Source organism: Streptomyces mangrovisoli (genome assembly GCF_000974985.2).
Taxonomy (GTDB): Bacteria; Actinomycetota; Actinomycetes; order Streptomycetales; family Streptomycetaceae; genus Streptomyces; species Streptomyces mangrovisoli.
On sequence record NZ_LAVA02000083.1, the window covers coordinates 55,876 to 111,990 of the forward strand.

A 56,115-nucleotide genomic window follows, 5' to 3' on the forward strand; every position below is an offset into this window, starting at 1 on the left:
GTTTTGTCATGAGGCCATCCTGCCCGCTCCGGCACGTGCGTGTTGTCCGGCCGCGTGCTTCCGCGCCGGGTGGAGTGGCCCGCTCACCCCGACTGCGGTCGGGCCAGCCCGTGGTCGTAGGCGAAGATGACCGCCTGGACGCGGTCGCGGGCGCCGATCTTGGCGAGGACGCGGCCCACGTGGGTCTTCACGGTGGACTCGGAGAGTACGAAGTGGGCGGCGATCTCGCCGTTGGTCCAGCCCTTGCCGACGGCGACGAGGATCTCGCGTTCGCGGTCGGTGAGGGAGCCGAGCCGCGGGTCCGCGTCCGCGTCGCCGGGGCGGGGCGGCACCAACTGGGCGAACTCGTGCAGGAGTCGGCGCGTGAGGGCGGGCGCGATGACCGCGTCCCCGGCGGCGACGGCGCGGATGCCCGCGAGGAGTTCCTCGGGCCGGGCGTCCTTGAGGAGGAAGCCGCTGGCCCCGGCGCGCAGGGCCGCGTGCACGTACTCGTCGAGGTCGAAGGTGGTCAGCACCAGGACCCGGGAGCGGTCGCCCGCGGCGGCGATGCGACGGGTGGCCTCGATGCCGTCCATGCCGGGCATCCGGACGTCCATGAGGACGACGTCGGGCCGGAGTTCGGCCGTCCTGCGGACCGCCTCCGCGCCGTGCGACGCCTCGCCGACCACCTCCGTCTCGGGGATGGAGTCGAGCAGCATCCGGAAGCCGAAGCGCTGCAGCGGCTGGTCGTCCACGATGAGCACGGTCGTCATCGGGCACCGCCCGGCGCGACCAGGTCGAGGGTGGCCTCCACCCGCCAGCCGCCTCCGGCGGGGCCCGCGCTGAGGCTGCCGCCGTACAGGGCCGCCCGTTCCCTCATGCCCACCAGTCCGTGTCCCTCCTCGTGCACCGGGCCGAGGCGCCCGGGCCCGGCCCCCGGCGGCCCGGTGTCCTGGACCCGGACGGTCAGCCGGGTGTCCTCGACCGCGATCGCCAGGTCGACCCGCGTGTCGGCCCCCGCGTGCTTGAGCGTGTTCGTCAGCGCTTCCTGCACGATGCGGTAGACCGTCAGTTGTACGGCGCTGTCGAGTGCGTCGACGTCACCGGAGGTGCGGTACACGAGGTCCGGGCCCGCGGCGCGCACCCCCTCGCACAGGGCCCCGATGTCGCCCAGGCCCGGCTGCGGGCTGAGCCGCGGCCCGTCGTCCTGCGGGGTGTCGGACGCCTCGCGCAGCACGCCGAGGACGCGCCGGAGTTCGGAGAGCGCCTGCCGGCCCGTGTCGCCGATGAGGCGCAGCGCCTCCGTGCCGCGTTCGGGGGCCGCCGCGGCGGCGTAGGCACCCCCGTCGGCGAGCGTGATGATCACGCTGAGGTTGTGGCCGACGATGTCGTGCATGTCGCGGGCGACCCGCGCGCGTTCGGCCGCCACCGCGAGCCGGCCGCGCTGGTCGCGTTCGATCTCCAGCCGGGCCGCCCGGTCCCGCAGCCCCGCGAGCTGGGCCCGCCGGATGCGCACCATGAGCGCGAGCGCGAACGCCGCGGTCGCCGTGCCCAGCAGGAAGAACAGCGCGTCCCAGACGGACACCACGCCCGACACCCGCACCGCGACCAGCACCATCGCGCCCGCCATCACCGCGCACGCCCAGGGCAGCTGCCGGATGCGGCCGTGCAGCGCGAGGCCGTACAGGGCGATGAACAGCGCGACGTCCGCGTGCAGCGCGGCACCCAGCGACCACTGCGCGACGAACACCGCCGCCACGACGCCGAAGGCGGCGGCGGGGCGGCGCCTGCGCCACAGCAACGGCAGCACGAGCCCCGCCTGCACCGCGAGGATGCCGGCGAGCGGCAGATGGGTGAAGGCGAGCCGGAACCGGTTCGGGCCGTCGCCGTCCCCGTCGCCGCGACCGCCGCCCCAGTGCAGTACATGCAGGTCCGGCAGGCAGAACGTGACGACGACCAGGACCACCACCGCGGCGTCGAGCACCCACGCGTGCGCCCGGTCGGCCAGCCGCAGCCGCCGGCCGGCCCGGGAGATCCGGGCGACCAGCGGCCCCATGGCGCCGATGTCGTCGAGCGAGTCGAGCGAGTCCACCGGGTGGAGCGAGTCCACCGGGGCGAGCGCGCCCACCGAGTCGACCGAGCCCACCGAGCCCACCGGGTCGAGGGACGCGGGGTTCTCGGTGGAACGGACGCCCCCGATGCCCGCCGCGGCCCTGTCGGGCGCGGCGGGCACGGCGGCTTCGGTCGGCGCCACGGAATCGGCCGGCACCGCGGAATCGGCAGGTTCCGCGGCTGACGCGGTTGCGGCTGCCGCGGCGGCCTGGGGGAGCACGTCTGTCACCAGCCCATCATGAGGGGCGTCAGACGTCGCTGCGTACGAGCCGGTACGCCGCCGCGGCCAGCGCGAGCACCGTCCAGCCGACGAACACCAGCAGACCCGCCCCCGGGGAGAGGGTGGTGGAGTCGTGGGTCAGGGCGAACATCGCCTCACCCGCGTTGCTCGGCAGGTAGGGGCTGATGTTGTCCTGCCAGGAGCTGGGCAGCAGGGAGATCAGGCCGGGGATCAGCATCAGCGCGGCGACCAGGACCGAGATGCCGCCCGCGACCGAGCGCAGCAGCGCGCCGAGCGCGGTGCCGATCACGCCGACCAGGCCGAGGTAGAGACCGGCGCCCAGCAGGCTGCGGACGACTCCCGCGTGCGAGAAGCTCATGGCCGCCGGGGTGCCGGAGACGATGTGGCTGCCGAACAGGAAGGCGACGAAGACGCCGAACGTCGCGACGGCCAGCGCGACCACGCCGTACGCGGTGGCCTTCGACCACAGCACCGGGAGGCGGCGGGGCACCGCGGTCAGGGTGGAGCGGATCATGCCGGTGGAGAACTCGCCCGCGGTGACCAGCACGCCGAGCACGCCGAGGGCCAGCTGGGCGAAGTTGGTGCCGAAGAGGGACAGGCTCAGGCCGGTCGCGTCGGCGAAGTCGCGGTCCATGTGACGGCCGGAGTCGATCCCCGACTTGTAGCGGCTCGCGGCGATCAGCCCGAACGCGACGAGGAACAGCAGGCCGAGGCCGAGCGTGATCCAGGTGGAGCGCAGGGTCCAGAGCTTGACCCACTCGGAGGCGAGCACACGCCGTCCGGTCACCTTGTAGGCCGGGCGGGCCGGTGCGGCGGCGGCGGGAGTCTCGGCGGTCGTGGTGAGGGTGCTCATGCGGGGCTCCCCAGGGTCTCGGCGGCCTCGGTGCCGGCTGCGGTGCCGGTCGTCGGGCCGGTGGTGGTGCTTGACGTGCTGCCGGACCAGGTGCCGGAGGTGCCGGTCGGCGTGCCCGTCGTCGTGCCGTGGTACTCGACGGCCTCCCTGGTCAGGTCCATGAACGCCTGCTCCAGCGACACCTTGCGCGTGGTCAGCTCGAACAGCGGGATGCCGTGCTCGGCAGCCTTGAGGCCGATCTCGCGCGCGCTGACGCCGGTCACCTGGAGTTCCTCGGAACCGATGCGCCCGGTGATCTCGACGCCGGGCCCCGCCAGCACGTCGCGGAGCCTGCCGGGGTCCTCCGTGGCCACCTGCACCGTGTCGCCGCCGGCCTCGCGGACCAGGTTCTCCACGGTCGTGTCGGCGAGCAGCCTGCCGCGTCCGACCACGATCAGGTGGTCCGCCACCAGCGCCACCTCGCTCATGAGGTGTGACGACACGAAGACGGTGCGCCCTTCCGAGGCGAGCGACGTGAGCAGGTTGCGGATCCAGAGCACGCCCTCGGGGTCGAGGCCGTTGACGGGCTCGTCCAGCATGACCGTCTGCGGGTCGCCGAGCAGCGCGGCGGCGATGCCGAGCCGCTGGCCCATGCCGAGGGAGAACGCGCCGGCGCGCTTCTTGGCGACGGCGCCGAGACCGGCGATGTCGATGACCTCGTCGACCCGGCGGCGCGGGATGCCGTGCGTCAGCGCCAGCGCCCGCAGGTGGTGGTAGGCCGAGCGGCCCGGGTGGATCGACTTGGCCTCCAGGAGCGCGCCGACCTCCTGGAGAGGCGCGCGGTGCCGGGCGTAGCGGCTTCCGTTCACGGTGACGGAGCCGCTCGTGGGGGCGTCCAGGCCGACGACCATGCGCATCGTCGTGGACTTGCCGGCGCCGTTGGGGCCGAGGAAGCCGGTCACCGTGCCGGGCTTCACGACGACGTCCAGGCCGTCGACGGCCGTCTTGTCCCCGTACCTCTTCGTCAACTGCCGTGCGTCGATCATGCGCGCTCTTTCTCTCGGGGGCGGCGCCTCTCGCGGTACGTCGCGTTCGGCGCCTCTTCGGCCACGCTAAGTCCCGTTCCGCACCGCACCCGTCGTACCGCGGTCCGAACCGGGGCGGCGGGGTGGTACCGCGGTACTACGCGACCCGTGCGAGACCGTCCGCGCGGCCCGCCTCCGCGGCCCGCATCCGCGGCCCGTCGGCGCGGTCCGCGCTCGGCGCGACACCGGCGGACCCGTCCGAAGACCGTCGTCGGGGGCGGCGCAAACAGCCAGGGATATCACCGTCGTAGGGCTTCTGACCAGGTATTTCATGGGGGCGTTCAGGTTGCGGTCAGGTTGTGCGCGCGTTCGTGAAAGTCATGCTCCGCAAGCCGCCAAGCCTCGGTAAAGGGACCCGTGGAAAGCGCGTTCTGTCGTGTCATCGTGCTCGCCATGACCACTGAGCAACTCCTCGACGAGCGGCCTCTCGTCCCGCTGCGCGCCATGGCGAACAAGGTGCCGCAGGTGACCGCGTACTTCTGGATCATCAAGGTCCTGACCACCGGAATGGGTGAGACCGCGTCGGACCTCCTGGCGCACGTGTTCGGCCCGATCCCGGCGGTCGCGCTCGGCGGTCTCGTCCTGGTGGTCTCCCTCGCCGTGCAGTTCGCGGTCCGCCGCTACATCGCCTGGGTGTACTGGACGGCCGTGGTCATGGTCAGCGTGTTCGGCACGATGGCCGCCGACGTGCTGCACGTCGGACTCGGCGTGCCGTACGCGGTCTCCACCCCGCTGTTCGTCGTCGTGCTGGCCGCCGTGTTCGCCCTCTGGTACGCCGTCGAGCGGACCCTGTCGATCCACAGCGTCCGTACCCGCCGCCGGGAGGCGTTCTACTGGGCCGCCGTCCTCGCCACCTTCGCCCTGGGCACCGCCGCCGGTGACCTGACGGCCTCCGACGGCTTCGGCTACCTCGGCTCGATCGCCCTGTTCGGGGCGGCGATCTGCGTGCCCGCGCTGGCGCACCGCTTCGCCGGCCTGAACGCCGTGGCCGCCTTCTGGGGCGCCTACGTGATCACCCGGCCGCTCGGCGCCTCCCTCGCCGACTGGATGGCGGCGAGCCACCGGCACGGCGGCCTCGCGTTCGGGCTCGGGCCGGTCACCGCCGCCTGGACGGCGGCCATCGTCGCGTTCGTCTGCTACGTCGCCGTGTCCCACCGGGACTCCCCGCGCGGCTCGGCGCTCTGACGACTCTCCTCCCGCCGCCGCTTTCCATGTGCCCGCCCCGGTTCGAGGGAGCGGGCACTTCGGCGTCGTACGGGAGTGGCGTCGTACGGGCGTGGCGTCGCACGGGCGTGGCGTCGCACGGATTCGGCGTCGTACGGATACGACGGCGTGCGGGCTCGGCGTCGTACGGATACGGCGTCGTACGGGATCGGCGGCGCCCGGGTACGCCGTCAGCCCGCGGGCAGGCTGACGGTGAAGCGGGCCCCGGGGGCGTGACCGGGGTCGCAGGAGACCTCGCCGCCGACCGAGCGGGCCAGTCGTCGGGCGAGCGGCAGCCCCAGTCCGGCGCCGTCGTGGCCGTCGCCCGGGTCGGCGCGGCGGCCGGGCAGGAACAGTTCGCCCAGGAACGCGGGCGGCACGCCGGGGCCGTCGTCCACGACGTCGATGAGTACGGCCCCGGGGCCGCGCCGGGCGTGCACGGTCACCCGGTACTTGGCGTAGCGGGCCGCGTTGGACAGCACCGGCGCGACGACGCGTTCGAGGAGGCCGGGGACGATCCCCACCGTCGTCTCGGGGGTCCCGGTCTCCAGTACGGCCTTGACCCCGGCGGGCGTGTCGAGGTGCTCGACCATGCGCCGCAGCACGGGGACGACGTCGGTGGTGCCGGGCGTGGACGTGCCGTCCATGTCCTCGCGGGCCTCGTGCAGCAGGGTGTCGCAGATGGTCCGCATGGACCGGGTCGCCTCGGAGATCACCTCGTGGGTCGCGCGGGTCTCCTCCTCGGTGCGGGGGCGCGCCCGCCACCAGTCGAGTTCCATGACGATGCGGGTCAGGGGGGTGCGCAGTTCGTGGGACAGCTCACCGGTCAGCTGCCGTTCGTGGCGCAGCACGGTGCGTACGCGGTCCAGCAGGGCGTCCAGCGAGTCGCCCAGCCTTGCCAGCTCGGCCGGGTGGTCCGCCGAGCCCAGGCGCTCCGCGGAGGTCACGGCCCGCCGCTCGGTCGCCCGGTCGGTCATGGCGCGTACCGGGCGCAGCGCCCGGCCGACCGCGAGACGCGTCAGCGCGTAGGTGCACACCAGCATGACCGCGTCCAGGATCAGCGAGCCCAGCAGCAGTGTGCCGGCCGAGCTGCGGTAGGGGCCGAGGTCCAGGGCGGTGACCACGGTGGCGGTGCGGCTGCCGTGCACCGGCCGGGCGCACAGCCGGACCGGCGGGCGGTGGCGGGTCGCGTCCAGTGTCGTGCAGGCGGAGCGACGCCGGGCGGCGAGCCGGAGCGCGGCCCGTGTCGACGCGCTGTGGGCGGTGGCGGACGGGGGTTTCTCGATCAGCCGGGTTCCGGAGTAGACCCAGACGTTGCTGTCGAGGAGTCCGTCGTCGGGGGTCTCCAGGACCCGCACCCGCGTCCCGCGCACGTCGACGGCCGCGGCGGCGGCCGCCGCGCGGGTGCGCAGTTCGTCGTCCGCCTGATGGCGCAGGTGCTGGTCCATGACGAGGTTGAACACCAGGGTCAGCACCGTCATCAGCAGCGCGGCGCCGGTCACCGCGAGCAGCGAGAGCCGTCCGCGCAGGGTGCGCGGGGTCAGGCGGCGCAGGAGGGCCCTGGGGGTGGCACGGCTCGACGGGGCCCGGGAGGTCGTGCGGTGCGGGAGGGTGCTCATGAGAGCCGGTGCCCGACGCCGCGCGTCGTGCCGATGCCCTGGGTGCTGCCCGCCTCGCGCAGCTTGCGGCGCAGCCGGGTCACGTACTGGTCCAACGTGTTGTCACTGACCTGCGCCCCCTCGGGCCAGCCCGCCCGGACCAGGTCCTGGCGCGACACGAGGGCGCCGTCCGCGGCGGCGAGCGTGGCCAGCAGCCGGAACTCGGTCGGGGACAGCGGGAGGCGGAGCCCGCGCACGGTCATGCCGTGCGTCACCCCGTCCAGGACGAGGTCGCCGGCCGAGGCCCGGGGCCGCGGGACGGCCCGGCGCAGCGCGGCCTTGAGGCGGGCGGCCAGTTCGCTGAGGTGGAACGGTTTGGGCAGGTAGTCGTCGCCCCCGGCGGAGAACCCCGACAGCCGGTCGGTGAGCTGATGACGGGCGCTGAGAAAGATGACCGGCGCCCGGAACCCGCCCGCGCGCATGGCCTGGCACACGTCCCGGCCGTCCGCGTCCGGCAGCCCGATGTCGAGTACGGCGGCGGCGATGTCGCTGCCGGCCAGCCGCACGGCGGTGGCCCCGTCGGCGGCGGGCACGGGGGTGAACCCCTCCTCGGACAGGCCGCGGCGCAGCATGTCCCGCAGGGCGTGGTCGTCCTCAACGACCAGGATCTTCGGGTGCATGGTCCTCCGTTCGCACCTCGGCGGCACGGGCCGGGCCCGTGCCGGACGACGGGGGCGGCCACCGGGTCGCCGCCCCCAGGCACAGCGCCAGCCAGCCGGTGGCGAACAGCCAGCCGCCGAGGACGTCGGTGGACCAGTGCACGCCCAGGTAGACGCGGGTGAGCCCGATCGCCACGGCCCAGCAGGCGGCGAGGGCGCGCAGCGGGGTGGCCACGCGCGGCGAGCACAGGCTGAGCGCGGTGATCAGTACCCCCGCGGTCATGGCCGACGTGCTGGTGTGGCCGGAGGGGAAGGCGTAGCCGCCGGCGTCCGTCGCCCAGAACGTGTGCGGCGGGCGGGCCCGGTGGACGGCCTCCATCACGCCGTAGCGCAGGCTCTGGCCGACCGCGAGGAAGGCGACGCACAGGAGGGCGGCGCGTGCGCGCTCGCGCGGGGTGCGCCCGAGGGCCAGGCCGGCGAGCGCGACCAGGGTGTACGGGACGACGCCGCTGCCGGTCGCCGTGAGGGCGCGGGCCACCTTCACGGCCGTGTCGGACCGGTGGCCCACGGCCCAGGACAGGCAGGCGGAGTCCGGTCCGAACGGCGCGCCGCCGCGGCTGACGACCAGCGCGGTGAGCGCGCCGAAGAGGAGCCAGGCCGCGGCGCCCGCGTACAGCAGGCGTGCGTCGGTGCGGCTGCTTCCCGGGAGGCGGGGGAGACGGGGTCGATTCATGAAGTGTGCGGCGGGGGATCGAAGGGGACCGGGGTCACGGACGTCCGCCGTTCGCCTTGGCGGCCCGGCGGCCGCGCAGCGCTTCGAGGAGGAGCGGGGTCAGCGAGACGGCCACGATCAGCGCGACCAGCGGCAGCAGGTAGTGGTCGACGTTCGGGACCGAGGAGCCCAGCGCGTATCCCGCGAGGATCAGTCCGACCGTCCAGGCCAGCCCGCCCACCGCCTGCCAGAGCGTGAACGTCCGCGCGGGCACGCCGAGCGCTCCGGCCATCGGGTTGAGGACGGTGCGCACCACCGGGATGAACCGGGCCAGGACGATGGCCTTCGCGTGCCCGTACCGTCCCAGCAGTTCCTCGGCCCGCTTCATCCCCTCGTGCAGCCGCGGCGAGTTGCTGCGGGCCAGCAGGGTCCCGCCCGCCTTCCGCCCGATCAGGTAGCCGCACTGCGCCCCGGCCAGCGCGCCGACCGCCGCCAGCACCAGCAACGGGCCCAGCGACAGCTTCACGGGCCGGTCCGCCGCCCCGGTGCACAGCAGCCCCGCCGTGAACAGCAGCGAGTCGCCGGGCAGGAAGAACCCGACCAGCAGCCCGGTCTCGGCGAACAGCACGGCGCACACGCCGAGCACGCCGAACGCGGCCAGCAGCGACTGGGCGTCGAGCACGTTCACGGCCAGCTGCGAGGCGAGGACCGGGGGAGTGGCCATGAGACCGGGGCCTTTCCGTGGAGGACTCGAGGGATCGGAGACTGACGTACGGGTCCGAACGACTACGACGGAGTAGACGGTCTACGGAACTGTAGACGGTCGGCGCGGCGCGATCGTTCCCGACGTGCGGGCCGCGCACTGATCGACGCGGAGTTCCCCCAGGTGAGGGCCGCCTCTCCACGCGTCAAAACAGGCGGCTAGCATCGCCGGAGACGTGCAGCCCGGAGGATCGAGAACCGTGACACCGCTGATCGAGGCCTACGACGGCGGCCCGCTGGTCGCCGGGGAGCCGCTGGTGGCCCGGCCGGGCTTCTGGTCGAACCATCTGCTGGGCTCGTGCTGCCGTCACGCGGAGGCCTCTCCCGAGTGGTTCGGCGACGACGGAGCCGACGCCGACGCCCTGTCGGACGTGCTCATGGACCCCGAACGGTGGCCCGTGTTCCGGCTGCCGGTGACGGACGGGCACGCCGTCGTGGTCGTCTACCGCAATCTCGTCGGCGACCACGCACTCGACTTCCTGCTCACCGCCCCGCAGCTGAGCGGCGCGCACGCGAGTGTGCGGAGGATCGCCAGTTGCGGAGGGGATCTGGAGGGGTCCACCCTCACCTGGCGCGAACTGGTCCGGATGGCCGACGGCGGCCGTGCCGGTCATGGGGTCGACGACGGTCGTGACGGCTCCGGAGCCGACGGCGTCACGGACCCGGCCGTCCGGCTCCTGCTGCTGCTCCCGCTGCTCAGGGAGGGCGCCGTACCGGACGAGGCGGCGGACGTGCTCACCGCCGCCCTGGTCGCGGTCGGGGCCCCGCCGGAGACGGCCGCCGGCACGGCGGAACACCTCCTCGACGACGCGGCGAGCGGCCCATGGCACGACCCGGCGTGGCGCTCGCCGCTGAGCGGGGGCACGGCGGCGTCCGCCCCCGTACCCGGCGGAATCCTCGCGCGCCTGGGAATCGACTGAGGTCCCCCGGCGGCAGGCCCTCCTACCCGGCCCCGTTCGCGCGGAAGGCGCGCCGGTAGGCCGCGGGCGTGGTCCGCAGGGCCTCGTGGAAGCGGCGGCGCAGGTTGACGGCCGAGGAGAGGCCGACCCGGCGCGCGATGGTCTCCACCGGCAGGTCGGTCTCCTCCAGCAGCGCCCGGGTCGCGGCGATCCGCCGGTCCAGCAGCCAGCGCCCGGGGCTGACGCCCAGCTGCCGGGTGAAGCGCCGGGTCAGCGTACGGGCCGAGACCTGCGAGCGGAGCGCCATGTCGGCGACGCTGACCGGCTGTTCCAGTCGCTCGGACAGCCAGTCGAGCAGCGGGGCGAGCGAGTCGGCGACCGGTCCGGAGGCGGGCGGTTCGGCGTACTGCAGCTGGCAGCCCTCGCGGTGCGGCGGCATCACCAGCTGCCGGGCGATCCGCATCGCGTACGCGGCCCCCTGGTCGGCGCTCACCAGGTGCAGGCACAGGTCCACGCCGGCCGCCGCTCCCGCGCTGGTGGCGACGTCGCCATGGTCGACGTAGAGCACCGCCGGATCGACCCGCACCCGCGGGAACCGGTCGGCCAGTTCGGCGGCGCGGGCCCAGTGGGTGGCCGCCCGCCGGTCGTCCTGCAGTCCGGCGGCGGCGAGCACGAAGGCCCCCGAGCAGAGGCCGGCGATCCGCGCACCGCGCCCGTGCGCCCGCCGTACCGCCACGACCACCGACTCCGGCACCTCCGCGTCGCCCGGCCGCCCCCAGCCCGGGATCACCACGGTGTCGGCGCGCTCCAGCGCCTCCAGGCCCGCGGCGACCAGCAGGTCGTAGCCGGCCTGGGTGCGGACCGGGCCCGGGAGTTCCGTGGCGACCTCGAACGTGTACCGGGCGGGGATCTCCGGGCCGTGCTCGCCGAACATCTCGCTCGCGCAGGCCAACGCGAAGGTCGCCTGCGGGGGTTGGACCAGGGCGACGACCCGGTGGGGTGCCGGCGGCTTCGGTGGCGGGCCATGCCTCATGGCGCGAAAGTACCCGAACATGTCGTTCGGGACACTGGGATCGGCGGATTGGTCCAGTCCAATATGTGATGCGTGACCACCGCGCAGACACCGAAGCCGAGACGGAAGCAGAAGTCGAAGCCGAACCGAGTGCCGAAGCCGAACCGAGTGCCGAAGCGGACGACCGGCGCGACTCCTCGATCACCCACCGGACGGCCCCCGTTGTGGGACCAGCCCTTCACCCTCTACTTCGCCGCCCGCGCCGTCTCGCTCGTCGGTGACGCGATGATGCCCGTGGCCGCCGCGCTCGCCGTCGGCGCGGTGTACGGCATCTCCGGCGTCGGCTACGTCCTCGGCGTCTGGACCGGCACGTTCGTGCTCCTGGTGCTGTTCGGCGGGGTGTTCGCGGACCGGCTCGGCGCGCGCCGGATGATGGTGGGCGCGGACCTGGTCCGGGTGCTCACCCAAGGGGCCCTGGCGGCCGCGTTCTTCGCCGGTACGCCGCCGTTCTGGCTGCTGGTGATGATGGCGGGCCTGGCCGGTTCGGCCACCGCGATGTTCCAGCCCGGCGTGAACGGCATGGTCCCGCTGGTCACCCGAGAGCCCCAACGGGCCAACGCCACACTGAAGGTGGCCGACGCGCTCGCCCAACTCCTCGGCCCCGCCCTGGCCGGAGCGCTGATCGCGCTGACCGGCGCGGGCACCGTCTACGCCATCGACGCCGCCACCTTCCTGCTCAGCGCCCTGTGCCTGGCCCTGATCCGGATCGTCCCGCACCCCGCCGACTCCGTTGTCCGTCAGGGAAGTTCACTCCGCGACGAGCTCCGTCAGGGGTGGCGGGAGTTCCGCGCCCGCACCTGGATGTGGGCGGTCATCCTGATCTGGGTCGGTTACGGCATCCTGCTCTTCGGCCCGCTGGTACCGCTCAGTTCGGCGCTCATCAGCGCCCGGCTCGGCGCCGACGCGTACGGTCTCGCGGTCTCCTTCCTCGGGGTCGGCACCGTGCTGGGCGGGCTGCTGGCGCTGCGGCTGCGCCCGGCCCGGCCGCTGGCCGCCGGAGCGGTGGCCATGGTGCTGTACTCCGTGCTGCCGCTGTGCGTGGCGGTCGGCTCCGGCCTGCCGGTGCTGCTGGCGGGTTACGCCCTCGGCGGGGCGGCCTGGGCGTTCTGGTCGGTGATGTGGGCGACCAGTGTGCAGACCCACACCCCGTCCGCCGTACTCAACCGCGTCACCGCGTACGAGCAGGCCGGCTCGGTGTCCGGCATGGCCCTCGGCCAGATACTGGCGGGGCCGGCCGCCGCGCTGGCCGCCCCGGGACGCCTGCTGCTGGTCTCGGCGGCCGCCTGCCTCGCGGGCTGCGTGGCCCTGTTCGCGACCCCGGCGATCCGCACCCTGCCCCGGGCCGCCGCCCCCGCCGAACGCGACGTCCGATGCACGCCAGCGGTCGTGGCGCGGGGCGGCAATGCTCGATCCCATGAACCGACTTGAAGGAAACGTGGCCCTGATCACGGGCGGCAGCCGGGGTATCGGGGCCGCCGTGGCGGAGCGGCTGGCGGAGGAGGGCGCGGACGTCGTCCTGACCTATGAGCACGGGGCCGAGCGGGCCGGCGCGGTGGTCGAGCGGATCGAGGCCCGCGGGCGCCGGGCGCTCGCCGTCCGGGCCGACAGCGCGGTCCCGGCGGAAGTGACCGCCGCGGTGGACGAGGCCGCCGCGAGGTTCGGCAGGCTCGACATCCTGGTCAACAACGCGGGCGTCTTCCTCGTCGGCCCGCTCGAGGAACTGGGCCCGGCAGAGATCGACCGCACCCTCGCGGTCAACGTCCGGGCGCCGTTCGCGGCCTCCCGGGCGGCGGTGCGGCACATGGAGCGGGGCGGCCGGATCATCAGCATCGGCTCCAACATGGCGGGGCGCGCGGTCTTCCCGGGCATGGCCCTGTACGCGATGAGCAAGACGGCCCTGGTAGGGATGACGAAGGGGCTGGCCCGGGAGCTCGGCCCGCGGGGGGTCACCGTCAATCTGGTGCACCCCGGGCCCACCGACACGGACGCCAACCCCGCCGACGGGCCGAACGCCGAGACGATCGCCGGCCTCACCGCGGTCGGCCGCTACGCGCGGGCGGCCGAGATCGCCGCCACCGTCGCCCATCTGGCGAGCGCGGACGGCGCGTACATCACGGGAGCCGCGATCCACGTCGACGGCGGCTTCACGGCCTGACCCGGCGGTTCACGGCTTGACCCGGCGGCTGACGGCCTGACCTCGCGGCTCACGGCTTGACCCGGCGGCTGACGGCCTGACCTCGCGGCTCACGGCTTGACCCGGCGGCTGACGGCCTGACCTCGCGGCTCACGGCTTGACCTGGTGGCTCACGGTCCGACCCGCCACCCTGGTCGGACCGTTGGCCGTCGTCCGCCCCGTGGCCCGGTCTCCCGCAACTCTCCCGGACCGCTCCGCTCTCCCTCAGGTCCCCTCGGCCGCTCTCCTCACAGATCCACGCCGATCCCCCACCCCCGCGCACGGGCGACGTCGTGGGCCACGCGGGCCGCCGCGACGTCGAGCGCCGCGTGGCCGGTGGACTTGAACAGCGTGAGCCCGGCGCCGTCGCGGCCCGGGTGGTCGCCCGCGAGGACGGAGCCCAGGAGGGTGACCGTACGGTCGGGGGCGAGGCCCTGGAGTTCGTGGGCGCCGGCCGGGGGAGGGGCGGCGGCCGCGCCGGGCCACTCGGCGAAGAGCGCGGCGTCGCGCACCGTGGCGGCGTCGAGTTCGGGGCCGTGGGAGCCGCCGACCGAGGACACGTGGGTGCCGGGTGACAGCCACTCCCGGCGGACCACGGGTGCGGTCGCGCCGGTCGTGCAGAACACCACGTCGGCCCCGCGCACCGCGTCCTCGATGCCGGCGGCCGCCCGCGCGCCGGGGTGCAGCGCGGCGGCCTCGGCGGCCCGCAGCGGGTCGCGGCCCCCGACGGCCACCTCCGCGTCCGGCCGTACGACCGCGAGGAGTGCCAGTTGGGCACGGGCCTGTGCCCCCGTGCCGACCACGGCCACCCGGCCGAGGCCGGGGTCCGCGGCCAGCGCCAGCGCGCTGTGGGTGGCGGACGCGGCCGTACGGATCTCGGTGAGCGACTCGGCGTCCATCATCGCGAGCGCCCGCCCGTCGCGTTCGTCGAAGAGCGCCACCAGCCCCCGGTGGAAGCTGCGTCCCGGGCGCCTCGGGTCGCCGGTGACGGTCACCAGTTTCGCGGCCAGGCCGACGCCGGGCACGTAGCCCGGCATGGCCCCGAGCAGCCCGGCGGGCGTGAACGCGGCGATCCGCGCGGGCACCGAGACCTCGTCGCGCGCCACCGCGATCAGCGCGCGCCCGACGGCCTCCAGTACGGCGGCCGGTTCCAGCGCCGCCGCGGTCCGTGCGCGGTCCAGGACGAGTACGCCGTTCACCGGCTGCCTCCCGAGGTGTCCGAGCCGGCCGTCAGGGCCGTCTCCAGTTCGTCCGTGGCGCGCCGCAACTCCCGCTCGCAGTCGGCCAGTCGGGTCGCGTCGAATTCGGCGTCCGGGCCGACGACGGTCAGCGCGCAGACCGGCGCGCCCGCCGTCGGCACCACGGCCCGGCTGAGGGAGGCGACCACCTTCTCGTTGCGGCCGTGCTCCACGGCCACACCGGTGCGTTCGACCTCGGCGAGTTCACCGGACAGGGTCCGCGCCTGCGGGCCCTCCGCTTCGGGGAGTCTGCCCAACCACCGCTGCCGGGCCTCCGGTTCGAGCGCGGCGACCAGGGCGAGCGGGCCGGCGAAGCGCCGTACCGGAAGGAACTCGCCGCGCAAGTGGCTGATCATGGCGAGCCGTTCGGGCCGGACCACGTCGATCACGCGGGAGCCGCCGTCCTCCAGGACCTGGAGGTTGACCATCATCGAGGTCCTTGCGGAGAGCCGCTCCATGACCGGACGGGCCAGCGCGGTCAGCGAGTTGCCCGCCGCTGAGGCGGACATCCGCAGGACGGCGGGGCCCGGCAGATAGCGGTCGCCGGCCCGCAGCACCCAGCCCCGGCGGACGAGGTCGAGCAGGATCCGGTAGGCGGTGGCGCGGTGCAGGTCGACCTCGGCGGCCAGATCGGTGAGCCGGACCGGATGCGGCGCGCGGGAGACGGCCTCGACCAGGTCGAGCGCCTTGTCCACGGCCGACCGGGCGGCGGGCCGCCCGTCCTGGGGTGCGTCGGGCTGGGGTGCGTCGGGCACGAAGCGGCCCCTCCTTCTCGTCCTCGTCGTCCGTGTCGTCGTCCTGGCCGGGCGCGCAACGACCGATGCGTTCCCGCCCCCACGCGGAAGGAGCGTTGCGTCCCCCATGCGGAACGAGTGTGTGGTTCCTCCACGCGGAAGGATCGTTGCGTTTCTCCGCCGGGCCTGGAGTACAGTACCCGCAGTTTCAACACACGATACAGCTGTTACGGAGAGCGTAACAGCCTCGCGGACAGAGGTGACCATGACCGACCTGCCCCCGGGCGCCCCCACCCCCTGGGCGCCACCGCCTGCCGGAACCGTCACCGTCTACCGGGGTGCCACCCTGTTCGACGGCACCGGCAGCGCGCCCCGGCCGGGCACGACGATCGTCACCGACGGCGCCACCCTGCACACCGTGGCCGACGACGCCGACCCGCTGCCGGCGATCGCCGCCGACGCGCCGCAGGTCGACCTCGACGGGCGCTTCGTCGTCCCGGGCCTGGTCGACACCCACCAGCACCTGGCCACCCCGCCCAACCGGCCCGTCGCCGAGGCGGTGCTCCGCCGGCTCGCCTACAGCGGTGTCACCGCGATCCGCGACATGGCCGACGACCTGCGCCACATCGGCGACCTCGCCCGAGCCGCCCTGATCGGCGAGATCCCCGGCCCCGACATCCGCTACGCCGCCCTCATGGCCGGGCCGACCTTCTTCGACGACCCGCGCACCCACAGCGTCAGCCAGGGCGCCGAACCGGGCGCCGTGCCGTGGATGCAGGCCATCACCCCCGACACGGACCTGCGGATCGCCGTCGCGCTCGCCCGCGGCACCCACGCCGCCGCGATCAAGGTCTACGCGGACATGGACGCCGGGACGGTCGCCGCCATCACGGCCGAGGCCCACCGGCAGAACATCCCCGTCTGGGCGCACGCCGCGGTCTTCCCCGCCTCGCCCGGCGAGGTCGTCGCCGCCGGCGTCGACAGCGTCTCGCACGTCACCCTGCTCGCCTTCGAGAACTCGGCCGCGCCCCTGAGTCACTACAAGACGAAGCCGCCCGTCGAGTACGACCGCTTCGCCGGGAGCGACGACCCCCACCTGGCCGCCCTGTTCGCAGCCATGCGCGAGCGCGGCACGATCCTCGACGCCACCGCCTCCATGTGGACCAGCGACGAACTCCGCGGCGACACCGCCGAGTCAGTCGAACGAGCCCGCCTGAACGCCGAGTTGGCCGCCGTCGTCACCGCGCAGGCGCACCGCGCGGGCGTCGCGGTCGTCACCGGCACCGACTACGAGACCGACCCCGGCGACCCGTTCCCCGCCCTCTACGACGAACTCGCCTTCCTCGTCGAGCGCTGCGGCATCCCCACCGCCGACGTCCTGCGCTCCGCGACCCTCGTCGGCGCCCGCGCGGCCGGCATCGACGCGATCGCGGGCAGCGTCGAGCCCGGCAAGCTCGCCAACTTCGCCGTCCTGGACGAGAGTCCGCTGGCCGACATCCGCAACCTGCGCTCCATCACCACCACGGTCAAGCGCGGACACCGCTACGACCGCGCCGAGTTCGAGAAGGAGGGGCAGTGAGCCCCGACCCCACCACCACGCCCCTGATCGTCAACGCCCTGGGGCAGCTCGACAACCCCAACGCGCCCGCCTCCCAGGAGGCCGCCGCCCATCTGAACCCGTCGAGCGACCAACTCACCGTCGACGCGCGCGCGATCGCGGACGCCCACGCCTCCGGCCTGACCGCCGTCAACATCACGCTCGGCTACACCATGGGCGACCTGCCGCCGTACGAGCACACCATGGACGAGATAGCCGTCTGGGACCGGATCGTCGAGCGCCACCACGAGGACCTGCTGAAGGTCCGCACGGCCGACGACATCCGCCGCGCCCACCGCGAGGGCCGCCTCGGCGTCATCTACGGCTTCCAGAACGCCGTCGCCGTCGGCGAGGACCCCGACCTGATCGACACCCGCGTCGCCACCTTCGCCGGCGCCGGCGTGCGCGTCATCCAGCTCACCTACAACCAGGCCAACCACCTCGGCGACGGCTCCATGGCCCCCGCCAACCGCGGTCTGACCCCCTTCGGCCACCAGGTCGTCGAGGCCCTGAACGACCACCGCGTGATGGTCGACCTCTCCCACAGCGGCGAGAACACCTGCCTCGACGCGGCCCGCACCTCGCGCCGGCCCGTCTCCATCAACCACACCGGCTGCCGTGCCGTCGCCGACCTGCCGCGCAACAAGACCGACGAGGAACTGCGCCTGGTCGCCTCCCGCGGCGGTTTCGTCGGCATCTACTTCATGCCGTTCCTCAACGTCACCGGCCACGCCACCGCGGCCGACGTCGTCGACCACATCGTGCACGCCGTGAACGTCTGCGGCGAGGACCACGTCGGCATCGGCACCGACGGCGGCACCACCGCCATCGACGACCTCGACGCCTACCGTGCCCAGCTCGCCGACCACGTCGCCGCCCGCCAGGCCGCCGGCGTCGGCGCGGCCGGCGAACGCGCGGACACCTACCCGTTCGTCGTCGACCTCCGCGGCGTCGACCAGTTCCGCGACCTGATCCGCCTCCTGGAGAAGCGCGGCTACACCTCCGACCGCATCGAAAAGATCATGGGCCGCAACTTCCTCGACTACGCGGACCGCATCTGGACGGCGGCCTGACCCACGACCGGCCCGGGGCGGCGTCCGGCACCACACCTCCGGTGCCGGGCGCCGCCCCGTCCTCGAGTCCCGCTGGAGACATGCCACAGGGGCTCCCGCCGATGTGGCACTGTCGTCCTGCGCCGCACGATCCGGTGCGGCGGACAGGGAGTGTGGCCGGGGGCGGCGCCCCACCGGGCGCGCGCCACAGGACGAAGGAGCGACGTGAACGACGTTTCGGCCGAGGTCGAGGTGGCGCCGACTCCCGAGGAGGAGCGGCACGCCAGTTGGCTGGAGTTGTTCTTCGACCTGGTCGCCGTCGCGGGCGTCGCGCAGATCGCGCACCTGCTGCACGGCGTGCCCGGTCTCGCCGACCTCGGCCTGTACGCGCTGCTGTTCCTCGCGCTGTGGACCGCGTGGATCTGCTTCACCCTGTACGGCAACGTGGCCGGCGAGAACACCCACACCCGTACCGTGCTGTTCGCGATGTTCGGCATGGCGGTCATGGCCGCCGCGGTGCCGGGTGTGCACGGCGAGGACGCCGACCACGCGCGGGCCTTCGCCCTCGCCTACGTCCTGACCCGGGTGCTCGCCAACCGCGCCTGGCAGCACCGGCGCGAGGTGCTCGTCGACTGGCCCGCCGCCCAGATGTCGCTCGGCGTGGTCCCCTGGATCGTGTCCATCTGGGCGCATTCCCCGGCTCGTTACTGGCTCTGGGCGCTCGGGATCGCCCTCGACCTGTACGTCACCTTCGCCGTCTCCGGGCGCGATTTCGTCGAACAGCGCAAGGCCCTCGAGGAGCGCAGCGCCCGACGGCCCCGGCGGGGCGGCGTCCTCCAGGTGAAGGTGGCCCGGTCGGAGACCGAGCATCTGAGCGAACGGCTCGGCCTGTTCGTCATCATCGTGCTCGGCGAGGGCGTCGCCCAGGTCATCGACGCCGCCTCCGACGCCGAGTGGACCAGGAAACTGGCCGCCCTCGCCGTCGCCGCGTTCTTCCTCCTCGCCGGCCTGTGGGCCCTGTCGTTCCGGCACGGCTACGCGGGCGTCTTCCGGCTGTCCGAAGGCGGCCTGCCGGCCCGCACCGCGCTGCCCCTGCACTGCTTCGTCTGCGGCTGCCTCGCCGCGCTCGCGGCCGCGCTCGGCGCCGCCGTCGACCACCTCGACACGCTCCCCGACAGCACCCGCTGGCTGATGTGCGGCGCGCTCGCGGGCTACTTCCTGCTCAGCGCGCTCGGCTGGCTGCCCCGAGCCCGCCGTGAGCCCCGCCGGCTGCTCGCGGTCGCCCTGCCGTGCTGCGCCCTGCCGCTGGTCCTGGCCGCCGTCGGGTCGGGCATCCGCAGCGTCGCGCTCGTCTGGCTGCTGGTGCTCGTCGCGGGCTGGCCGATGGTCTACGAGCGCTGGTTCACGAAGCCGTCCGCGGCGCACGAGGACGGGGCCGCGGCGGCCTGAGCGGGCGGCCCGCGAAGGTCTGAGGCGGTCTGGGCGGACGGCCCGCGAGGCATTCATACAGTCAGAACTGTACAGCTGAGACTGTGCATATTAGGGTGGGGCGCATGAACGAGCACCCGACCCCGTCGCCCTCCGCGATCCAGGCCTCGCGCGACGTCCGTGCCGTCATCAGCCGGGTGCGGCGCCGGATCCTGAAGGCCTCCGAGGTCGAGGACCTCACCCTCGGGCAGGCGTCGGTCCTGGCCCGGCTGTCCGACAAGCCGGGCGTCACCGCCAGCGAGCTCGCCGCCGCCGAGCACGTACGCCACCAGTCGATGACGACGACGGTGGCCTCTCTCGCCGCGCGCGGCCTCGTGGAACGCACCCCCGACCCGCACGACGGGCGGCGGCTGCTCATCACGCTGACCCCCGAGGGGTCCCGCCGCGTCGCGGAAGGCCGCCAGGCCCGCACGGAGTGGCTCGCCGCCCGGCTCCAGGAGCGCTGCACCGAGGACGAACGCCAGACCGTGATCGCCGCCATGGCCGTACTGGAACGACTGGCCCGTGACTGACGCGAAGACGCATCCGATACGCAAGCCGGACCGGTCCGGCTTCGACCGGCGGCTGCTGCCGCCCATGATGCTGGGCTCGATCCTCAACCCGATCAACTCGACGATCATCTCCGTCGCGCTCGTCCCCATCGGCCGCGCGCTCGGCGCCCCCGCCTCGCAGACCGCCTGGCTGGTCTCCGCCCTCTACCTCGCCACCTCGTTGGGACAGCCGGTGGTCGGCCGTCTCATCGACCTCTTCGGACCGCGCAGGCTGTTCCTCCTCAGCACCAGCCTGGTCGGCGTCGCGGGCGTCGTCGGCACCCTCGCACCGAACCTCGGCGTGCTGATCGGCGCCCGCGTCCTGCTCGGCTTCGGCACCTGCGCCGGCTACCCCGCCGCCATGGCCCTGCTGCGCAGCGAGGCCGAACGCACCGGACGCGACAGCCCCGGCGGCGTGCTCACCGCCCTCGCCGTCACCAACCAGACCATCGCCGTCGTCGGCCCGCTGCTCGGCGGCCTGCTGATCGCCGTCGGCGGCTGGCGCGCCACCTTCGCGCTGAACGTGCCCCTCGCCCTCGCGTCCGTCGCACTCGGCCTGCTCCGGCTGCCCAAGGCGGCGGCGACCGGCGAGACCCCGCGCCGCGGCGACCGGATCGCCCAGCTCGACCTGCCCGGCATGGCCCTGTTCGCCGCGCTGCTCGTCTCGCTCCTGCTCTTCCTGATGAACCTGCACCCGCGCAACGCGTGGCTGCTGCTGGTCACCGCCGCCGCGGGCACCGCGTTCGCGCTGCGGGAACTGCGCGCCCCGACCCCCTTCATCGACCTCAGGGTCCTCGGCGGCAACACACCGCTGCTCGCCACCTACGGCCGCGCGATCGTCGCCTACGTCGTCTCGTACGCCTTCCTCTACGGCTTCAGCCAGTGGACCGAGGAGGGCTACGGCCTCAGCCCCTTCCACGCCGGGCTCGCCCAGATCCCCATGTTCCTCATGGCGATCGGCGTGTCGCTCGTCTCCGGACGGCGCAAGGGCGTGCGCGGCAAGCTGCTCGTCGGCGCGGTCGGGCAGATCGTCGCCTGCCTGATGCTGCTGACGCTGACCTCGGCGAGCCCCTTCTGGATGCTGCCCCTCGTCGCCCTGGTCTTCGGCGTCCCGCAGGGACTGAACAGCCTGGCCCTGCAGAACTCCGTCTACTTCCAGTCCGACGCCGAACGCACCGCGTCCTCCGCCGGACTGCTGCGCACCTTCGCCTACGTCGGCTCGATGATCGCCTCCTCCGCGACCGCCGCGTCCTTCGGCCCGCGCGCCGACACCGCCGGAATGCACCAGCTCTCCTGGGTCATGCTCGGCGCAGGCGTGCTCTTCCTCCTGATGACCGTCTTCGACCGCACTCTCGGCCGCGTGAACCCTCCCGCCGACACCGAGCCCGCCGACACCGAGCCCGCCGAGTAGACCGTCACACCCCCACCACGCACCCGAAAGGCACGCACCTCGATGTCCCGCCCCGCCCTGCTGCTCATGGACCTTCAGGCCGGCCACCTCTCCCGGATGCCCGCCGACTACCTGCCGCGCGCCGTAAGCGCCCTCACCACGGCCCGCGCGGCCGGCGTGCCCGTGATCCATGTGGCGCTGCTGCTGCGCCCCGGACACGCCGACGTCCACCCGCGCAACAAGACCTTCGGCGCCCTCCCGCACGACCGCTTCACCCCCGGCGACCCCGGCGCGGCGATCCATCCCGACGTCGCCCCGGTGGCCGGTGAGACCGTCGTCCACAAGAACCGGGTCAGCGCCTTCTCCGGCAACAACCTCCAGCAGATCCTCGCCGTTTCGGGCGTCGACCACCTCGTCCTGGCGGGCGTCTCCACCGGCGGCATCGTCCTGTCGACCGCGCTCCAGGCCGCCGACCTCGACTACCGGGTCACCGTCCTGTCCGACGCCTGCGCCGACCCCGACCCCGCGCTCCACGCCACCCTGCTCGGCACCGTCCTCGCGCGCCGCGGCGAGATCACCACCGTCGGCGACTGGGGCAGCACCCTCGGCGTACCCGCCTGACCGAGCGCGGCGGCTACGGCGTCGCGGGAGCCGTGCGCAGCGGGCGGAGCGCCCTCGCCCACGCCACCAACTCGTCCACCAGTCGGTGCACTTCGGCCGTGTGGCGTTCGCGCGGCACGAAGTCGGTGAAGCCCACGAAGTCCTCGTGCAGCGACAGCGCCACCTGCGGTCCGATGTCGGCCATCCGCAGCACCCCGGCCTGCGCCCGCAGCTTCTGTACGGCCATGACCGCGCCGAAGACGCCGTAGCCGACGTACGCCACCGGCTTGCCGCCCCACTCGTGGAGCAGGAAGTCGACGGCGTTGGTCAGCGAGGCCGGGGGCGAGGCGTTGTACTCCGGGGTGACGACGACATAGGCGTCGTAGGAGCCGATCCGCTCGGCCCAGCGCCGCGTGTGCGGCTGCCGGCCCGGCGCCTGGGCCGCCGGCACGGGCTCGTCCAGCAGCGGCAGCGCGTAGTCGGCGAGGTCCACGACCTCGAACTCGGCGGCCGAACCCGCGTGTTGCTTCGCCAGGTCGTGCACCCACGCGGCGACCTGGTCACCGTGGCGGCCGGGGCGGGTGCTGCCGATGACGATTCCGATCCTGATCATGGGGTGATGTCCTCCGCTGTCGACTTCGCGTTCGACTTGGCATTCGAGTTCGTGTGATGGGGTGGGTGGCGCGAACTGCGCGCGGGCCACCGGGGGTACGGCTGTACGGCGTGCCGGAGGGACAACTCCGGCCCCGGCTCTACGTCTCCGCCGCGAAGCCCTGGCGCCACGAGGGGTGGCGCGGCTGCCAGCCGAGTTCCCGCTTGGCCTTGGCGTTGGAGAAGCCACGGCCCTCGGTCATCATGATCACCGCCTGGTCGCCGGCCAGCAGCCGGGCCAGCCACACCGGCACCCGCAACGGCCGCTTGGCGCCCGCGCACGCGGCCAGATGGGGCAGCCATTCGCTGGCCGGCGCCGGCTCGTCGTCGACGACGTTGAACACGCCGCGCGCCTTCTGCTCGACGGCGAGCACGGTGGCGCTCGCCGCGTCGTCGAGGTGGATCCACGAGCTGTGGCCGGTGCCGCGCCCCACCAGCGGATACTGCCGCTTGCGGATCAGTTCGACCTGGTCGTCGATGGCACCGGGCCCGTAGAAGGCGCCGTACCGCAGGACGGCACCGCCCGCGCGCACCACCGCGTCCTCGGCGTACGCCAGCGCCTTCAGGCCCACGTTGGCCGCGGTTCCCTCCAGGAGGTCGAGGGGGTCGTCCTCGGTCTTCACCCAGCCGCCCTCGCGGATGCCGTTCCAGGACGCGTAGCCCTGGGCGACGACATGACCGACCCCGGTCGCCTGGGCCGCCGCCAGCAGATGGTCGGTGCCCTCGGTGCGCAGCCGGTTGGTGAGGGCGAACCAGCGGTCCGGATGCTTGATGTCCGGCTTTCCGGCATGGGCGAGGGAGATCGCCGTCATCTGGTGCACGACCACCTCCGGCCGGGCCCGGGCCACCGCCTCGCCGACGGACTCCGCGTCCAGCCCGTCCATCACCGCACCGTCCGCGCCCAGCCGCGCCAGCGCCCCGAGCTTGTCCGCACTCGTCGCCGTGGCCGTCACCTGATGGCCGCGCGCCACGAGCTGCGGCACCAGCCGCCGCCCCAGCACCCCGCTGCCGCCTGCCACGAACACCCGCATGACGATCGCCTCCCTGCCTCGCTCACCTCTGCCTTCACCACCCGAGACCGAACGGAGCCGCCGTTTGTGACATGGGGTGCGACTTTTTCCGGGTGAGAACGCGACGCGGGACGCCAACCGGTACGCCGTCGCCTGTGACGTGGCCGCAGGCTCACCCCCTCAGAGCACGATGGCCTTGGCGACGGTGCTCTTGATCGCCTTCGCGGAGAACGGGCGCTGTGGGGCCAGGTGTTCGACGACCGACGCCAGCCAGTCGGCGTCGCCCAGGAGGTGGGCCCGACCCGTTCCGATCAACTGGCCCAGCAGTTCGTCGAGCAGGTAGCGGTGTGCCCAGTGGTAGTGGCGCTCGTGGTGGCTGATCTGGGCGACCCAGACCTCGTAGGGATGCCGGAGCGTCAGTGTCCAGCACGGCCCGAGGATTCCCACCGGGCCACCGCCACCGATGGAGTTGAGGAAGCCGACGGCGCGGCTGCTGCCGACCCTGCTGCCCGATATGGCGAGGCCGTCCATCGACATGAACCGCGCCCAGGGCACCAGGACCTCGCGGGTGCCGCGCCACCAGTGCTCGGCTCCTTCGGGCAGGAGGTTCACATGACCGCCCTTCGCGCCGTGCAGCGGATCGCCCAGCACCCAGTGGCCGTCCTCGGCACGCTCCAGCGGTCCCAGATACATGGCCTGCCTCCCGTCGTCCGTCCGTCGAGCGGACACCCTAGGGCCGCCGTCCGCCCCGGCCGCGCGCGGGGCGGGACGGGCGGCGGCGAGCGTGTGGTCCGGGTCGGGTGCGCGCCCGGCGGCCCGGCTGACCTGCACGCACTCCTTCGGCGGTGTGCGACGATGGCTGGAGAGCCCCGATCGGCTCCTGGACGAGTACGCCGTACCCAGCACACGACAAGACGGCGTAGGGGAGCTGTGTCATGGCGTGGATCGTGCTGGTGCTGTCCGGCGGGCTCGAGGCGGTGTGGGCCACGGCCCTGGGGAAGTCGGCCGGACTGAGCCGCCCCCTTCCGACCGCCGTGTTCGTCGCCGGTCTCGTCCTGAGCATGTCCGGTCTGTCGTACGCCCTGCGGACCCTGCCGGTGGGTACCGGCTACGCGGTCTGGGTCGGGGTGGGCGCCGTACTGACCGCCGCGTACGCGATGATCTTCGACGGTGAGCCCGTCAGCGTGCTGAAGGTGCTGCTGCTGGCCGGGATCGTCGGCTGCGTGGGCGGCCTGAAGGCCGCGCACTGACGCCGTACGGCCGGGACGCGTGAGCGAGGAGCGGGCCCGCCCGGCCGTCTCCCGGTGTCACACCGAGGGGCGCCGCCCGGCGTGGCGCTCCTGGTCCCATGCCGCGGCCAGCGCGCACCCGGCCGCCGCCAGGCCCGCGCCGAGCACGGCCGGGTTGAGGTGGGGCGGTACGGAGTCGGCGGTGTAGGAGCCGCCGTCGTCCGTCTCGCAGACGAACCGGAGGGGTACGTACGCCACGGAGTAGTCGACGACGGTCAGTGCACGCTCCGACTGGCCGGGCGTCCGGCACGGGCGCAGCGGGGAGGAGTCGGTGCCGCCGTCCTCGGCGTCCAGGACCGCACCGGCGACGCACAGCAGACCCCACGTGTACAGCGCCACCGCGACCGCCCCGAGGAGCGCCCCGGCGGTGCGCAGCCACATCCGTCGGTCGGCGGCGCGCACCCCGACCCGGCCGATCGACCCGAGGCCGTAACCGATGAAGAAGCAGGTGAGGACCACCCCGGCGGGGATGAACAGCAAGAGCAGCAGGGCCATCCGGCGACCCCATCAGGTCTTGATCACCGAGGCTGTGGCCCAGTTCACAATGCGGGCAACAGGCCTGTCACAGAAGACAGTTCCGTCACTGCCGACCTCCCTGTCGGAGAGAGCAGCCGTAGGTCAGGCGCAGGCGCGGCCGCCGCCGCCGTCGAAGCCGCAGTGCCTCAAGGCAGCCGTCTCCCCACGACGACGCTCAGATCCGCCGCGAGCCGCAGCTCGGTGGCTCGCAGCGACGGGTGGTCGAGCCAGTGCAGCCTCGCCGTGTCCGGGGCGCCGTCGAAGTGCGGCGGCCAGGTCGTGGCCGGGGTGAAGTCGTCGATCACGACCGTGCCGCCGGGGGAGAGCAGGCGGTCGACGTCCGCGGCGCCGTCCCCCTTCGCCTGGCCCCCGCCGTCCAGCACGAGCAGGTCGAACGGCCCGTACGCCTCGATCCGCCGCCAGTCGCCCTGGACGATCTCCACCTCGGGCCGGTCCCGGAAGACGTCTGCCGCGGCGCGGGCCCGCTCGAGATCGCGTTCGACGCTGACCAGCCGTACCCCCGGCGCCGCGCCGGAGGCGAGCCAGGCCAGACCGACCCCGCAGCCGGTGCCGGTCTCGGCGATGGCGCGGGGCGCGCCCGCGGCCAGCACGCTGAGCAGGCGTCCCTGCTCGGGTCTGCACGAGAGGGCGAACCCGTGCTCGCGTGCCGCGGCGACGGCCCGCCGCACCAGGTCGGGCAGCGCGTCCATGCCGACGTGGGCGTCGGTCCCGTGCAGCGACATGGCGTGGATTATGACGGGTGCGGGTGCGGGTGCGGGTGCCGTTGCGGATGTGGTTGTGGTTGTGGATGTGAGTGTGAAGGGGGACGCGGGCGGGCGCGGCTGGCCGTGGTTTTCGCGGCGCACGGGTCCGACCTCCCCGACGCGTCCGAAAAAATTTCGGCGGTGATGTCGAGAAGGCGTGGACGGCTCCGTCCCCGGGGTGAACGCGACCACAATGGGTCGCACCAGCACCCAGGAGAGACACCATGGCCAAGTACCTGCTCCTCAAGCACTACCGCGGCGCTCCGGCGGCGGTCAACGACGTGCCGATGGACCGGTGGACCCCCGAGGAGATCTCCGCGCACATCCAGTACATGCAGGACTTCGCGGCGCGGCTGGAGAAGACCGGCGAGTTCGTCGACGGCCAGGCGCTCGCTCCGGAGGGCACCTTCGTGCGCTACGACGGCGAGGGCCGGCCGCCGGTCACCGACGGGCCGTTCGCCGAGACGAAGGACCTCATCGCCGGCTGGATGATCATCGACGTGGACACCTACGAGCGCGCCGTCGAGCTGGCCGGGGAACTGTCCGCGGCGCCCGGCGCGGGCGGGCGGCCCATCCACGAGTGGCTCGAACTGCGGCCCTTCCTGACCGAGCCGCCGGCCGCCATCACCGAGTAGTGACGACCGCCATGGACGAGGTCCTGCTGCGCAGCCTCATCCCCGGCGTGCTCACCGTCCTCGTCCGCCGCGGAGCCGACTTCGCGGCGGGCGAGGACGCCGTGCAGGACGCGCTGGTCGAGGCGCTGGGCGCCTGGCCCGCCGACCCGCCCCGCGACCCCAGGGGCTGGCTGATCACGGTGGCCTGGCGCAAGTTCCTCGACGCCACCCGCGCGGACGCGGCCCGCCGCCGGCGCGAGGACCGCGAGGGCGGGCTCCCGGAACCGGGTCCCGCGCCCGCGGCCGACGACACGCTGAAGCTGTACTTCCTGTGCGCCCACCCGGCGCTGACCCCGTCGTCCGCCGTCGCGCTCACCCTGCGTGCCGTCGGCGGACTCACCACGCGCCAGATCGCCCGCGCGTACCTGGTGCCCGAGGCGACGATGGCGCAGCGCATCAGCCGCGCCAAGCGGACCGTCTCCGGCGTCCGCCTGGACCGGCCCGGCGACGTCGCCACCGTGCTGCGCGTCCTCTACCTCGTCTTCAACGAGGGCTACTCCGGCGACGTCGACCTGTCCGCCGAGGCCATCCGCCTCACCCGGCAGATGGCGGCCGCGATCGACCATCCCGAGGTGGCCGGGCTGCTCGCGCTCATGCTGCTCCACCACGCCCGCCGCGCCGCCCGCACCGCGGCCGACGGCAGCCTGGTGCCCCTCGCCGAACAGGACCGCGGCCGCTGGGACACGCACGCGATCGCGGAGGGCGTGGTGATCCTCCAGGCGGCCCTCGCGCGCGACCGGCTCGGCGAGTACCAGGCGCAGGCCGCCATCGCCGCGCTGCACGCGGACGCGTTCACGGCCGAGGAGACCGACTGGGTGCAGATCGTGGAGTGGTACGACGAGCTCGCGGGCCTGACCGACAGCCCCGTCGTCCTCCTCAACCGCGCGGTCGCCGTCGGTGAGGCCGACGGGCCGCGCGCCGGTCTGGCCGCGCTCGCCGGCCTCGATCCCGCGCTGCCCCGCTGGACCGCCGTGTCGGCCCACCTCCACGAACGCGACGGCGACCTCGACACCGCGGCACGCCTCTACGCCGAAGCGGCCCGCAAGGCGACCAACCTCGCCGAACGCGACCATCTCACCCGCCAGGCCGCCCGCCTCCATGTCCGCCTCGATGTCCACCGTCGCCGATCCGATCAAAAGTGAAGAAAACGGGTAGGCGAGGGACGTGACAGGGGGGGCTGACCCTGGAGGCGTGGCGAAAGGGGAGCACGGGTGGACCTCGATGCCGGCCTCGACGAGTTGTACGGCCTGCCGCCGAGCGAGTTCACCGCCGCCCGCGACGAGCGCGCGAAGGCGGCCCGCGCCGCCGGGGACCGCGCGCTGGCCGCACGCATCCGTGAGCTGCGCCGGCCCACCCTCTCCGCCTGGGCCGGCAATCTGCTGGTCCGCGCGCAGCCCGCCGAGGTCGAGCGGCTGCTGCGGCTGGGGGAGGCGCTGCGCCGGGCCCACCAGGAGCTGGACGGCGGAGACCTGCGCGAGCTGTCGGCGCAGCAGCACCGGCTCACCTTCGCGCTCTCGCACCAGGCGGCCCGGCTCGCCGCGGAGGCCGGGCAGCGGATCGGTGACGGCGCCCGGCAGGAGGTCCAGGACACCCTGCACGCGGTGCTGGCCGATCCGGAGGCGGCCGCGCTGTGGTCCGAGGGCCGCCTGGCCAGGCCCCTCGGCGCGCCCGTCGGGTTCCCGGGCACGGCCGCCCTGCCGGCTTCGGCGTCTTCTGCGCGGTCCGCGCCGGCCGGGTCGGTGGCGGCGCGGCCCGAGCCCGCCGGGCGCTCGGCGGGGCGCCGTGGCTCGGGCCCGGCGGGCGAGGTCGCCGACCTCGACGCCGCCCGCACCCGCCGCCGGGAGGAGGAGGCCCGACGGGCGGAGCGGGAGCGCCGGAAGCGGGAGGAGCGATGGGAGCGCGCCCGGCACAAGGCCGAGGAGGCCGAACGGGAGTTGCGCAAGCGTGAGGGTGAACTTGTCTCCAAGGAGCAGGAGTTGAGTACCGCGGAGGGCGAGGAGGAGCAGGCCGGACAGCGCGCCGACGACCTCGCCCGCCGCCTCCACGAGGCGGAACAGGACCGGCAACGAACCCGGGCAGCCGCACGTCACCTCCGCGACCTTGCCCGAGACGCACGACAGGCCGTCCGCGAGGCCCGCCGCCACGCCGAGTCGGCCGCCGAAGAGGCGGAGAGGAAGGCGAGTGAACTGCGCGACGGCAGTTCGTGATCGGCCGCCGACGGGCGTGAAATGATCCGTTACATGGAGCACTTGATCCGGCCCAGCGGTTCACCGCCCGTCAACGGCTACAGTCACGCGGTCGTCTTCAGCGGAGCGATGGTCGCCGTCTCGGGGCAGGTTCCCCTCGACGGTGACGGCAACCTGGTCGGCAAGCGGGACGCCGAGGCCCAGGTCCGGCAGGTCTACGCGAATCTGGCCGGTGCGCTCGAGGCGGCGGGCTCCGGTCTGGAGCACGTGGTCAAACTGACGGTCTACCTGACCGACCTGGGTGATCTCGCCGTGTTCCGCAAGGTACGGGACGAGCATCAGGACGCGGAACACCCGCCCGCCTGCTCCCTGGTGAGGGTCGCCGGGCTGGTCCACCCGGACTTCCGGGTCGAGATCGACGCGCTGGCCGTCGTACCGGGTGCCGTGGCGAGTGCCGACGCGGGTGCCGAGCCACGGGCCGGGTCGCACTGACGCGGTGCCGAGTCGCTCACGCCGCGAGCGCGATCACGCGGCGGGCGCGCGCTCCTCGGAAGTGCGGGAAGTCCCGCATACCTCGGGCGCCGCGGCAGCCACCGGGTGCCGCGTGCCGCCGAGGACCAGCCTCAGGTGGACTCCCTCGGTCTTCCCGCGGCTTGAGTTCGGGCTGCCGGGATACCCGTCTGTCATGGCGAGGCCTGGCGAGGTCTGGCGCGCAGCGAACTGCGCCTGGCACAGGCCGAGATCGAGGAGAGTGTGCACCGATGACCCAGCCTCCGCACGACGAACCCACCGCGCAGAACCCGCAGGAGCTGCGGGAGCAGGTCGAGCAGACCCGGCACGAGCTCGGCCGGACCGTCGAGACGCTCGCGGCGAAGACCGACGTCAAGTCCCGCGCCCAGGAGAAGGCGGCCGAGGCCAGGACCAAGGCCGCCGAGGTGAAGGAGCAGGCGGCGCACAAGGCCGTCGAGGTGAAGGAGCAGGCCGCGCACAAGGCGGCCGAGGTCAAGGAGCAGGCCGCGCACAAGGCCGCCGAGGCCGGGCGGAAGGCCGCTGCCACCGCCGGTGACGTGCGGCAGCGGACCGCGCAGGCCGCGGCGGGCGCACAGGAGAAGCTGCCGGAGCCCGTGCGGGTCAGGGCCGCGCAGGGCGCACGCCTCGCGCGGGACAACCGCGTGGTGCTCCTCGCGGCCGCCGGAGCCGCCGCGGCCGTCTGGTGCGTACGCCGCCACCGCAAGGGCTGACCGCGGGGTGGGATCGGGACCGCCCGGGGATCGATCGCCCGGAGAAGGGGGACGGGCCGGGGCGGCGGCAGTGGGCCGTGCCGCCGCCCCGGCCCGCTCCGGCCCCCGCCCCGACCCGCTCCCGGGCGCCCGCGGCCCGCCGCCGTACCCGCAAGTAGCGAGCCCACAGGGTGGAAAACGTTGCACAACAGTGTCCTGACGTGCAGGGACGCCGTGGTTACGATGCCCGGGCCACGACGCACCACCCGGAGTGAACCCTTGGCCCAACTTCAAGAAACGCCCTCCGGGGTCGGCCCTCCTCTCGACGGCCCGGCGCGTTCGGAACCGGCACAAGAGACACATCCCGCCCCCGCCACCTGGCGCACGTCCGCGCTCGCCGGCATGGCGTCCTACCTGGACGCCGGGTCGATCGTGGCCCTCGGCGCCGGGCTGACCCTGTTCCAGGCGCGGCTGCACCTGTCCAGCGGGGCCGTCGGCGCCCTGACGGCGCTCGGCCCCAATGCCGTCGGATGCGCGATCGGCGCGTTCATAGGCGGGCGCCTCGGCGACCGCCTGGGGCGCAAGCGCATCTACAAGTACGACCTCCTGCTGTACGCCGCCGGCATGCTGGCCATGGCGCTGTCCGTGAACACCGTCATGCTGTTCGCGGGCACGATCGCCGTCGGGGTGGCCGTCGGCGCCGACGTGCCCACCTCCCTCGCCCTGGTCGGCGAGAACGCGCCGCCGCGCGCCCGGGGCCGGCTGCTCGGCCTGACCCAGGTCGCCTGGAACCTCGGGCCCGTCGTCGTCCTGCTGCTCTCCTTCGCGTTCGCGCCGCTCGGACTGCTCGGCGTGCGGCTGGTGTTCCTGCACCTGTTCGCCGTCGCCATGGTCGTCTGGGGGCTACGGCGCCGGGTCGCGGAGTCGGCCCGCTGGCAGTCGGCGCGCTCCCCGGACCGGCCCGCCCCGGACGCGCGGCCCCGCTCCCTCTTCAGCGGCGCCCATCTTGCCGCGCTGACCTGGACCACCACGATCTACCTCTTCTGGAACCTCGCCGCGGGCACCAGCGGCACCTTCACGCCGTACATGGTGGAGACGCTGCACGCCGGCAGCCGGGCCGCCGGACTCGCGCTGAGCAGCGCGGGCTTCCTGATCGGCCTGGTGGGGACGGTCGTGCTGTTCATGCGGTTCGCGGACCGCTCGCACCGCACCCGCAGACGCATGTGGGCCGTGGGCGGTGTCCTCCAGGTCGGCGCGTACCTGCTGTATCTGGTGCTGCCGTTCAGCGTGCCCGTCATCTGCGCCAACATCGCGCTCTTCGGCGTCGGCTCCGCCCTCGCGGGAGAGGGTTTCTACAAGGTGTTCAGCCAGGAGCTGTTCCCCACCCTGCTGCGCAGCACCGCGCAGGGGTTCACCTTCGGCATGGCGCGCTCGGTGCTCGGCGTGTGGAGCCTGGCCCTGGTGCCGCTGCTCGCCCACACCGGCATCCGCCCGCTCAGCGCCCTGCTCGCGTTCTTCCTGTTCGTGAGCGCGGTCGTGGGCTGGTTCTTCATGCCGGACACGGCGGGCAAGTCGCTGGAGCACATCGAGCGCGAGCGCGGCGGACAGCCGGCCTGATCCCGGCCGTACGGCAGGCGGGCCGAGGAGAGCTTTCCTCGGCCCGCCTGCCGCTTTCCCCGACCCCCGCGCACCGCTTCCCTCGGCGGGCCCCCACGCACCGCCTCCCTCAGTCCCCGCCCACCGCCCCGGTGCTGTCCCGCACCACCAGCCGCGGCGTCATCGTCACCTGGGCGGCCCGGTCCCGGTGGCCCTCCACGCGCTCGACGAGCATCCGGGCCGCCGTGGACCCCATGGTGTGCCCGGCCTGGTCGACGCTGGTCAGCTGGACGGTGGCCAGGTCCGCGAGGGCGGTGTTGTTGTAGCCCGCCAGGGAGACGTCCTCCGAAACCCGCAGGCCGATCTCGTGGGCCGCCCGCCAGACCCCCAGGGCGGCGACATCGGCCCCGGTCATGATCGCGGTGGGCCGGCGCTCCGCGGTCAGCAGGCTCATCCCGGCCTTGTAGCCGCCCTCGTCGGAGTAGGCGGCCTTGTGCACCCGGGCGTGCGCGCCGAGGCCGTGGCGCTCCATCGCCTCCAGATAGCCGTTGGTCAGCACGATCTCGGGGGTGCGCGCCCACTTGCCGGTGCGGGTGCCGGGCGCGGAGACCAGGGCGATGTCACGGTGCCCGAGGGAGACGAGGTGGTCGACCACGAGCCCGGCCCCGAGCCCGTCCGCGTCGAGGACGGAGTCGTGGATGTCGGAGGCGTCGTGGTGGCCGATGACGACGGTCGGTGTGGACTGCGCCATGGCGAGGACCTCGGCGCGCGGGGTGCCCGGCGCGATGAGGATCAGGCCGTCCATCTGGCGGTCGACCATGGACCGGATGGTCTTCGCCTGTGAGGCGGCGTCGAAGCCCGCCGCGCCGATCATGACGGTGTACTCGCTGTCGTGCAGCTCGTCGCGGATGCCGTCGAGGATGTCGGCGAAGAAGGTGTTGCGGATGTTGTCGAGCAGCACGCCGATCGTGTACGTCCGCCCGCGCATTCCGCGTGCCGCGGCGTGCGGCCGGTAGTCCAGTTCGGCCATGGCCGACCGGACCCGCTCCTGCATGGACGCGCTGACGCCGTAGGCGTTGCGCAGCACCTTGGAGACCGCGGCCGTCGACACCCCCGCGTGGCGGGCGACGTCGGTGATGGTCACGCGCTTCTTCCGCTGGGGTGCGGATTCCATGCCGGCTGCCTCCTGCGCTCTTCACGGTCAGTGTAACGGTCTACACCATAGCGCTCCAGTCGCGCCAGAGGTGAGCACCCTGCCCGGGGTGCGGCCCGCGCCGCCCCGCGCCGCGCCCCGTCTCCTGGTACCCGACATTGCGCCGCCGCTACGGACGTATGTCTTGACGGAAACGTGCGTCCCATGCACTGTGGACCCCGCCCCGCCGTAGAGAACGTTATACAAAACCTCGACGCTCGCGGCGTTCCTGAGGCCTGCCGCCGTGCGCCTCCGATCAATGACGACAGGGAGCCCTGCTGTGATCACCGACTCTTCCCCTGCCAGAAGGGCCCGCGTGGCCGGTCTGACCGCGAGCGCCGCCGCGATGGTCGTCCTCGTCTCCGCCTGCGGAGGCACGGGCGGCGGTGCCGCCTCGGCGCCGAAGAACTTCAGCTACTTGAGCGTCACGGAGAACACCACGGTCCGGACCGCCCTCACGACGCTGTCCAAGGGCGCCTGCACGTCGGCGAACGAGGCGCTGCCGCTCAAGGTGGAGACGGTTCCCCAGGCGAGCCTGGACCAGAAGCTCCAGCTGCTCGCCGGGCAGAACGCGCTGCCGGTGCAGTTCGCCGCGGGCAACGCCCCCGCCCTGACCAGCAAGCTGTACAAGGCCGGCCAGGTCGCCGACCTGGAGAAGCAGCTCAAGAGCCTGGGCGTCTACGACCAGCTGGAGCCCGGCGCCGTCTCCACGATCAAGGCGCTCTACGGCGGCAAGCTGGCCGTGCTGCCGTACGAGTACAACATCGAGGGGATCTTCTACAACAAGAAGATCTTCGCGGCGAACGGTCTGAGCGAGCCGCAGACGTGGGACGAGCTGGTCGCGGCGGCCGCGAAGCTCCAGGCCAAGGGCGTCCAGGCGTTCTCCGCCTCGGGTCAGCAGGGCTGGCCGATCACCCGGCTGGTCAGCGGCTACCTCTACCGCAGCCTCGGCCCCGACGCGCTGAAGGACGTCGCCGACGGCAAGGCCAAGCTCACCGACCCGCAGTACGTGCAGGCCGCCCAGGCGGTCGCCGACCTCGGCAAGAAGGGCTACTTCGGCAAGGGTGTCGGCTCGATCGACTACGACACCGCGATGAACCAGTTCCTGTCCGGCAAGGCCGCCATGTTCTACATGGGCAGCTGGGCGCTGGCGAACATCGCCGACGCCAAGCAGGACAAGGTCGGCGCGGACAACGTCGGCTTCATGCCCTTCCCGGCGGTCACGGGCGGCAAGGGCTCCATCGGCCAGTACCCCTCGAACGTCGGCCTCGGCATCACGCTCGGCGCGAAGACCTTCGACAGCAAGACCGGCGCCTGGGTGTCCTGCATCGCGAAGAACTACGGCAGCACCGCGCTGAAGGACCAGGGCGCCATCTCCGGCTTCAAGGTCAACTCCTCCGTCACCGACGCCAACGCCGTGACCAGCCAGGTCCGTTCGACGATCAGTGACTCGAAGCAGAACGTGCTGTGGTTCGAGGCTCTGTTCAGCACCAAGGCGACCACGGTCAGCCAGACCAATGCCGCAAGCCTCGTCAACGGCACCATGAGCGCCCAGCAGTTCATGCAGACGGTGCAGGACGCGCTGAACGCGCAGTGACCGGCCGGGGCGGCGTGCACCGCCCGCCGCCCCGCCCTCGCCCCGTACCGCACTCCGACGTCATCGAAGTGGAATCCCCCATGCACCGCGTACTAGGTGACCGCAGGGCCGTCGCCGTCCTGCTCGGTCCCGCCCTGCTCGTCTACTCCCTGATCATGCTGGTCCCCATGCTGTGGTCGCTGGGGTATGCGTTCACCAAGGGCAACACCATCGACGGCTTCACCGGCAACGGTGTCGCCAACTTCTCCCGCCTGCTGACCGATCCGGCCGTCCACCAGGCGCTGTGGTTCACCCTCAAGTACGCCGTCGTCGTGACCGTCGGACAGGTGGCCGCCGGCTATCTGCTGGCCCTGCTCTACGTCTTCTTCCTCAAGAAGGCCTCTGCGCTGGTGCGGACTCTGGTGTTCTTCCCGGTCGTGCTGCCCACGGTGGCCGTCGGCCTGCTCTTCCAGAAGTTCTTCCAGGTCGCCCCGCAGACGGGCCCCGTCAACTCCCTCCTGAACGCCGTCGGGATCGAGTCCGTCGACTGGTTCGGCAGCGCCGGGCACGCCTTCTGGGTCCTGATCATCATGGACATCTGGCGCTCCATGGGCTTCTACGCCGTGCTGCTCTTCGCCGGACTCGTCGACATCCCCGACGAGGTCCTCGAATCGGCGCGCCTCGACGGCGCTTCGGGCCTGCGGCTGATCCGTCACATCGTGCTGCCGCTGTCCCTGCCCGTGCTCATGTCTTCGGTCATCTTCAGCGTCAACGGCACCCTGAAGGTCTTCGACTCCCTCGTGGCGCTCACAGGCGGCGGCCCGGGCAACAGCACCACCCCGCTGACCCTCTACATGTTCCAGACGTCGTTCACGTACAGCGACTACGGCTACGGCAGCACCATCGCGCTGCTGCTGACCGTGGTGTGCCTGATGGTGACGCTGGTCGTCTTCCGCGTCTCGCGCCGCGACCTCACGAAGGGCTGAACCCATGGCAGTCGACACGCCTTTGAAGACCGCCTCGGCCCGCATCGGCGGGCGGACCGCCCGCAACGGGCGCCCGGGACGCCCGCGCCACGGAAGGCGCCTCGGCCGGCGCCTGTGGGTGAAGGCAGTCGTCGCGGTTCTGCTGGTCGTCGAGGTCTACCCGCTGGTGTGGATGTTCCTGACGTCCCTGAAGTCCAACGACGACTACCTCAACCACTCCACCTGGAGCCTGCCGACGCACTGGGAGTGGAGCAACTACTCCGCGGCCTGGACCACCGGCCACATCGGGCTGTACGTCCGCAACAGCCTGCTCGCCGTCCTGCCGTCCCTGGCTCTGATCCTGCTGCTGGGCGCGGCGGCCGGGTTCGCCCTCCAGATCATGGTGTGGAAGGGCCGCAGCCTCACCCTGCTGCTGTTCCTCGCCGGGATCATGGTGCCCTCGCAGATGATCCTGCTGCCCCTGTTCACCGTGTACTTCCAGGCCGGACTCTCGGGCACGCTCTGGCCGTTGATCCTCACCTACACCGGAACCGGCCTGCCGCTCACGGTGTTCATGATGGCCACCTACTACAAGTCCGTGCCCCGCGAGCTGTTCGAGGCGGCCACCATCGACGGAGCCGGCATCCTGCGCGCGTTCTGGAGCATCAGCCTGCCCGTCGTGCGCAACGCCGTCCTGACCGTCGGCCTGGTCCAGTTCTTCTTCCTCTGGAACGACCTGCTGATCGCGCTGACCTTCACCAACGACCAGGATCTGCGCACCATCCAGGTCGGACTGCTCAACTTCACCGGCGACTTCGGCGCCACCCAGTACGGTCCGCTGTTCGCCGCCATCTGCATCAACGTCTTCGGGACGCTGCTCGTCTACCTCTTCCTCAACCAGAAGGTCATGAAGGGACTGACCGGAGGCGCCGTGAAGGGCTGACACCACCCCGCCCTCCCGGCCGCCACGGTCGAACCACCCCCTCAACGGAAGGTCCCCACACCCGATGTCCCTTCAGCCTGCCCCCATCACGTTCGAACACCTGAGCGATGGACTGGGTGCGGGAGTGGCCGCGCCCCGCCTGTCCTGGACGCTGCCACCCGGCGCCGCCGTACAGGACGCGTACGAGATCGAGATCGAACGCGACGGCACCCGGTACCTCCGCGGCACCTCGCACCGGGGTGCCACCCCCTACCGCACGGGCCGGATCCCCGGCCCCGAACAGATCCTGGTCCGCTGGCCGGGAGCGCCCCTCGCCTCCCGGGAACGCGCCGTCGTCCGCGTCCGCGTGTGGACCGGCGGCGACACGCCGTCCCCGTGGAGCCCCCCGGCCGCCGTCGAGGCCGGTCTCCTCGCTCCGGGCGACTGGCGCGCCGTACCGGTCGGCGCCGACCGGCCCGAGGATCCCGACAGCGACCGCCGGCCGGCCCGCGTGCTCAGGGACTTCACCCTCGACCGGCCCGTGGCCCGCGCCCGCCTCTACATCACCGCCCACGGACTGTACGAGGCCGAGATCAACGGCCGCCGCGTCGGCGACGACACCCTCTCCCCGGGCTGGACCGTCTACGGCGAACGCCTGCGCTACCGCACCTACGACGTCACCGGTCACCTCGCCCCCGGCGCCAACACCATCGGCGCCTGGCTGGGCGACGGCTGGTACCGCGGCCGCATCGGCTTCGACGGCGGCCACCGCAACCTCTACGGCACCGACCAGTCCCTCATCGCCCAGCTGGAGGTCACCCACGACGACGGCACCACCACGGTCGTCGCCACCGACGCCGACTGGCTCGCCGCCACCGGCCCGGTCCTCTTCTCCGGCCTGTACGAGGGAGAGACCTTCGACGCCCGGCTGCACGACCCCCGTTGGTCCACCCCGCACGGCGACCGCGAGGCCGGCTGGCACCGCGTCGCCACCGGCAGCCGCGACCCGCGCACCCTGATCGCCCCCACCGGCGCGCCCGTGCGCTGCACCGAGGAGATCGCCCCCGTCACCGTCACCGCCAAGGGCGAGGGCCGCCATCTGCTCGACTTCGGGCAGAACCTGGTCGGCCGGCTGCGGATCACCGTCGACGGACCCGCGGGCACCGCCGTCACCCTGCGCCACGCCGAAGTGCTCCAGGACGGCGAACTCGCCACCCGCCCGCTGCGCGAGGCCATTTCGACCGACACCTACGTCCTCGACGGCTCCGGCGCGCAGACCTGGGAGCCCCGCTTCACCCTGCACGGCTTCCGCTACGCCGAAGTCGACGGCTGGCCCGGCGCGTTGACCCCGGACGCCGTCACGGCCCGCGTGTACCACACCGACATGACCCGCACCGGCTGGTTCGAGTGCAGCGACCCGATGGTCAACCGGCTGCACGAGAACGTCGTCTGGAGCATGCGCGGCAACTTCGTCGACATCCCCACCGACTGCCCGCAGCGCGACGAACGCCTCGGCTGGACCGGCGACATCCAGGTCTTCGCCCCCACCGCCTCCTTCCTCTACGACTGCGCGGGGATGCTCGACTCCTGGCTCACCGACGTCGGCGTGGAGCAACTCCCCGACGGCACGGTCCCCTGGTACGTGCCCGTCATCCCCGGCGAGCCGATATGGACCCCCGTCCAGCCCGGTGCCGCGTGGGGCGACGTCGCCACCCTCACCCCCTGGATGCTCTACCAGCGCTTCGGCGACCGCGAACTGCTGCGCCGCCACTACCCGATGGGGCGCGCCTGGGTCGACCTCATGACCCGGCTCGCCGGGCCGAGCCGACTGTGGGACACCGGCTTCCAGCTCGGCGACTGGCTCGACCCCATCGCCCCGCCCGAGGACCCCGCCGCCGCCCGCACCGACCGCTACCTCGTGGCGACCGCCTACTTCGCCTGGTCCACCCGCCATCTCGCGCTGACCGCCGAGGCGTTGGGCCTCGACGAGGACGCCGCTCGCTACGCGGGGCTCGCCGACGAGGTCGCTGCGGCCTTCCGCCGCCGCTACGTCGCCCCCGGCTCCCTGATGACCAGCGACAGCCCCACGGCCTACTCCGTCGCCCTCGCCTTCGACCTGCTCGACGGGGAGCGGGCGCGCCAGAGAGCCGGCGACCGGCTCGCCGAACTGGTGCTGCGCGACGGCGCCCGCATCGCCACCGGCTTCGTGGGCACCCCGCTGATCTGCGACGCGCTCACCGACACCGGCCATCTCGACGTCGCCTACCGGCTGCTGACGCAGACCGAGTGCCCGTCGTGGCTGTACACCGTGACGATGGGGGCGACCACCATCTGGGAGCGCTGGGACAGCCTGCGTCCGGACGGAACCCTCAACCCCGGCGGCATGACATCCTTCAACCACTACGCGCTGGGCGCCGTCGCGGACTGGCTGCACCGCGTCGTCGGCGGCATCGCCCCCGCGGCGCCCGGCTCTCGCGCCCTCACCTTCCGGCCCCGCCCCGGCGGCGGCATCACCTGGGCGCGCACCCGCCACGAGACGCCCTACGGCACCGCCGCGCTGGCGTGGGAACTGACCGCGGACGGACGGCTCGTCGCCACCGTGACCGTGCCCCCGGGCTGCACCGGCACCGTCGAACTGCCGGGCCGCGCGCCACTCACCCTCGCCGCCGGAGAGCACGTCGTCGACGGCGCGGGCGGCCAAGGACGTGCGGCGTGAGCCTGACATCACGCCGCACGGACCGGACCGGGGTCCACGGTTCGGGCCCCGGTCCGGCCATGCCGGTCTGCGCGGGGTCCGGCGCAGCACCGCACACGGAGTTCGCCTGAACCTGCGAGGCCGGGCCGCCCACGGGTCGCCTCAGCCACTCATGGCCCAACGGATCGTCGCAGTCGCACCCAGCAGGACGGCCGGGCCGATCCACCACCACGACATGGTCCGCCGCACCGCCGGCAACAGCCACAGCGCGGCCGCCGCGCCTGCAGAGGCGAGCGTGAGCACGCAGGACAGGACGATCCCGGCGTAGGCGTCGTCGTCCCAGGAACCCGAGGGGCGGATCGTCAGCGCCGTCCGGCAGAAGTACGCGGCGATGACCGTGAGCAGAGTCAGCGGGACCGCGAGGACCAGGCGGAGGCAGCCGTGGTCGTCGGCGGAGAGGTCGGGTTCGGGCATCGGCGCAGTGCGTTCCTCGTGTCGGACGGGTTGTCGGTGAAGACCTGACCGTAGGCCCGGCCGCCGTCGCACTGCCAGTACGGGTCATGCGCACTGCCGTTGATCGAGTCGCATCCCGGCCCCCGCGACGGAATGCTGTACCCGGCAGCAGCCCCGCTCGCCCACCGACTGGAGGACCCCTGATGCGGTACCGCAAGCTCGGCAGTTCGGACCTGGAGGTCTCGGAGATCTCGCTCGGCTCGTGGCTCACCTACTCCGGCGGTGTCGAGGCCGACGCGACCCGCGCCTGCACCGAGGCGGCCTTCGACGCGGGCATCAACTTCTTCGACACCGCCAACGTCTACGGCCGTGGGGCCGCCGAGACCGCGTGGGGCGAGATCCTCTCCGCGCACCCGCGCGACTCGTACATCCTCGCCACCAAGGTGTGGGGGCAGATGTCCGACGACCCCACCGACCGCGGCCTCGCGCCCGCCCAGATCGCCAAGCAGATCGACGCCTCCCTCACCCGGCTGCGCACCGACCACGTCGACCTCTACCAGGCCCACCGCTTCGATGCCGCCGTCCCGATCGAGGACACCGTCGAGGCGCTCCAGAAGGTCGTCGAGCAGGGCAAGGCCCGCTACCTCGGCTTCAGCGAGTGGACCAACGAGCAGATCCAGGCCGCCGTCGACATCGCCGGGCCCGATCTGTTCGTCTCCTCGCAGCCCCAGTACTCCATGCTCTGGCAGGCGCCGGAGGCGGAGCTCTTCGGCCTGTGCGCGGCCAACGGCATCGGGCAGATCGTCTGGTCCCCGCTCGCCCAGGGAATGCTGACCGGCAAGTACCGGCCGGGCGAGCCCGCCCCCACCGGCAGCCGCTTCGCCAGCGACACCATGGCCGTCTCCAAGGACCTCGTCTACAGCGACGCCGTACTCCACGCCGTGCAGCGGCTGCTCCCGATCGCCGACGGGGCCGGGATGAGCATGCCCACCCTCGCCCTCGCCTGGGTGCTGCGCCGCTCCGAACTCTCCTCCGCCATCACCGGCGCCTCCCGGCCCGAACAGGTCCACAGCAACGCAGCCGCCTCCGGTGTCACCCTCTCCGACGACGTCCTGGCGGCCGTGGACGCCGCCCTGGGTGACGTGCCCGTGACCGGCCGGACGCTCGCCCCCATGGCCGAGAGTGGCATCCGGCACCGCTGAACGAGCCGCCTGCGGCGGGCCACCCGCGGCGCCTCCGGAGCGGCCCGCTCGGAGTGGCGCCCCGATGCGGCCCGCTCGGAGTGGCGCCCCGGAGCGGCCCGCGCCGAGCGGGCCGGGCTGGATCAGGGCACGCGCGGCCACGGTCGCGGTCCCGCGCCGTTACGGTCGTGACATGCCCCGTGCCCTGATCCTCGGCGGTACCGGCGTCATCGGCCGGGCCACCGCCACGCGCCTGCTCGCCGCCGGCTGGCGGGTCGACGTCACCGGCCGCGACCCGGCCCGCCTGCCGGCCGAACTCGCCGCCGCGGGCGCCCGGTTCACCGCCGTGGACCGCGCCGACGAGGGCGGGCTGCAGGCCGTCCTGGGCGCGGGCGCCGACCTCGTCCTCGACTGCCTCTGCTTCACCGCGGCCGACGCGCGAGGGCTGCTGGCCCTCGCCCGGAACGCCGGCTCCACCGTGCTGGTCTCCAGCAAGGCGGTGTACGTCGACGACGACGGCAACCACGCCAACTCCGCCGCCCCGCCCCGCTTCGACGGCCCCGTCGACGAGAGCCGGCCCACGCTGCCGCCCGGCGACGCGGACCACCGCACCCGCGAGGGCTACGGCCCGGGCAAGGTCGCGGCCGAACAGGTCGCCCTGGACAGCGGGCTGCCCGTCACCGTGGTGCGCCCCTCGCAGGTGCACGGGGTGGGCGCGTCGCCGCCGCGCACGTGGGCGGTCGTCGCGCGGGTCCTGGACCGACGCCCTGCCGCACTGCTCGCGCGCCGGGGTGCCGGCGTCGTGCACCAGACCGCCGCGGCCAACCTCGCGGCGCTGGTGGAGACGGTCGCGGCCCGGCCGGGCACCCGCGTCCTCAACTGCGCCGACCCCGACGCGCCCAGCGCCCTGGAGATCCACCGGATCGTCGCGCGGCACTTCGGGCACACGTGGCAGGAGGTGCCGCTGGACGACACCGCCCCCGCCGGCCTGGGCCGTACCCCCTGGGACGCGCCGTACCCGGTGGTGCTCGACACCTCCGCGGCGCTCGCGCTCGGCCACCGGCCCGTCGGAGGCTATGCGGCGACGGCGGCCGCCGAGCTCGACTGGCTGGCGCACGCGGCGCGGACCGGTGATCCGGAGCGGATCCTCCCCGGCCCGGACGAGCCGTACGTGCGCCGGTTCCTCGACTACGCGCGCGAGGACGCGTTCCTCGCCGCGGTGTCCTCCTGAGGGAAGCGAGAGGGCGGACAGGGGACCGGTCCCGGGCTGTCCGCCAGCGGGGTGACGTCGCGGGGCCGAGTGAGGCCGACCGGGCGCGCCGGACGTGCCACCAAGGCGTTGATCCTCTTGTCTGACTACCGGATGTCTGACTACCGGATTTCGGCGTCTCCCCTGAGGTCTCCCTGCCGGTCGGCCGGGACGGGTGCCGGCGGGAGCGAGCTAGGAGGACCGTGGTGGCAGCAAGCGCTGACGCAAACGACAGGTCGCTGGGCGGACGGCTGCTCCAGGGCCAGAAGGCTCTGGTGACCGGGGCGAACTCGGGGATCGGCAAGGCGACCGCCATCGCCCTGGGGCGGGCCGGGGCCGACGTCGTGGTCAACTACGTCGTCGGCAAGGACGAGGCCGAGAAGGTCGTGGACCAGATCAAGGGGTTCGGGGTCAACGCCTACGCCCACGAGGCGGACGTGTCCGACGAGGCCCAGGTCGTCGACATGGTGGCCCGGATCGTCAAGGAGTTCGGGACCATCGACATCATGGTGGCCAACGCCGGTCTCCAGCGGGACTCCTCGCTCGTCGACATGACGATGGCCCAGTGGCAGAAGGTCATCGACGTCAACCTCACCGGCCAGTTCCTGTGCGCGCGGGAGGCCGCCAAGGAGTTCATGCGGCGCGGTGTCGTCCCGGAGGTGTCCCGGTCGGCAGGGAAGATCGTCTGCATGAGCTCGGTCCACCAGATCGTCCCGTGGTCGGGCCACGTCAACTACGCCTCCTCCAAGGGCGGCGTCGGCATGATGATGCAGACCCTCGCCCAGGAACTCGCCCCGCACCACATCCGCGTGAACGCGGTCGGGCCCGGCGCCATCCGCACCCCGATCAACACGGCGGCCTGGGACACGCCCGAGGCCGAGGCCGAACTCCTCAAGCTCATCCCGTACCGCAGGGTCGGCGACCCCGAGGACATCGCCAACGCGGTCGTCGCGATGGTGTCCGACCTGCTCGACTACGTCGTGGGCACCACCCTGTACGTCGACGGAGGCATGACCCTCTTCCCCGGCTTCGCCACCGGCGGCTGAGGCCCCGTGGAAGACCATGTGACGCCCCGCCGGGTGGTGATCGTCGGGGGCGGTTTCGCCGGGCTGTTCGCCGCCCGCGCGCTGCGCCGGTCGCCGGTCGCGGTGACGCTCGTCGACCGCCGGGCGCACCACCTCTTCCAGCCGCTGCTCTACCAGTGCGCCGCCGGGATCCTGTCCGAGGGACAGATCGCGCAGCCGCTGCGCGCGGTCCTGCGCCGCCACGCGAACGTGCGCTGCCTGCTCGCCGACGCCACCGACGTGGACGTGAAGGGCCGCGCCGTCCACGCGCGGCGGCCGGAGGGCGGCAGCGTCGTCGTGCCGTACGACGACCTGATCGTCGCGGTCGGGATGCGCCAGTCCTACTTCGGGCACGACGAGTTCGCCGTCCACGCCCCGGGGATGAAGACGCTGGCCGACGCCCTGGAGATCCGGCGCAGGCTCTACCGGGCCTTCGAGATGGCCGAGTCGGCCGCCGACGCGGAGGAGCGCCGCCAGTGGCTGACCTTCGCACTGGTCGGCGGCGGTCCCACCGGAGTGGAACTGGCCGGGCAGATCCGGGAGATCGCCGGCCACACCCTCGACCGGGAGTTCCGCACCATCGACCCGCTCCAGGCCCAGGTGCTGCTCTTCGAGGGGTCCGACCACGTACTGGGGACCTTCGGCGACCGGCTCGCCGGGAAGGCGGCCCGCACCCTGCACGACCTCGGTGTGGAGCTCCACCTCGGCACCCGGGTCACCGACCTCGACGCGCGGGGCCTCACGGTGCAGGAGCGGGACGGCACGACCACGCGGCACGCGGCACGCACCGTGCTGTGGACGGCGGGCGTGGAGGCACCGCCCCTCGCCCGCGCCCTGGCGAAGGCCGCCGGTGCGGAACAGGACCACGCCGGACGGATCGCCGTCAAGCCCGATCTGACCCTCCCCGGGCATCCGGAGATCCGGGTGGTCGGGGACGCGATGTCACTGAACCATCTGCCCGGCCTCGCGGAGGTCGCCATGCAGTCGGGCGCGTACGCGGGCCGGGCGGTGCGCCATACCGTGGAGGGCCGGACGAGGAAGCCGAAGCCGTTCCGGTACCGGGACCTCGGCGCCGCGGCCTACATCTGCCGGGGACGAGCCGTCGTCAAGGCGGGACCCGTGCATCTGTCGGGCGTCAGCGGGTGGCTGACCTGGCTGTTCATCCACGTCGCCTTCCTGACCGGATTCCGCAGCAGACTGGGCGCGGCGCTCAGCTGGGCGATCGTCTTCGCCTCCGGCGCGCGCCGGGAACGCGCCTTCACCTTGCCCGACTCCGACCCAGAGCCCGCCCGGCCCCGCGTGCCGCACGGTTCTACCGCGGTGCTGCGGGGGCCCTGAGAGGGCACGCCCGTTCCCGGCCGGTCGAGGAACTCCCTTGCACCATCGTCCTGTTCCCGCGTTCCCCGCCGACGGCGGGTGAGGATCACCGAGGCACCCATGCTCAGCACCGCACCATCCATGCTCAGCACAGCAGTGAACCTGGCGGGCAGCACGCCGGCCCAGCTTCTGCCCGCCCGTGAGTTGATGGCCTTCACCCTGGCCTCGCACATCCTGCTCGTCCCCTTCGGGGTGGCGCTGCCCTTCGTCACGCTGATCATGCACTACCGGGGCCTGCGCCGAGGCGACCCGGTGGCGATGCAGCTCGCGCGGCGCTGGTCGGCGGTGATGGCGGTGCAGTTCGCCATCGGCATCGTCACCGGCACCGTGCTGTCCTTCGAGTTCGGCCTGTTGTGGCCGGGCATGATGGGCCGCTGGGGCGACGTGTTCGGACTGGGCTTCGGCGTGGAGGCGTGGGCGTTCTTCCTCGAGGCCATCATGATCGCCATCTATCTGTACGGCTGGCGCCGCCTCAGGCCGTGGACGCACTTCTGGTTGGCCGTGCCGCTGCCGCTGGCCGCCCTGATGGGCGCGTTCGGCATCATCGCCGCCAACTCGTGGATGAACACCCCGCAGGGGTTCAGCCTCGACGCCCACGGCAACCCGACCGACGTCGACGTGCGCAAGGCCGTCTTCACCCCGATCTTCGGCCCCGAGTACTGGCACTTCGTGGTGGCGATGTTCCTGACGGCCGGGTACGTGGTCGCGGGCGTGTACGCGGTCGGCTGGCTGCGCGGCCGTCGCGACCGGTACCACAAGCTGGGCTTCACCGTGCCGTTCACCGTCGCCGCGATCCTCACGCCGATCCAGTTCTTCCTCGGCGACTCCGCCGCCCGCTCGGTGTTCCACAAACAGCCGGTGAAGTTCGCGGCGCTGGAGATCGTCTGGAAGACCGACACACATGTGCCCGAGTACGTCTTCGGCCGGCTGCACTCCGACGGGACCATCTCCGGCGGCATCAAGATCCCCCAACTCGACTCGATCCTGGCCGGGTTCAGACCCGACACGAAGGTGACCGGACTGACCTCGGTGCCGGCCGCGAACCGGCCGAACGCCGCCCAGGCAACGCTCGTGCACTTCTGCTTCGACGCCATGGCGACCATCGGCAGCGTGCTCATCCTGCTGGCCCTCTGGTACGCGTGGATCTGGTGGCGCCACCGCGACCTGAAGGCCAACCGCTGGTTCTTCCGCTGCGCCGCCGTCGCCGGTGTGGCCTGCCTGTTCACCGTCGAGTGCGGCTGGATCGCCACGGAGGTCGGCCGCCAGCCCTGGATCGTCTACAACCACATGCGCGTGTCCGAGGCCGTCACCCATACCCGGGCCGGAGGGATCTGGACCATGCTCGGCGTCGTCATCGCGCTGTACATCGCGGTCTTCGGCTCGTTCCTGGCGATCGTGCTGAAGATGCGGACCCGGTGGCGGGTGGCCGACGAGGCCGCGGCCGGCGCGGCCGCCGTTCTCGACCCCGAGGCCGACACGCCGTACGGGCCCCGCCACGAGGTGGACACCGCGGCCGCCGGAGCCCCGTCGGGCGGCGGCCGGGGAGCGGGCCCGTCCGAGGGACGCCCGGGAGGTGACCACTGATGGCGGACGTCATCGCCTGGGTCCTCGTCGTGGTCGTCGCCGCCTATGCCTGCGGCGGGGGCACCGACTACGGGGCGGGCTTCTGGGACCTGCTGGCCGGCGGCGCCGAGCGGGGAAAGCGAGTGCGCTGGCTCATCGACCACGCGATGGCGCCCGTGTGGGAGGTCAACAACGTCTGGCTGATCTTCGTGCTCGTCCTGATGTGGACCGGCTTCCCCGTCATGTTCCAGGCCGTGTTCACCGCCCTGTGGCTGCCACTGGTCCTCGCGGCCGTGGGCACGGTGCTGCGCGGCGCCGGGTTCGCCCTGCGCAAGCCGAGCCGGCGGCTGGCCCGGCGGCGGGTCTACGGCGCGGTGTTCGCGGTCGCCTCGCTGATCACGCCGTACTTCCTCGGCTCCGTGCTCGGCGGTGTCGCGTCGGGCCGGGTCGCGGTGGGCACGCCCGCCACCGCCCACGTCTGGGCCAACCCGACGTCGATCCTCGCGGGTCTGCTCGCCATCGCGGCCACCGCGTTCCTGGGCGCCGTCTTCCTGGTCGCGGACGCCCGCCGGTTCGGCGCGGACGACCTGGTCGACTACTTCCGGCTGCGGGCCCTGCTGGCCTTCGGCGCGGTGGTGGTCCTGGCCCTCATCGCCCTGCCCGTCACCCACCACGACGCCTCCTACGTCTGGCACGGGATGACCCGGGGCCTGGGCCTGCTGATGATGATCCTCTCGGCCTGCTTCGGTCTCGTGACGGTCGCGCTGCTGGTGCTGCGGGCGCACCGCTGGTCCCGGCACACCTCGGTCGCCACGGTCGCCCTGGCCATCCTGGCCTGGGGGTTCGCGCAGCGGCCGTATCTGCTGCCGACCACGCTGACGGTGGCCGACGGGGCCGGTGCCGCGCACACGCTCGCCTGGCTGGGCATCGTCACGCTCATCGCGGTGGTTCTGGTGGGCCCGGGGCTCGTGCTCGTCTACTGGCTCGACACGCAGAGCGAGCTGGAACCCCTGACCGACGCCGACACACGGGCCGCGGGGCTTCCCGGGGACAACGTCTGAGGAGCGGGCGGGCCCGCGCCACGACGTGGCGCGGGCCCGCCTCGCGCGTTCACCCCAGCCGTTCCACCAGGTGGTCCCCGACCCGCAGGGCGTTGGCGATGGCGGTCAGCGACGGGTTGACCGCGCCGATGCTGGGGAAGAACGACGTGTCCACGACGTAGAGGTTGTCGAGGTCGTGGGCCTTGCAGTTGACGTCCAGGGCCGAGCTCGCGGGGTCGGTGCCGAAGCGCACCGTGCCGGCCTGGTGGGCGGTGGCCCCGATCGGCATCCCCTTGTGCAGGTAGATGCTGTGGTTCAGCAGGCGGTGCGGGTGCATCCCCAAGTGACCGAGCATTCCCTGCAACTTGTGCCGGAGCCGCTTCAGGCCCTCCATGTTGTTGCCCTCGTCCAGGGCGAGGTGGATGCCGCCGTCCTTGTCGAGGGTGACCCGGCTCTCGGCCAGCGGCAGATCCTCCCCGCACAGCCAGAAGTCGACGGCGTGGTGGGCGAGCACCTCGAACGGCATGTCGGGGGAGACCTTGCCGGCCCAGCGCGGCGCCTCGCCGTGGATCTGGTCGGCGTCCGACTTGCCGAGCATCTGGATGCCGCCGAGCGGGAACTCCCAGTCGTCCGCGCCCAGATACCAGTCGTGCAGGGCCATCGTCTTCTGGAACTTCGTGGGGTTGGGCTCCTTCGACACTGCCATCAACGCCAGGTTGTTGTGGCGCATGTAGTGACGGCCCACGACGTCCGAGCTGTTGGCCAGGCCCCCGGGGTGCCGTTCGTTGGCCGAACGCAGCAGCAGCACGGCGGAGTTCACCGCGCCGCAGGCGACCACCACGACGTCCGCGGTGAACGTCTCGGTCGTGCCGTCCCCGAGGTCGGCGACCACGCCCGTGACCGACCGCCCGGACTCGTCGGTCTCCAGCCGCCGGACGTCCGCGTGGGTCACCATCGTGACGTTGGGGTGTTCGAGCGCGGGGTCGACGCAGATCACCTGCGCGTCGGACTTCGCGCCCAGCAGACAGGGGAATCCGTCGACCCGGTCGCAGCGGATGCAGGAACTCGCGTGCGTGGCGCGGCCGTTCTCGTCCTGGGTGAGGTTCACGCCGATCGGCAGGTGGAACGGGTGCAGCCCCTGCTTCTCCAGGTCGTCGCTGAGCTGCTGGATCCGCGGCTCGTGCTCGACCGGCGGGTAGGCGTACTGGCCGCTCGCCGGTCCCTCCGTGAAGTCCTCGCCGTGCCGGCCGTGCACCCGGTAGAGGTGTTCGGCCTGCGTGTAGTACGGCTCCAGGTCCGTGTAGTCGATCGGCCAGGCCGGGGAGAGCCCGTCGTGGTGCCGCAGCTCGCCGAAGTCCTCGGGGCGCAGCCGGAACAGTGCGGCGCCGTAGAACTTGGTGTTGCCGCCGACGTAGTAGTTGACCTCCGGAGGGAACTCGTTGCCGTGCTTGTCGAACCAGAACTCCGGTGCACGGTAACGGCCTTGGACGAAGACCGCGGTGGAGTCCCAGTTGTCCCGCTCTCTGGGCAGATAGCCGCCGCGTTCGAGGATCAGCACGCGCTTGCCGCTGGGTGCCAGGCGGTGCGCGAGGGTGCCGCCGCCGGCTCCGGTGCCGATGACGATGACGTCGTAGTGCTGGTCGCCGGTCATGAGAACGCCCTATCCGTGGAGTCGTCGGTTTCTGTCACAAGATGGCGATCGGGTTGACGGGGGAGCCGGTGGCGGCGGGCAGCCGCAGGGGGGCCACGACACAGAAGAACGACCAGCGCTCCTCGGCCGCGCACAGGGGCGCGAGGTCCTCGAACTGGAGGTAGTCCAGGAGGTGTACGCCCATCGCGTGCATCGCCAGCACGTGCACGGGGAAGTCGACGCCGTCGACGGCGCTGGGCGCGGTGTCGTTGTTGGCGTCGCCGCCCAGCAGCACGACCCGGCGCTCCGCGAGGAACTCCAGGGCGTCCGGGTGCAGTCCGGCCCTGGCCCGAGCCGTGTGCCAGGGCCCTTCCTCCGCCCGGCGTCTGCGGTGGCCCACCCGCACGAACAGCAGGTCGCCCTCGCCGACCCGGGTGCCCTGCGACCGCTCGGCGGCGGCGAGGTCCTCGGCGCTGACGTGCTCGCCCGGTTCGAGCCACGGCACGCCGCGCAGCCGGGGGATGTCCAGCAGTACGCCCCGCCCCGCGATCCCGTCGGCGAGCGCCTCGACGGTCAGCGCCGTGGCGCCGTCCGCGGTGACCCTGTCCGCGTCGACGCCGCCGTGCAGGGTGCCGTGGTAGATGACGTGGCACAGGGCGTCGAGGTGGCTGTCGGTGTCGCCGTGCACGTTCATCGCGAAGCTGTCGCGCGCGAAGTGCAGCCCTTGGTCGTCGGCCTGCTCGGACCAGGCGACCATCGTGTGCCGGGCGGGCTCCGGGCTGTCGGGTCCCGTCGAGGTCTCCACCGGCGCGGCGAGTGTGACGGTCCTGCCGCTGCGTATCTCCTGTGCCGCCGCCGCCACGTGACGTGGTGTCAGCGCGATGAGCGCGCCCCGCTCACCGGCCGCCCACGCCGTCGCGGAGGCGAGCCGCCGGTACAGCGCGTCGAACGCGTCCGCCGTCAGCCGTGGCGGCCGCGTGCGGGAGCCGTGGGTGCCCACGTGTCAGCGCCCGTGCTCCGCGTCGAGGGCGTCGTCGAGGGTACTGGCGGCCATGATGAGCGCCAGGTGGGTGAACGCCTGTGGGAAGTTGCCCAGTTGTTCGCCGCTGGGGCCGATCTCCTCGGAGAACAGGCCCACATGGTTGGCGTAGGTCTGCATCTTCTCGAAGGTGTACTGGGCCTGCTCCAGCCGTCCCGCCCGCGCGAGGGCGTCGACGTACAGGAAGGTGCACAGACTGAAGGTGCCCTCCGAGCCGCGCAGTCCGTCCGGCGAGGCGGCGGGGTCGTAGCGGTAGACGAGGCTGTCGGAGACCAGCTTGCGGTCCATCGCGTCCAGCGTCGACAGCCACAGCGGGTCCCTGGAGCCGAGGAAGCCGACCCGCGGCATCAGCAGCAGCGAGGCGTCCAGCACGTCGCTGCCGTAGTGCTGGATGAAGGCGCGTTCCTTCTCGCTCCAGCCGCGGTCCATGACCTGTTCGAAGACGGCGTCGCGGGCGGCCCGCCACTTGTCCAGGTCGGCGGGCCTGCGCCAGTGCTCGGCCAGGGCCAGGCCGTGGTCGAACGCCGCCCAGCACATCACCCGGCTGTAGGTGAAGTCCTGGCGGCCGCCGCGGGTCTCCCAGATCCCCTCGTCGGGCCGGTCCCAGTGGTCGGCCAGCCAGTCCAGCGTCCGGGAGAAGGTCCGCCAGCCCTCGTACGAGGACTGCGACTCGATCTCGCGGCCCTGGGAGAGCGCGTAGACGGCCTCGCCGTAGATGTCGAGCTGGAGCTGGTCGGCCGCGCCGTTGCCGATGCGCACCGGCGCCGATCCCCGGTAGCCCTCGAAGTGCTCCAGGTTCTCCTCGGGCAGGTCGGGGCTGCCGTCGATGCGGTACATCGTCTGGAGCGGCTCGTCCTCCTTGCCCTCGCGTTCACGCAGCCGCTCCACCAGCCAGTGCACGAAGGCGGTGGCCTCCTCCACGAAGCCGAGGTCGAGCAGGGCGCGTACCGACAGCGACCCGTCGCGGATCCAGGTGAACCGGTAGTCCCAGTTGCGCTCGCCGCCCACCTGCTCGGGCAGGCCCATGGTCGCCGCGGCCACCAGTGCGCCGGTGGGGGCGTAGGTGAGCAGTTTGAGGGTGATGACCGAGCGGTGCACCAGCTCCGGCCAGCGGCCCCGGTAGCGGGACTGGCGCAGCCAGGTGTGCCAGAAACGGGTGACCTCGTCCTCCTGCGCGTGGACGGCGTCGAGCGTGAGGGGTTCGGGCGGGGCGCCGCCCGGGTCGCAGGCCGTGAACACCGCTCCGGCGCTCTGGCCGGCGTCCAGGCGCACGGTGCCGCGCACGTCCCGTCCGTCCGCCTCCAGCGGGAACGTCGCCTGGAGGTACGCGTCCGCCATCGGCGCGTGGAAGCGGGCGCCGTCCTCGGCCAGGTCGAGCCGGTGCTCGGCGCGGCCGTAGTCGAAGCGCGGCCGGCACTCCAGGGTGAACTCGACGGTCCCGCGCACCGCCCGCACGAGGCGGATGAGCCGGTGGCGGTCGGTCCGTGTGCGGCTCTGGTCGGGCGGCATGAAGTCGACGACCTCGCCCACGCCGTCCGGTGACATGAACCGGGTCACCAGGACCGCCGTACCGGGGTAGTACAGCTGCTTGCAGATGAGGTCGGGATGCTCGGGCGCGATGCGGAAATACCCTCCGCCGTCATGGTCGAGCAGGGCGGCGAAGACGCTGGGCGCATCGAATCGCGGCGACGCGAACCAGTCCACCACGCCCTCGGAGGAGACGAGCGCGCAGGTCTGCAGGTCGCCCACCAGCCCGTGGTCGGCGATGGGAGGGTAGCGGTCCATCTGGTCACTCCACTGTCTCCCCGAGCACCCTTCTTCATGTCCACTATCGGACCGGTGATGTGACCTCGCCACACGCGAGCGTGGGCGGTGATTTGCCGGAATCGGGTGCTATTTTTTGTGCTCGTTCCATGACGAAGCGTGCATGTCGGGCAGGGTCCGCGGCACCCCCGGCCCCGCCGCCGGCCAAGCGTGGGAGTGGCCATGGACTTGATCCACGTCCGACTGGTGAGCCCGCCCGACCTCACCCCGCGGACCGTCGAACTGCTCTCCGACGACCGGTGCGTCTTCAATCTCGTGGTCTCCGGCGGCGCCCGCAATCCGCACGGCGACGCGATCCAGTGCGACGTGCTGGCCGGGGACGCGAGCTCGTTGCTGCGGGGCCTGCGCGCGCTGGGGGTCGGCTCGCGTGGATCCATCGTCATCGAGCCCGTCGACACCGCGTTCTCCGACCAGGCCGCCGAGGCCGAGCAGCGGCGGCTGGGGCCGCTGGCCCACACGCCGGTGTGGGAGGAGGTCGAGGCCCGCATCCGCGCCGAGGGCACGTACGTCCCGAGCTTCTACCTCTACCTCGTGATCGCCGGGGTGATCGGGGCGGTCGGCATCCTGTCCAACTCGCAGATCCTGATCGTCGCGGCCATGGTCGTGGGGCCCGAGTACGGCGCCATCACCAGCGTCGCGCTGGGCCTCGACCGCCGCAACGGAGCCAGGGTCCGGCAGGGGCTGTTCGCGCTGACCGCCGGATTCGCGCTGGCGGTCCTGGTGACGTTCCTGTTCTCGTGGGCGGTCCGGGGCATGGGCCTCACCCCGAAACTCTTCGGCCTGGGCGTCAGGCCGGTCACCACCCTGATCGACACCCCGGGCTTCTTCTCCGCGGTCGTCGCCGTACTGGCGGGCGTCGTCGGGATCGTCTCGCTGACACAGGCCAGGACCAGCGCCCTGCTCGGCGTGTTCATCTCCGTCACCACCATCCCGGCCGCCGCCGACATGGGAGTCGCCCTCGCGTACTCCAGCTGGAGCGAGGCGCGCGGCTCGTTCCTCCAGCTGCTGCTCAACATCGTGCTGCTGATCGTCGTCGGCGTCATGACGCTGAAGTTTCAGCGGGCGGCGTGGCGGCGCATCGGTCTGCGCAGCCGGGCGTCGGCGGCCTGACGCGTCAAACCCCCAGCGGCCCCCGAGAGAAGGACTGTTCGTGACGACGGATGACGTGCTCATCGGCGTGGGTCTGATCCTGGTCCTCGCCGTCGGTTCACAGCTGCTGGCCAGTGTCCTGCGCATCCCCTCGCTGATCGTCATGCTCCCGGTCGGGTTCGCGGCCGGAGCGCTGATCGACGACGTCAACCCCGACCGGCTGCTCGGCGCGGCCTTCTCCCCGCTGGTGTCCCTGGGCGTCGCCGTGATCCTCTACGACGCGGGCCTCGGCCTGGACCTGAGCATGTTCAAGGGCCACAACCGCCGGGTCGTCCGCCGCCTGATCTGGCTGGGCGTGCCCCTCACCTGCCTGCTCGGGGCCGCGCTCGCCGTTCCGCTGCTCGGCATGTCCCACCAGGCGGCCATCACGCTGGGCGCCGTCCTGGTGGTGTCGGGGCCCACCGTCGTGGGGCCGCTGCTCGGCATCGTGCGGCCCAAGGACCGCCTCCGGCACATCCTCGTGTGGGAAGGCTCCCTCATCGACCCCGTCGGCGGCATCCTCGGCGCCCTCGTCTTCCACGCCGTCGACGCGAGCACCGAGCCGACGGCGACCCGCGGCATCGCGTACTTCGCGGCGAGCGTGGGCACCGGAGTGGCGGGCGGCGTGATCGGCGCGGTCGTGCTGTGGGCGCTGTTCCGGGTGGTGCGGCCCGGCGAGGTGCTCGGCACGACGGCCCAGCTGGCCGCCGTGATCGGGGTGGCGGCCGGCTGCGACGTCCTGCGCGACGACTCGGGACTCATCGCCGCCGTGCTGATGGGTCTGTCGGTGGCCAACATCTCCCGGATCGACGTCCCCGTCCGCCGCCAGTTCTTCGAGACCCTGGTCAGCCTCATCATCGGGCTGCTCTTCACCTCGATCTCGGCCACGGTCACCCCCGCGTCGCTGCGCCATGTGGGGCTGCCCGCGCTCGGCCTCGCGGCCTTCCTGGTCGTCGTCGTGCGGCCCCTGGTCGCCGCGATCTGCACCTTCGGCACCGACCTGACCCGGGGCGAGCGGTGTTTCGTCGGGTGGATGGCCCCCCGCGGGATCGTCGCGGCCGCCACCGCCTCCACCTTCACCACGGCCCTGGTCGCCAACCACGTCGGCGGCGCGGCCAAGATCCTTCCGGCGACCTTCGTCGTCATCGTCGCCACGGTGACTCTCTACGGCCTCACCGCGGAGCCCGTGGCCCGGCTCCTGCGGGTGAAGCGCCCGTCGCGCTCGCGCCCGCTGCTGGTGGGCGGCCACCCATGGGTCCTGGACCTCGGCGCGACCCTGCGGTCCACCGGGATGGAGGTGCTGATGTGGGCCGGGCACGACCGGGAGCGCGACCACATCCGGCTGGCCGGCCTGGAGCTCGCGCCGGGCGGGATGCTCGCCAACGCGACCGGCGAGGGCGCCGAGCTGGAGGGGGTGACCGGCGTGTTCCTCCTGACCGACCAGGACGACTTCAACGCGCTCGCGACCTCGGTCCTGCGCGGTGGTGTCGAGGGACCGGTCCTCCGCGTGGGCGCGGCCAAGAGCAGCCACGGCGTGGTCGCCCCCTACCTCGGCGGCGAGATCCTCTTCGGCCCGGATCTGACCGGCCCCGCGCTGGCCCGCAGCCACCGGGAGGGCGGCAGCATCGTCGCGGTCCCCGCCGACGGCCCTGTCCCCACCGGCAGCAGCCTGCTGTTCGTGGTGCGCCACGGGCACCGCCTGGAGCCCGTCACCGAGGCGAACACGCCCACACCGGAACCGGGAGACACCCTCGTGCTGCTGGCGCCGGGCGGCGACCGCCCGGTGTCATAGGGCTGCCGGCCCGGCGGTGAGCGCGCCGCCCTCGTCGAACGCGAGCGGCAGGAAGCGGTCGGCGATGCGGGCGTACCCGGCCGCGTTCGGGTGCAGACCGTCGGGCAGGTCGCCCACGTCGCCGTACCCGAACAGCTCCGTGCCGTGCACGAGATGCAGCCGGTCGTCGCCGTGCTTGCGGCGCAACTCGACGTGCTGGGCGAGCAGTTCGCGGATGCGGCGGACGCTGAGCGCGCCCGCGCCCAGCTCCGGGGGGCGGTTCACCGCGCAGGCGCGGCCGGTGGGGTCGACGAGCATGGGGCCGGGGCGTTCCTCGGCGGCCGGGCAGACGATCGGCGTGACGATGAGGACCGGGGTGTCCGGGTGCCCGTCCCGGATCGTGTCGAGGAAGCCGTGGAACGCCGGGACGAAGGTGCGTTCCCGCATGCTGTCGGCGTTGACGACGTTGATGCCCAGCTCCAGGCTGATCGCGGCGGCGGGCAGGTCGCGGATCGCGCGGGCCATGAACGGGTCGAGGTTGCACTGGCCGGCCAGGCCCAGGTTGACCAGCGAGCGCCCCGCCGCGCGGGAGACGAGCGCGGGCCAGGTGCCGGTCGGGCGGCCGGCCTCGGCGCACTGGCTGATGGAGCTGCCGTGATGCACCCACAGCGGCCCGGCCGGGGGAGCGGGGCGCAGCGACGCGCCGTCCGGCACCCGGACGTCGAGGAGCGTCAGGGCGGCGGCCACCGGCAGCCAGATCTCCACCCGCCGCTCCCCGGCGTCCGGGCCGACGGGGAAGCGGAGCGTGGTGTGGCGCCCGGGGTCCGCCTCGAACGCGCCCGTGGCGAGGTCGGGCAGGACCGGGGTCCGTGCGTCGGTCACGACGGGGTCCCGCAGCTCGCCGTCGACGACCAGGTCGAAGACGGTTCCGGGGGACGTGGCGCCGGGCGGCGGGATCGCGATCAGCCGGGTGTCGATCTCGACGACGGTGGCGTCCGTGAGCATCTCGAAGCGCACACCGGACGGCACCGTGCTGCTGAACTCGAAGCCCTGGTAGGCAAGTTGCAGTCGGCCGAAGGCGGGGGAGCGGTGCAGTACGACGCCGGTCGGCGCGGCGGTCTTCTCCAGGGCGAGGGCGCCGGCGACACAGTCGAGGGCACGATCGAGGACGGACTGCACGGGGGAACTCTCCTAGGGCCGGGGGCGAGGCCGGGACCGGGAGCCGGGTTCCGGGTGTCCGGGGTCCGGATCCCGGGTTCCGGGCCCGGTGGTACTGATCCGGTATCCGGCTTCGGTCGTACCACTCCCGCGGGGGCCGGTCCGTGTCGGCGCGCCGACGCCCGTCGGCCGGCCGCCCGGGCATCCCGCGCGGCCCTCCGTCCGGGCAACCTCTCGGCCGGCCGCCCGGGCACCCCGCGCGGCCCCGGCGTCAGCGCGGTCTGCGCGGCGGTCCCGCGAGCAGCAGCCGCTCGATGCCCTCGTAGCGGTCGCGCGCCTCCTGCTGGGCGCGCCGGCCGCGCAGTACGGTGCCCAGCCAGCCGAACGCGAATCCGGCGGGCACCGACACCAGGGCGGTGGTGGTGA

Annotated in this window: 53 protein-coding genes and 1 riboswitch (2 of these 54 cut by a window edge); of the genes, 29 read left to right on the forward strand and 24 right to left on the reverse strand. The window is 73.0% G+C overall.

All coding sequences use genetic code 11. From position 1 onward, the window contains the following. The 5 genes from WN71_RS29370 to WN71_RS29390 all read right to left on the reverse strand — a co-directional run. Positions 1–10 carry the 5' end (the start) of a hypothetical protein gene (locus tag WN71_RS29370; protein ID WP_046589474.1) on the reverse strand. 380 nt of this gene lie to the left of the window's left edge, so only the first 10 of its 390 coding nucleotides appear in the window; it begins with the start codon at positions 8–10; its stop codon lies beyond the left edge, outside the window. 73 nt (positions 11–83) lie between these two features. Next, entirely contained in the window at positions 84–752 is a 669-nt protein-coding gene (locus WN71_RS29375) for a response regulator (RefSeq protein WP_046589472.1), read from the reverse strand. Beyond that, positions 749–2,035: a sensor histidine kinase gene (locus WN71_RS29380; RefSeq protein ID WP_046589518.1), complete on the reverse strand. Its 1,287-nt coding sequence runs from the start codon at positions 2,033–2,035 to the stop codon at positions 749–751. The genes WN71_RS29375 and WN71_RS29380 overlap by 4 nt, the downstream gene beginning before the upstream one ends. A 304-nt stretch (positions 2,036–2,339) precedes the next feature. Next, positions 2,340–3,185, reverse strand: coding sequence for an ABC transporter permease (locus tag WN71_RS29385; RefSeq protein ID WP_046589471.1), 846 nt, complete (start codon positions 3,183–3,185; stop codon positions 2,340–2,342). After that, positions 3,182–4,210 (reverse strand): ATP-binding cassette domain-containing protein, encoded by a 1,029-nt coding sequence (locus tag WN71_RS29390; RefSeq protein ID WP_046589469.1) that lies wholly within the window; start codon positions 4,208–4,210, stop codon positions 3,182–3,184. Before WN71_RS29390 ends, WN71_RS29385 begins: the two co-directional genes overlap by 4 nt. Positions 4,211–4,642: 432 nt before the next feature. Between WN71_RS29390 and WN71_RS29395 the strand changes: the two genes are divergently transcribed. After that, a complete protein-coding gene (locus WN71_RS29395; RefSeq protein WP_046589516.1) occupies positions 4,643–5,434 on the forward strand; it encodes a COG4705 family protein in 792 nt (263 codons plus the stop codon). A 209-nt stretch (positions 5,435–5,643) separates the two neighbouring features. Here the strand turns inward: WN71_RS29395 and WN71_RS29400 are convergent, their stop codons facing one another. The 4 genes from WN71_RS29400 to WN71_RS29415 are packed head-to-tail and all read right to left on the reverse strand — an operon-like array spanning position 5,644 to position 9,145. Continuing rightward, complete coding sequence (locus tag WN71_RS29400; protein WP_046589468.1) at positions 5,644–7,071, reverse strand: sensor histidine kinase; 1,428 nt, start codon at positions 7,069–7,071, stop codon at positions 5,644–5,646. Then, complete coding sequence (locus tag WN71_RS29405) at positions 7,068–7,730, reverse strand: response regulator transcription factor (protein ID WP_046589466.1); 663 nt, start codon at positions 7,728–7,730, stop codon at positions 7,068–7,070. Before WN71_RS29405 ends, WN71_RS29400 begins: the two co-directional genes overlap by 4 nt. Then, entirely contained in the window at positions 7,705–8,442 is a 738-nt protein-coding gene (locus tag WN71_RS29410) for a phosphatase PAP2 family protein (RefSeq protein WP_079178201.1), read from the reverse strand. The genes WN71_RS29405 and WN71_RS29410 overlap by 26 nt, the downstream gene beginning before the upstream one ends. Positions 8,443–8,476: 34 nt before the next feature. After that, positions 8,477–9,145: a DedA family protein gene (locus WN71_RS29415; RefSeq protein WP_046589464.1), complete on the reverse strand. Its 669-nt coding sequence runs from the start codon at positions 9,143–9,145 to the stop codon at positions 8,477–8,479. Between the two features lie 238 nt (positions 9,146–9,383). On the opposite strand from WN71_RS29415, the gene WN71_RS29420 reads away from it, so the two are divergent. Further along, on the forward strand, positions 9,384–10,103 hold the full coding sequence (locus WN71_RS29420; protein WP_046589461.1) for a hypothetical protein: 720 nt from the start codon (positions 9,384–9,386) through the stop codon (positions 10,101–10,103). A gap of 22 nt (positions 10,104–10,125) precedes the next feature. Here WN71_RS29420 and WN71_RS29425 read toward each other — a convergent pair whose 3' ends face one another. Then, complete coding sequence (locus WN71_RS29425; RefSeq protein ID WP_046589459.1) at positions 10,126–11,115, reverse strand: GlxA family transcriptional regulator; 990 nt, start codon at positions 11,113–11,115, stop codon at positions 10,126–10,128. 201 nt (positions 11,116–11,316) lie between these two features. On the opposite strand from WN71_RS29425, the gene WN71_RS29430 reads away from it, so the two are divergent. Together WN71_RS29430 and WN71_RS29435 are read left to right on the forward strand one after the other, a co-directional pair. Beyond that, on the forward strand, positions 11,317–12,582 hold the full coding sequence (locus WN71_RS29430; protein WP_079178202.1) for an MFS transporter: 1,266 nt from the start codon (positions 11,317–11,319) through the stop codon (positions 12,580–12,582). Next, the gene (locus WN71_RS29435) at positions 12,569–13,309 is read left to right on the forward strand and encodes an SDR family NAD(P)-dependent oxidoreductase (RefSeq protein ID WP_206300170.1); all 741 of its coding nucleotides are present in this window, start codon (positions 12,569–12,571) and stop codon (positions 13,307–13,309) included. Before WN71_RS29430 ends, WN71_RS29435 begins: the two co-directional genes overlap by 14 nt. Before the next feature lie 266 nt (positions 13,310–13,575). Here WN71_RS29435 and WN71_RS29440 read toward each other — a convergent pair whose 3' ends face one another. Together WN71_RS29440 and WN71_RS29445 are read right to left on the reverse strand one after the other, a co-directional pair. Then, positions 13,576–14,526: an ornithine cyclodeaminase family protein gene (locus WN71_RS29440; protein ID WP_046591097.1), complete on the reverse strand. Its 951-nt coding sequence runs from the start codon at positions 14,524–14,526 to the stop codon at positions 13,576–13,578. After that, entirely contained in the window at positions 14,523–15,320 is a 798-nt protein-coding gene (locus WN71_RS29445) for an IclR family transcriptional regulator (protein WP_046591096.1), read from the reverse strand. The genes WN71_RS29440 and WN71_RS29445 overlap by 4 nt, the downstream gene beginning before the upstream one ends. A gap of 244 nt (positions 15,321–15,564) precedes the next feature. Here WN71_RS29445 and WN71_RS29450 point away from each other — a divergent pair, with 244 nt between their 5' ends. From WN71_RS29450 to WN71_RS29475, 6 genes are all read left to right on the forward strand, one after another. Further along, positions 15,565–16,878 (forward strand): amidohydrolase family protein, encoded by a 1,314-nt coding sequence (locus WN71_RS29450; RefSeq protein WP_046591095.1) that lies wholly within the window; start codon positions 15,565–15,567, stop codon positions 16,876–16,878. After that, positions 16,875–17,969: a dipeptidase gene (locus tag WN71_RS29455; protein ID WP_046591094.1), complete on the forward strand. Its 1,095-nt coding sequence runs from the start codon at positions 16,875–16,877 to the stop codon at positions 17,967–17,969. Before WN71_RS29450 ends, WN71_RS29455 begins: the two co-directional genes overlap by 4 nt. Positions 17,970–18,173: 204 nt before the next feature. Then, positions 18,174–19,397: a low temperature requirement protein A gene (locus tag WN71_RS29460; RefSeq protein ID WP_046591093.1), complete on the forward strand. Its 1,224-nt coding sequence runs from the start codon at positions 18,174–18,176 to the stop codon at positions 19,395–19,397. A 104-nt stretch (positions 19,398–19,501) separates the two neighbouring features. Then, a complete protein-coding gene (locus WN71_RS29465; protein ID WP_046591092.1) occupies positions 19,502–19,948 on the forward strand; it encodes a MarR family winged helix-turn-helix transcriptional regulator in 447 nt (148 codons plus the stop codon). Next, positions 19,941–21,377, forward strand: a complete 1,437-nt coding sequence (locus WN71_RS29470) for an MFS transporter (RefSeq protein ID WP_046591091.1) — start codon at positions 19,941–19,943, stop codon at positions 21,375–21,377. Before WN71_RS29465 ends, WN71_RS29470 begins: the two co-directional genes overlap by 8 nt. A gap of 42 nt (positions 21,378–21,419) precedes the next feature. Beyond that, positions 21,420–21,977 carry a cysteine hydrolase family protein gene (locus WN71_RS29475; protein WP_046591090.1) on the forward strand — a complete coding sequence of 186 codons (558 nt, stop codon included), beginning with the start codon at positions 21,420–21,422 and terminating at the stop codon, positions 21,975–21,977. Positions 21,978–21,990: 13 nt separating this feature from the next. On the opposite strand, the gene WN71_RS29480 is transcribed toward WN71_RS29475, so the two are convergent. The 3 genes from WN71_RS29480 to WN71_RS29490 form a co-directional block, all read right to left on the reverse strand. Continuing rightward, the gene (locus WN71_RS29480; protein ID WP_046591089.1) at positions 21,991–22,569 is read right to left on the reverse strand and encodes an NADPH-dependent FMN reductase; all 579 of its coding nucleotides are present in this window, start codon (positions 22,567–22,569) and stop codon (positions 21,991–21,993) included. Positions 22,570–22,708: 139 nt separating this feature from the next. Beyond that, entirely contained in the window at positions 22,709–23,638 is a 930-nt protein-coding gene (locus WN71_RS29485) for an NAD-dependent epimerase/dehydratase family protein (RefSeq protein WP_046591088.1), read from the reverse strand. Positions 23,639–23,797: 159 nt separating this feature from the next. After that, on the reverse strand, positions 23,798–24,310 hold the full coding sequence (locus tag WN71_RS29490; protein ID WP_052743161.1) for a hypothetical protein: 513 nt from the start codon (positions 24,308–24,310) through the stop codon (positions 23,798–23,800). A gap of 168 nt (positions 24,311–24,478) precedes the next feature. Next, positions 24,479–24,541: riboswitch (guanidine-III (ykkC-III) riboswitch) on the forward strand. A gap of 11 nt (positions 24,542–24,552) precedes the next feature. On the opposite strand from WN71_RS29490, the gene WN71_RS29495 reads away from it, so the two are divergent. Further along, the gene (locus tag WN71_RS29495) at positions 24,553–24,867 is read left to right on the forward strand and encodes a DMT family transporter (RefSeq protein ID WP_046591087.1); all 315 of its coding nucleotides are present in this window, start codon (positions 24,553–24,555) and stop codon (positions 24,865–24,867) included. 57 nt (positions 24,868–24,924) lie between these two features. Here WN71_RS29495 and WN71_RS29500 read toward each other — a convergent pair whose 3' ends face one another. Both WN71_RS29500 and WN71_RS29505 read right to left on the reverse strand, forming a co-directional pair. Then, positions 24,925–25,401: a hypothetical protein gene (locus tag WN71_RS29500; RefSeq protein ID WP_240529809.1), complete on the reverse strand. Its 477-nt coding sequence runs from the start codon at positions 25,399–25,401 to the stop codon at positions 24,925–24,927. A 167-nt stretch (positions 25,402–25,568) separates the two neighbouring features. After that, positions 25,569–26,165, reverse strand: coding sequence for an O-methyltransferase (locus WN71_RS29505; RefSeq protein WP_046591086.1), 597 nt, complete (start codon positions 26,163–26,165; stop codon positions 25,569–25,571). Between the two features lie 245 nt (positions 26,166–26,410). Here WN71_RS29505 and WN71_RS29510 point away from each other — a divergent pair, with 245 nt between their 5' ends. From WN71_RS29510 to WN71_RS29540, 6 genes are all read left to right on the forward strand, one after another. Continuing rightward, positions 26,411–26,821, forward strand: coding sequence for a YciI family protein (locus WN71_RS29510; protein ID WP_046591085.1), 411 nt, complete (start codon positions 26,411–26,413; stop codon positions 26,819–26,821). A gap of 11 nt (positions 26,822–26,832) precedes the next feature. Next, complete coding sequence (locus WN71_RS29515) at positions 26,833–28,002, forward strand: RNA polymerase sigma factor (RefSeq protein ID WP_046591098.1); 1,170 nt, start codon at positions 26,833–26,835, stop codon at positions 28,000–28,002. Between the two features lie 69 nt (positions 28,003–28,071). Then, positions 28,072–29,067 (forward strand): hypothetical protein, encoded by a 996-nt coding sequence (locus WN71_RS29520; RefSeq protein WP_046591084.1) that lies wholly within the window; start codon positions 28,072–28,074, stop codon positions 29,065–29,067. 33 nt (positions 29,068–29,100) lie between these two features. After that, a complete protein-coding gene (locus tag WN71_RS29525; protein WP_046591083.1) occupies positions 29,101–29,538 on the forward strand; it encodes a RidA family protein in 438 nt (145 codons plus the stop codon). A 269-nt stretch (positions 29,539–29,807) separates the two neighbouring features. Then, positions 29,808–30,287, forward strand: a complete 480-nt coding sequence (locus tag WN71_RS29535; protein WP_046591081.1) for a DUF3618 domain-containing protein — start codon at positions 29,808–29,810, stop codon at positions 30,285–30,287. 381 nt (positions 30,288–30,668) lie between these two features. Further along, on the forward strand, positions 30,669–31,883 hold the full coding sequence (locus tag WN71_RS29540) for an MFS transporter (protein WP_079178204.1): 1,215 nt from the start codon (positions 30,669–30,671) through the stop codon (positions 31,881–31,883). Between the two features lie 109 nt (positions 31,884–31,992). Here the strand turns inward: WN71_RS29540 and WN71_RS29545 are convergent, their stop codons facing one another. Then, a complete protein-coding gene (locus WN71_RS29545) occupies positions 31,993–33,036 on the reverse strand; it encodes a LacI family DNA-binding transcriptional regulator (RefSeq protein WP_079178205.1) in 1,044 nt (347 codons plus the stop codon). A 334-nt stretch (positions 33,037–33,370) separates the two neighbouring features. Between WN71_RS29545 and WN71_RS29550 the strand changes: the two genes are divergently transcribed. The 4 genes from WN71_RS29550 to WN71_RS29565 all read left to right on the forward strand — a co-directional run bounded on the left by WN71_RS29550 (position 33,371) and on the right by WN71_RS29565 (position 39,233). Further along, positions 33,371–34,651: an ABC transporter substrate-binding protein gene (locus WN71_RS29550; RefSeq protein ID WP_240529810.1), complete on the forward strand. Its 1,281-nt coding sequence runs from the start codon at positions 33,371–33,373 to the stop codon at positions 34,649–34,651. Positions 34,652–34,731: 80 nt separating this feature from the next. Further along, a complete protein-coding gene (locus tag WN71_RS29555) occupies positions 34,732–35,616 on the forward strand; it encodes a carbohydrate ABC transporter permease (protein WP_046591255.1) in 885 nt (294 codons plus the stop codon). 4 nt (positions 35,617–35,620) lie between these two features. Continuing rightward, complete coding sequence (locus WN71_RS29560) at positions 35,621–36,538, forward strand: carbohydrate ABC transporter permease (protein WP_052743163.1); 918 nt, start codon at positions 35,621–35,623, stop codon at positions 36,536–36,538. 64 nt (positions 36,539–36,602) lie between these two features. After that, complete coding sequence (locus WN71_RS29565) at positions 36,603–39,233, forward strand: alpha-L-rhamnosidase (RefSeq protein WP_046591256.1); 2,631 nt, start codon at positions 36,603–36,605, stop codon at positions 39,231–39,233. A gap of 141 nt (positions 39,234–39,374) precedes the next feature. Here WN71_RS29565 and WN71_RS29570 read toward each other — a convergent pair whose 3' ends face one another. Beyond that, a complete protein-coding gene (locus WN71_RS29570; protein ID WP_046591257.1) occupies positions 39,375–39,686 on the reverse strand; it encodes a hypothetical protein in 312 nt (103 codons plus the stop codon). A gap of 182 nt (positions 39,687–39,868) precedes the next feature. Between WN71_RS29570 and WN71_RS29575 the strand changes: the two genes are divergently transcribed. The 6 genes from WN71_RS29575 (at position 39,869) to WN71_RS29600 (ending at position 47,160) form a co-directional block, all read left to right on the forward strand. Then, positions 39,869–40,867, forward strand: coding sequence for an aldo/keto reductase family protein (locus WN71_RS29575; RefSeq protein WP_046591258.1), 999 nt, complete (start codon positions 39,869–39,871; stop codon positions 40,865–40,867). A 172-nt stretch (positions 40,868–41,039) separates the two neighbouring features. Further along, positions 41,040–42,077 (forward strand): NAD-dependent epimerase/dehydratase family protein, encoded by a 1,038-nt coding sequence (locus WN71_RS29580; protein ID WP_046591259.1) that lies wholly within the window; start codon positions 41,040–41,042, stop codon positions 42,075–42,077. 224 nt (positions 42,078–42,301) lie between these two features. After that, on the forward strand, positions 42,302–43,141 hold the full coding sequence (locus tag WN71_RS29585) for an SDR family oxidoreductase (RefSeq protein ID WP_240529811.1): 840 nt from the start codon (positions 42,302–42,304) through the stop codon (positions 43,139–43,141). 6 nt (positions 43,142–43,147) lie between these two features. Further along, positions 43,148–44,497 carry an NAD(P)/FAD-dependent oxidoreductase gene (locus WN71_RS29590; protein ID WP_046591260.1) on the forward strand — a complete coding sequence of 450 codons (1,350 nt, stop codon included), beginning with the start codon at positions 43,148–43,150 and terminating at the stop codon, positions 44,495–44,497. A gap of 120 nt (positions 44,498–44,617) precedes the next feature. Next, complete coding sequence (locus WN71_RS29595; protein ID WP_046591261.1) at positions 44,618–46,120, forward strand: cytochrome ubiquinol oxidase subunit I; 1,503 nt, start codon at positions 44,618–44,620, stop codon at positions 46,118–46,120. Next, on the forward strand, positions 46,120–47,160 hold the full coding sequence (locus tag WN71_RS29600; RefSeq protein ID WP_046591262.1) for a cytochrome d ubiquinol oxidase subunit II: 1,041 nt from the start codon (positions 46,120–46,122) through the stop codon (positions 47,158–47,160). The genes WN71_RS29595 and WN71_RS29600 overlap by 1 nt, the downstream gene beginning before the upstream one ends. Before the next feature lie 49 nt (positions 47,161–47,209). Here WN71_RS29600 and WN71_RS29605 read toward each other — a convergent pair whose 3' ends face one another. From WN71_RS29605 to WN71_RS29615, 3 genes are read right to left on the reverse strand one after another with little or no spacing between them, the layout of a single operon-like run. After that, complete coding sequence (locus tag WN71_RS29605) at positions 47,210–48,790, reverse strand: GMC oxidoreductase (RefSeq protein ID WP_046591011.1); 1,581 nt, start codon at positions 48,788–48,790, stop codon at positions 47,210–47,212. Between the two features lie 34 nt (positions 48,791–48,824). Continuing rightward, positions 48,825–49,769 carry a cyclase family protein gene (locus WN71_RS29610; protein WP_240529812.1) on the reverse strand — a complete coding sequence of 315 codons (945 nt, stop codon included), beginning with the start codon at positions 49,767–49,769 and terminating at the stop codon, positions 48,825–48,827. Between the two features lie 3 nt (positions 49,770–49,772). After that, positions 49,773–51,593: a glycoside hydrolase family 15 protein gene (locus WN71_RS29615; protein ID WP_046591012.1), complete on the reverse strand. Its 1,821-nt coding sequence runs from the start codon at positions 51,591–51,593 to the stop codon at positions 49,773–49,775. Between the two features lie 201 nt (positions 51,594–51,794). Here WN71_RS29615 and WN71_RS29620 point away from each other — a divergent pair, with 201 nt between their 5' ends. Both WN71_RS29620 and WN71_RS29625 read left to right on the forward strand, forming a co-directional pair. Further along, complete coding sequence (locus WN71_RS29620; RefSeq protein WP_046591013.1) at positions 51,795–52,742, forward strand: DUF389 domain-containing protein; 948 nt, start codon at positions 51,795–51,797, stop codon at positions 52,740–52,742. A gap of 40 nt (positions 52,743–52,782) precedes the next feature. Beyond that, positions 52,783–54,552: a cation:proton antiporter gene (locus WN71_RS29625; protein WP_046591014.1), complete on the forward strand. Its 1,770-nt coding sequence runs from the start codon at positions 52,783–52,785 to the stop codon at positions 54,550–54,552. Here the strand turns inward: WN71_RS29625 and WN71_RS29630 are convergent. Together WN71_RS29630 and WN71_RS29635 are read right to left on the reverse strand one after the other, a co-directional pair. Continuing rightward, the gene (locus tag WN71_RS29630) at positions 54,547–55,710 is read right to left on the reverse strand and encodes an SGNH/GDSL hydrolase family protein (protein ID WP_046591015.1); all 1,164 of its coding nucleotides are present in this window, start codon (positions 55,708–55,710) and stop codon (positions 54,547–54,549) included. The two genes, WN71_RS29625 and WN71_RS29630, sit on opposite strands and share 6 nt — an antisense overlap. A gap of 250 nt (positions 55,711–55,960) precedes the next feature. Continuing rightward, on the reverse strand, positions 55,961–56,115 hold the 3' portion of the coding sequence (locus WN71_RS29635; RefSeq protein ID WP_046591016.1) for a sodium/solute symporter. 1,456 nt of this gene lie beyond the right edge of the window; the window shows 155 of its 1,611 coding nt (coding positions 1,457–1,611); its start codon lies beyond the right edge, outside the window; the stop codon is at positions 55,961–55,963.

Excerpts from the sequence above, each read along its gene's own strand:
- WN71_RS29410 (WP_079178201.1), bottom strand. The coding sequence starts at position 8,442 with ATGAATCGACCCCGTCTCCCCCGCCTCCCGGGAAGCAGCCGCACCGAC.
- WN71_RS29595 (WP_046591261.1), top strand. The coding sequence starts at position 44,618 with ATGCTCAGCACAGCAGTGAACCTGGCGGGCAGCACGCCGGCCCAGCTT.
- WN71_RS29495 (WP_046591087.1), top strand. The coding sequence starts at position 24,553 with ATGGCGTGGATCGTGCTGGTGCTGTCCGGCGGGCTCGAGGCGGTGTGG.
- WN71_RS29555 (WP_046591255.1), top strand. The coding sequence starts at position 34,732 with ATGCACCGCGTACTAGGTGACCGCAGGGCCGTCGCCGTCCTGCTCGGT.
- WN71_RS29540 (WP_079178204.1), top strand. The coding sequence starts at position 30,669 with ATGGCGTCCTACCTGGACGCCGGGTCGATCGTGGCCCTCGGCGCCGGG.
- WN71_RS29380 (WP_046589518.1), bottom strand. The coding sequence starts at position 2,035 with ATGGGGCCGCTGGTCGCCCGGATCTCCCGGGCCGGCCGGCGGCTGCGG.
- WN71_RS29600 (WP_046591262.1), top strand. The coding sequence starts at position 46,120 with ATGGCGGACGTCATCGCCTGGGTCCTCGTCGTGGTCGTCGCCGCCTAT.
- WN71_RS29525 (WP_046591083.1), top strand. The coding sequence starts at position 29,101 with ATGGAGCACTTGATCCGGCCCAGCGGTTCACCGCCCGTCAACGGCTAC.
- WN71_RS29605 (WP_046591011.1), bottom strand. The coding sequence starts at position 48,790 with ATGACCGGCGACCAGCACTACGACGTCATCGTCATCGGCACCGGAGCC.
- WN71_RS29505 (WP_046591086.1), bottom strand. The coding sequence starts at position 26,165 with ATGTCGCTGCACGGGACCGACGCCCACGTCGGCATGGACGCGCTGCCC.
- WN71_RS29395 (WP_046589516.1), top strand. The coding sequence starts at position 4,643 with ATGACCACTGAGCAACTCCTCGACGAGCGGCCTCTCGTCCCGCTGCGC.
- WN71_RS29565 (WP_046591256.1), top strand. The coding sequence starts at position 36,603 with ATGTCCCTTCAGCCTGCCCCCATCACGTTCGAACACCTGAGCGATGGA.
- WN71_RS29570 (WP_046591257.1), bottom strand. The coding sequence starts at position 39,686 with ATGCCCGAACCCGACCTCTCCGCCGACGACCACGGCTGCCTCCGCCTG.
- WN71_RS29450 (WP_046591095.1), top strand. The coding sequence starts at position 15,565 with ATGACCGACCTGCCCCCGGGCGCCCCCACCCCCTGGGCGCCACCGCCT.
- WN71_RS29545 (WP_079178205.1), bottom strand. The coding sequence starts at position 33,036 with ATGGAATCCGCACCCCAGCGGAAGAAGCGCGTGACCATCACCGACGTC.
- WN71_RS29435 (WP_206300170.1), top strand. The coding sequence starts at position 12,569 with ATGAACCGACTTGAAGGAAACGTGGCCCTGATCACGGGCGGCAGCCGG.
- WN71_RS29405 (WP_046589466.1), bottom strand. The coding sequence starts at position 7,730 with ATGCACCCGAAGATCCTGGTCGTTGAGGACGACCACGCCCTGCGGGAC.
- WN71_RS29535 (WP_046591081.1), top strand. The coding sequence starts at position 29,808 with ATGACCCAGCCTCCGCACGACGAACCCACCGCGCAGAACCCGCAGGAG.
- WN71_RS29515 (WP_046591098.1), top strand. The coding sequence starts at position 26,833 with ATGGACGAGGTCCTGCTGCGCAGCCTCATCCCCGGCGTGCTCACCGTC.
- WN71_RS29385 (WP_046589471.1), bottom strand. The coding sequence starts at position 3,185 with ATGAGCACCCTCACCACGACCGCCGAGACTCCCGCCGCCGCCGCACCG.
- WN71_RS29485 (WP_046591088.1), bottom strand. The coding sequence starts at position 23,638 with ATGCGGGTGTTCGTGGCAGGCGGCAGCGGGGTGCTGGGGCGGCGGCTG.
- WN71_RS29510 (WP_046591085.1), top strand. The coding sequence starts at position 26,411 with ATGGCCAAGTACCTGCTCCTCAAGCACTACCGCGGCGCTCCGGCGGCG.
- WN71_RS29415 (WP_046589464.1), bottom strand. The coding sequence starts at position 9,145 with ATGGCCACTCCCCCGGTCCTCGCCTCGCAGCTGGCCGTGAACGTGCTC.
- WN71_RS29560 (WP_052743163.1), top strand. The coding sequence starts at position 35,621 with ATGGCAGTCGACACGCCTTTGAAGACCGCCTCGGCCCGCATCGGCGGG.
- WN71_RS29465 (WP_046591092.1), top strand. The coding sequence starts at position 19,502 with ATGAACGAGCACCCGACCCCGTCGCCCTCCGCGATCCAGGCCTCGCGC.
- WN71_RS29490 (WP_052743161.1), bottom strand. The coding sequence starts at position 24,310 with ATGTATCTGGGACCGCTGGAGCGTGCCGAGGACGGCCACTGGGTGCTG.
- WN71_RS29425 (WP_046589459.1), bottom strand. The coding sequence starts at position 11,115 with ATGAGGCATGGCCCGCCACCGAAGCCGCCGGCACCCCACCGGGTCGTC.
- WN71_RS29500 (WP_240529809.1), bottom strand. The coding sequence starts at position 25,401 with ATGGCCCTGCTGCTCTTGCTGTTCATCCCCGCCGGGGTGGTCCTCACC.
- WN71_RS29375 (WP_046589472.1), bottom strand. The coding sequence starts at position 752 with ATGACGACCGTGCTCATCGTGGACGACCAGCCGCTGCAGCGCTTCGGC.
- WN71_RS29480 (WP_046591089.1), bottom strand. The coding sequence starts at position 22,569 with ATGATCAGGATCGGAATCGTCATCGGCAGCACCCGCCCCGGCCGCCAC.
- WN71_RS29580 (WP_046591259.1), top strand. The coding sequence starts at position 41,040 with ATGCCCCGTGCCCTGATCCTCGGCGGTACCGGCGTCATCGGCCGGGCC.
- WN71_RS29390 (WP_046589469.1), bottom strand. The coding sequence starts at position 4,210 with ATGATCGACGCACGGCAGTTGACGAAGAGGTACGGGGACAAGACGGCC.
- WN71_RS29400 (WP_046589468.1), bottom strand. The coding sequence starts at position 7,071 with ATGAGCACCCTCCCGCACCGCACGACCTCCCGGGCCCCGTCGAGCCGT.
- WN71_RS29475 (WP_046591090.1), top strand. The coding sequence starts at position 21,420 with ATGTCCCGCCCCGCCCTGCTGCTCATGGACCTTCAGGCCGGCCACCTC.
- WN71_RS29615 (WP_046591012.1), bottom strand. The coding sequence starts at position 51,593 with ATGGACCGCTACCCTCCCATCGCCGACCACGGGCTGGTGGGCGACCTG.
- WN71_RS29620 (WP_046591013.1), top strand. The coding sequence starts at position 51,795 with ATGGACTTGATCCACGTCCGACTGGTGAGCCCGCCCGACCTCACCCCG.
- WN71_RS29575 (WP_046591258.1), top strand. The coding sequence starts at position 39,869 with ATGCGGTACCGCAAGCTCGGCAGTTCGGACCTGGAGGTCTCGGAGATC.